Source organism: Herbiconiux sp. A18JL235 (genome assembly GCF_040939305.1).
In the GTDB taxonomy this organism is placed as follows: Bacteria; Actinomycetota; Actinomycetes; order Actinomycetales; family Microbacteriaceae; genus Herbiconiux.
The window spans coordinates 2,706,784-2,764,454 of record NZ_CP162511.1 but is presented as its reverse complement, the minus strand read 5'-3'; the positions used below and the strand labels follow the sequence as shown (position 1 = coordinate 2,764,454).

Sequence of the window (57,671 nt, the reverse complement as noted above, 5' to 3'; positions counted from 1 at the left end):
CTCGCCGGGCTCCGCGCCGACGTGGGCATGGTGTTCCAGTCGTTCAACCTGTTCGCGCACAAGACGGTGCTCGAGAACGTCACGCTCGCACCGATGAAGGTGCGCAAGGTCTCTCGCAAGGAGGCCGAGAAGCGCGCCATGGAGCTGCTCGAGCGGGTGGGCGTCGCGAACCAGGCGCAGAAGCTGCCCGCCCAGCTCTCGGGTGGCCAGCAGCAGCGCGTGGCGATCGCCCGCTCGCTGGCGATGAACCCGAAGCTCATCCTGCTCGACGAGCCCACCAGCGCCCTCGACCCCGAGATGATCAACGAGGTGCTCGACGTCATGGTCGGCCTCGCCCGAGACGGCATGACGATGATCGTCGTCACCCACGAGATGGGCTTCGCCCGCAAGGCCGCCGACCGGGTCATCTTCATGGCCGACGGTCGCGTCGAAGAAGAAGCGGCCCCCGAGGAGTTCTTCACGAACCCGCAGTCGCCGCGGGCGAAGGACTTCCTCTCCAAGATCCTCGCCCACTAGGCGGGTAACTCCCCGGCGCACACGAGCGGCGGGGGCACAGCACAGAGAGGTACGACTGATGAGGCACAAGAAGCTATCGTTTCTCGCGATCGCCGCGGTGACCGCCGTGGCACTGGCCGGATGCGCGGGGGGCTCGGGCGAGACCGCAGAGCCCGAGGTGGAGGCAGCACCCACCTTCGCCGCAGGTTCCACGATGCAGACGCTCGCCGACGCGGGCAAGATCACCATCGGCACGAAGTTCGACCAGCCCCTGTTCGGTCTCGTCGGCCCCGACGGCACCCCTGAGGGCTTCGACGTCGAGATCGGCAAGATCATCGCCGGCAAGCTCGGCATCGCCCCCGAGAACATCGAGTGGGTCGAGACCGTCTCGGCCAACCGCGAGCCGTTCATCCAGAACGGTGAGGTCGACCTGGTGGTGGCGACGTACACCATCAACGACAAGCGCAAGGAGGTCATCTCGTTCGCCGGGCCGTACTATATGGCCGGCCAGAGCATCCTCACCCTCGCCGACGACGACACCATCGAGAGCGAAGACGACCTCGTCGGCAAGCCCGTCTGCTCCGTCACGGGTTCGACCCCGGCGGCCAACCTCGAGGCGCTCGGCGCCCAGGTGGTGCTCACCGACACCTACACCAACTGCCTCGAGCCGCTGCGCACGGGCCAGGTGGTCGCCGTCTCGACCGACAACGTCATCCTCGCCGGCCTCGCCGCCCAGAACGAGGGCGAGTTCAAGGTCGTGGGTGAGCCCTTCACCGACGAGCCCTACGGCATCGGTCTCGCCAAAGACGACACCGACTTCCGGAACTTCGTCAACGACACCCTCGAGGAGTCGTACGAGGACGGCAGTTACGAAGCGGCCTGGGAGGGCACGGCGGGCACGGTGCTGCCCTTCGTCGAGCCCCCGGCGGTCGACCGCTACTGAGGCGATGACGGATGAGTGAAGCGAGGCCCGAGTGAACGTCGTCATCGACAATCTGCCGCTGTATCTCGAGGGATTCGGCCAGACCCTGTCGTTGCTGCTGCTCTCGGGCCTCGCGGCACTCGTCGTGGGCACGGTGGTGGCGGTGATGCGCATTTCGCCGGTGCCCACCCTCTCGGGTTTCGCCGCGGTCTACACCGAGCTGCTGCGCAACACGCCGCTCACACTGGTGCTGTTCTTCTGCGCGATCATCCTCCCCTACCTCGGGTCGGAGCTGCCCTACTTCTGGTGCGCCGTCATCGGCCTCACCGCCTATACCTCGCCGTTCGTCGCCGAGGCCCTGCGTTCGGGCGTCAACGGTGTGCCGATCGGTCAGGCCGAGGCGGCGCGGAGTCTCGGCCTCGGCTTCGGGCAGACGGTCACCATCGTCATCTTCCCCCAGGCCTTCCGCATGGTCATCCCGCCCCTCATCAACGTGATGATCGCGCTCACCAAGAACACCTCGGTGGCCGGAGCGTTCTTCGTGGCCGAGTTGTTCGGTGTCGGGCGCACGCTCGCCAACGCGAACGGCAACGCCGTGGTGGCGGTGCTCCTCGCGGTCGCGACCTTCTACCTCCTCATCACCATCCCGCTCGGCATCCTGGCCGGGCGGCTCGAGAAGAGATTCGCGGTGCAGCGATGAGCGTCTCCGTCCTGTTCGACGCCCCAGGGCCGAAGGCCCGCAGGCGTTCCCTCATCGCCTCGATCGTGGTGCTCGTGGTGCTCGTCGCCGTTCTCGGCTGGGGCCTGTTCACCCTGGCGCAGCCGCGGGAGTCGGGCGGCATCACGCTCCCCGGCTTCTTCGACGCCTCTCGCTGGGAGCCCCTCGTCACCGATCCCGAGTTCTGGGGGGCGGTGGGCCGCGGTCTCCTCAACACGCTGCAGGCCGCGGCGATCGCCGCCGTGATGGCGCTCGTCGTGGGCGTGCTCTTCGTGCTGCTGCGCACCTCGTCGCTCGCCGTGGTGCGCATCCCCGCCACCGTGGTGCTCGAGTTCTTCCGCGGCATGCCCGTGCTGCTGCTCATGCTCTTCATCCTGCTCGTGGGCTCGACCGGGGCGTTCTGGGCCGTGGTGCTCGGCCTCGGCCTCTACAACGGCGCGATCATCGGCGAAGCGCTCCGGGCCGGCATCGCGTCACTGCCCCGCGGTCAGCGAGAGGCAGGCCTCAGCGTCGGCCTCACCGCCTTGCAGACCCGGATGCTCATCGAGTTCCCGCAGGCGTTCCGGCAGATGCTTCCCATCGTGCTCGCCCAGCTCATCGTGCTGCTCAAAGACACCAGCCTCGGCTACATCGTCGGGTACAACGAACTCATCCGCACCACGATGAACAACCTCGGCAGCTACTACGGCAACCGCTTCCTGTTCACCCTGTTCGTCATCACGCTCATCATCTACCTCGCGGTGAACCTCACGCTCTCGGCGCTCACCCGGCGCTTCGCCCGCCGGCGACTGCGGCGCCCCGGGCGCATCGGCGGTGTCATCCCCAACGTCATACCGACCGAGGGTGGCGGCGCCGTCAACGCGACTCTGGTGACGAACGTCGACCCGGCTGACCGCACCACGGAGTAGCACCGCGTAAACTTGTGACTCGTGTCTGAACCCATCGCCATCACCGAGCAGGCGGTGAACGACGCGGTCGACGCGGCGCTCGCGGCCCTCGAGACCGCTTCCGATTCCGCGACACTGCGCCGCGTGCGCTCCGAGCACACCGGCGAGAGCTCTCCGCTCGCCGCGTTCAACGCCGCCATCAAGTCGCTGCCCGGCGACCAGAAGGCCGCCGCGGGCAAGCTCGTCGGCCAGGCCCGGGCCCGCGTCAATCAGGCGGTGGCCGCCCGCGAGCTCGACGTCGTCGCCCTCGAGGAGAGCGCCCGCCTCGCAGACGAGGCGGTCGACGTGACCGCCGTGCCGAGCCGGCGCCGCATCGGGGCCCGCCATCCGCTGTCCCTCCTCGGCGACCGCATCGCCGACATCTTCGTGGGCATGGGGTGGGAGGTCGCCGAGGGCCCCGAGGTCGAGAGCGAATGGTTCAACTTCGACGCGCTGAACTTCGACGCCGACCATCCCGCGCGCGCCATGCAGGACACCTTCTTCATCGACCCGCCCGAGTCGCACCTGGTGCTCCGCACCCACACCAGCCCGGTGCAGGTGCGGAGCCTGCTCGAGCGCGAGCTGCCGGTGTACGTCATCGCCCCGGGCCGGGTGTACCGCACCGACGAGCTCGACGCCACGCACACCCCCGTGTTCAGCCAGGTCGAGGGCATCGCCATCGACAAGGGTCTCACCATGGCGCACCTGCGCGGCACGCTCGAGCACTTCGCGCGGCAGATGTTCGGCGAGGGTGCGAAGATACGTCTGCGCCCGAACTACTTCCCGTTCACCGAGCCGAGCGCCGAGATGGACGTCTGGCAGCCGAACGCCAAGGGCGGGGCGCGCTGGGTCGAGTGGGGCGGATGCGGCATGGTGAACCCGAACGTGCTGCGGTCGGCAGGCATCGACCCCGACGAGTACTCCGGGTTCGCGTTCGGCATGGGCATCGAGCGCACCCTCCAGTTCCGCAACGACCTCAACGACATGCGCGACATGGTCGAGGGCGACGTGCGATTCTCCCAGCAGTTCGGAATGGTGGTCTAGTCATGCGTGTACCGATCAGCTGGCTCGCAGAGTACGTCGACGTCCCCGCCGACGCGTCGATCGCCGACATCCACGCGGCACTCGTGAAGGTGGGGCTCGAGGAGGAGGGGTCGCACGGCTTCGACGTCACCGGCCCGGTCGTCGTCGGGCAGGTGCTCTCCTTCGTCGAGGAGCCGCAGTCCAACGGCAAGACCATCAGGTGGTGCCAGGTGCGGGTGGCCCCTGAGGGGCAGCTCGCTGCCGACGGCGGTGCCGACGTGCGCGGCATCGTCTGCGGCGCGTCGAACTTCTTCGTGGGCGACAAGGTGGTGGTGACGCTTCCGGGCGCCGTGCTTCCCGGCGGTTTCGCCATCGCCGCGCGCAAGACCTACGGGCACGTCTCCGACGGCATGATCGCCTCGGCGCGCGAGCTCGGCCTCGGCGACGACCACGACGGCATCCTGCGACTCACCACGCTCGGTCTCGACCCCGAGGTGGGCACCGACGCGCTGGCGCTGCTCTCGCTCGACGACTCGGCCGTCGAGGTGAACGTCACCCCCGACCGCGGCTACGCCTTCTCCATCCGCGGCATCGCCCGCGAGTACGCCCACTCCACCGGTGCGGGCTTCCGCGACCCGGTCGATCGGGTCACGCCCGTCGCCGCCTCGGGTTTTCCGGTGGCGATCCATGACGAGGCGCCCATCCGCGGTCGCGTCGGCGCCACGGTGTTCGTGACGCGCACGGTGCGGGGCATCGACCCGACGGCGAAGTCACCCGCCTGGCTGGTCTCACGCCTGAAGCTCGCCGGCATCCGCTCGATCTCCCTCGTCGTCGACATCACGAACTACGTCATGCTCGAGTTCGGGCAGCCCATCCATGGGTACGACCTGGATGCGCTGCAGGGCGGCATCGTCGTGCGTCGCGCCACCGTGGGGGAGACCCTCGAGACCCTCGACGGAGTCACCCGCACGCTCGACCCCGAAGACCTGCTCATCACCGACGACCGCGGCCCCATCGGGCTCGCCGGTGTCATGGGCGGAGCCTCCACCGAGATCGGCGACGGCACGGTGAACGTGCTCATCGAGGCGGCGAACTTCGACCCGGTGTCGATCGCGCGCACCGCCAGGCGGCACAAGCTGCCGAGCGAGGCGTCCCGTCGCTTCGAGCGCGGTGTCGACCCGAAGGTCGCCCAGCCCGCTGCGGCCCGTGTGGTCGAGCTGCTCGAGACGCTCGCCGGGGGCACCGCCGACGGCCTCGGCTCGGTGCACCACGAGCACGCCGAGCCCGGCTCGATCATGCTGCCGTTCGGTTTCGTGCAGAAGCTCGTCGGGGTCGACTTCACGCCAGACGACATCGCCCGCTCGCTCGCCGAGATCGGCTCGACGGTCGAGGAGAACGCGGGGGGCTTCGAGGTGACGCCGCCGAGCTGGCGCCCCGACCTCATCGACAAGGCCTCGCTCGCCGAAGAGGTGGCGCGCATCGTCGGCTACGACCGCATCCCCTCGATCCTCCCGATCGCGCCGCCCGGGCGCGGGCTCACCCCCGCGCAGGTCACCCGCCGCCGCACCGCCGACGTGCTCGCCGCGGGCGGGCTGGTCGAGGTGCTCGCGTACCCGTTCCTCAGTGCGGAGCAGAATGTGCGGTTCGGCAGCCCCGACGAGGTCGAGGTGCCCGCCATCCGCGTGGCCAACCCGCTCGACAGTGAGGCGGCCCTCCTGCGCACCTCGCTCATCCCCGGGCTCATCGACATCGCGCGGCGCAACCTGTCGCGCGGCTTGACCGACCTGGCGCTGTTCGAGATCGGTCTCGTGTTCCTTCCCGAGGCCGACCGACGCTACGGGCAGGCCGAGCTGCCCGTCGGGGCCGCGCTGCCCGATGCCGCGCAGCTCGGCGAGCTGCACGAGGGCATCCCGCCGCAGCCTCGTCACGTGGCCGCGCTCGTGCTCGGCAACTCGGTCGACAAGCAGCCGGGCCAGCCCGCCGTTCCCGCCGGCATCGCCGATGTGCTCGACGTCGTGCGGCTGCTCGAGTCGGCACTCGCCGTCGCGCTGCGGGTCGCACCGGGTGCGCACAAGTCGATGCACCCTGGGCGCACGGCCGAGCTGTTCGTGGAGACCCCCGTAGGGGAGCGGAGCATCGGCTTCGCCGGCGAACTGCTGCCCGCGCTCACCAAGGAGCTCGACCTGCCCCGCGTGGTGGGCGTGCTCGAGCTCGACCTCGACGCTGTCATCGCCGCTGCCGGAACCGGCATCGACGTGGCGCCCATCAGCGGCTATCCAGCCGCGACGCAGGATCTCTCGCTGGTCGTGCCGGTCGACACGGTGGCAGGCGAGGTGCAGCGCGCCGTCGAAGAGGGTGCCGGCGAGTTGCTCGAGAGCATCCGTCTCGTCGACGACTACCGCGGCCAGGGTCTGCCCGACGCTGCGAAGTCGCTCACCTTCGCGCTGCGCTTCCGCGCGGCCGACCGAACGCTCACCGCCGCCGAGGCCTCGGAGGCGAAGCTGGCCGGCGCTGCGCGTGCGGCCGAGCTGTTCCAGGCGACGGTCAGGGAGTAGACCCGCAGCGGGGTGCCGCGGGAGCAGATCGCCCGCGGCACTCGCCGCCGGGCCTGAGCGATAGATTGGGAAGATGGTCTACACAGTCGCCATCGCCGGAGCCAGCGGATACGCGGGCGGCGAGATCCTGCGCCTCCTCGCCGCGCATCCGGAGTTCGAGGTGCGCACGGTCACGGCGAACAAGAACGCGGGCCAGCGTCTCATCGCTCTCCAGCCGCACCTGCGCAGCTACGCCGACCTGGTGCTCCAGGAGACGAGCGCTGAGACGCTGAGGGGCCACGACGTGGTCTTCCTCGCCCTCCCGCACGGCCATTCGGGGGCGCTCGCCGATGAGCTCGGCGATGCCAGCGTCGTCGTCGACTGCGGAGCCGACCATCGGCTCACGAGTGGTGAGGCCTGGGAGAGGTTCTACAAGTCCGAGTACCACGGTTCGTGGCCGTACGGACTCCCCGAGCTGGTGCTCGCCGACGGCGGCAAGCAGCGCGACCGGCTCGCGGGCGTCAACCGCATCGCCGTGCCCGGCTGCAACGTCACCGCGGTCAGCCTCGGCCTCGCGCCGGGCCTCCGGGCGGGAGTCATCCAGCCCGTCGACCTCGTCGCCGTGCTGGCGGTCGGCCCCTCGGGCGCGGGCAAGACGCTCCGCACCGATCTGCTCGCCAGCGAGCTGCTCGGCTCGGCCCACGCCTACGGAGTCGGCGGAGTGCACCGCCACGTCCCCGAGATCGTGCAGAACCTCACCGGCGCGGCGGGCGAGAAGGTGACCGTCTCGTTCACACCCGTGCTGGTGCCGATGTCGCGCGGCATCCTCGCCACCTCCACGGCCCGTCTCCAGCCCGGGGTGAGCGCCGCAGACGTGCGTTCGGCGTGGGAGCTCGCCTACGCCGACGAGCCCTTCGTGCACCTGATGCCCGAGGGTGCCTTCCCGCGGGTCGCCGACACGACGGGCGCGAACACGGCGGTCGTCGGGATCGCCGTCGACGAGGAGGCTGAGCGCGTCGTCACGGTCACCGCGCTCGACAACCTCGTGAAGGGCACCGCCGGCGCCGCCGTCCAGTCCACCAACCTCGCGCTCGGCCTGCCCGAGCAGCTCGGCCTCCCCGTGAACGGAGTCGCACCGTGAGCGTCACCCATCCCGCAGGCTTCCGCGCCTCAGGAGTCGTCGCCGGCCTGAAGTCCACCGGCGCCCGCGATCTCGCGCTCGTCGTCAACGACGGCCCGAGCAAGGCCGCCGCCGCGGTGTTCACTTCCAACCGGGCGAAGGCGAACCCCGTGCTCTGGTCGGAGAAGGTCATCGAAGACGGCCGAATCGACGCCGTCATCCTCAACTCCGGCGGAGCCAACTGCTTCACGGGCGCCTTCGGCTTCCAGACCACGCACGCCACCGCCGAGGCCGTCGCCGACGCGCTCGGCGTTGCCGCGGGCGACGTGCTGGTGTGCTCCACCGGGCTCATCGGGGTCGGCGACCAGAGCTTCCGCGACGCCATCCTCGACAACGTCCCCCCGGCGGTCGCCGCCCTCTCGGGCGAGCGCGACGGGGGTGCGGATGCGGCACTCGCCATCATGACCACCGACTCGAAGCCGAAGGAGTCGACGATCGAGTCGCGCGCCGGCTGGTCGATCGGCGGCATGGCCAAGGGAGCGGGGATGCTCGCACCGGGTCTCGCGACCATGCTCGTCGTCATCACCACCGACGCCGACCTCGACGCCGCCACCCTCGACCGGGCGCTCCGCGCCGCCACTCGCGTCACCTTCGACCGCGTCGATTCCGACGGCTGCATGTCGACCAACGACACCGTCACCCTGATGGCCTCCGGAGCATCCGGTGTCGCCGCCGACGAGGCGGAGTTCACCACGGCTCTCACCGCGCTCTGCCTCGACCTCGCCACCCAGCTGCAGCGCGATGCCGAGGGGGCGAGCCACGACATCGCGATCGAGGTGGTGAACGCCGCGAGCGAAGACGACGCGGTCGTCGTGGGCCGGGCCGTCTCGCGCAGCAACCTGCTGAAGGCCGCCATCTTCGGCAACGATCCCAACTGGGGCCGGGTGCTCGCGGCGCTCGGCACCACCGACGCCGAGTTCGATCCCTACCGCATCGACGTCTCGATGAACGGGGTGATGGTGTGCCGTGAGGGGGAGCCGGGAGACGACCGTGAGCTCGTCGATCTCACCCCGCGGGCCACGAGCATCCTCATCGACCTCAAGTCGGGCGACGCGACGGCCACCATCTACACCAACGACCTCACCCACGACTACGTGTACGAGAACAGCGCGTACGCCAGCTGATGCCCGAGTACACCGCACCCACCGCCGCCGACGCCGAGCTCGCGCACGTCAAGGCCAGCACGCTCATCGAGTCGCTGCCCTGGCTGAAGCGCTTCCACGGCCAGATCATCGTCGTGAAGTTCGGCGGCAACGCCATGGTCGACCCCGAGCTGCAGCGCACCTTCGCCGAAGACATCGTCTACCTGCGCTACGCCGGCATCCGCCCCGTCGTCGTGCACGGGGGCGGCCCGCAGATCTCCCGGATGCTCGATCGCCTCGGCATCGAGAGCGAGTTCCGGGGCGGCTACCGGGTCACGAGTCCCGAAGCCATGGACGTCGTGCGCATGGTGCTCACCGGTCAGATCAGCCGCGACATCGTGAGTCACATCAACGAGCACGGGCCCCTCGCGGCTGCGCTCTCGGGTGAGGACGCGGGGCTCTTCGAAGGGCGCAAGCGCGGGGTCGAGATCGACGGCGAGATGGTCGACCTCGGTCTCGTCGGCGACGTCGTGGGGGTGAACCCCGAGGGCGTGATGGCGCAGCTCGAGGCCGGGCGCATCCCCGTCGTCTCCTCCATCGCTCCCGACGTCGACCAGCCCGGGCAGGTGCTGAACGTCAACGCCGATGCGGCGGCAGCGGCGCTCGCCGTGGCACTCTCCGCCGCGAAGCTCGTCATCCTCACCGACGTGGCCGGTCTCTACAGCGACTGGCCGAACCGCGACTCGCTGGTCTCCGTCATCGACAGCGAGGAGCTGCGCGCCATGCTGCCCTCGCTCGAGTCGGGGATGATCCCCAAGATGTCGGCCTGTCTCGAGGCGGTCGACGGGGGAGTGGCGAAGGCCGCCATCATCGACGGCCGCGAGCCGCACTCCATCCTCCTCGAGGTCTTCACCCAGGGTGGTGTCGGCACCGAGGTCGTGCCGGCCGCCGCCCACTGAACCGAAAGGCGTCAACCCGTGACGGTCACCGCATCCGATTCGTGGCAGAGCCGCTTCGACACGCACATCATGCGCACGCTCGGCATGCCCTTGCGCCTGCTGGTGCGCGGCGAGGGCGCGTACGTCTGGGACGAAGAAGGCAAGGAGTACCTCGACTTCCTCGCCGGCATCGCCGTGAACTCGCTCGGCCACGCGCATCCGGTGTTCGTGAACGCCGTGTCGCAGCAGGCGGCGACCCTGGCGCACGTGTCGAACTACTTCTCGACGCCGCCCCAGCTCGAGCTCGCCGAGCGGCTCACCCGGCTGACCGGGGCCGGTGAGGGCGGTCGCGCCTACTTCTGCAACTCGGGGGCCGAAGCCAACGAGGCGGCGTTCAAGCTCGCGCGCCTGAACTCCACCGAGCGCCGTACCCGCATCATCGCGCTCGAGAACGGGTTCCACGGCCGCACCATGGGGGCGCTCGCCCTCACCGGCAAACCGGCGATGCGCGAGCCCTTCGAGCCGATGCCCGCGGGCGTCGAGCACATCGACACCACGATCGAGGCGCTCGACGCGGCGATCGACGACACCGTCGCCGCCCTCGTCATCGAGCCGATCAAGGGCGAGGCGGGTGTGCTCGGCCTGCCGGCCGGCTTCCTCAAGCGTGCCCGTGAGCTCACCGAGCGGCACGGGGTGCTGCTCGTGCTCGACGAGATCCAGACCGGCATCGGCCGCACGGGCGAGTGGTTCTCCTACATGCACGACGGGGTCACACCGGATGCGGTGACCCTCGCCAAGGGCATGGCCGGCGGGTTCCCCATCGGCTCGCTGGTGACCTTCGGCTGGGCCTCCGACCTGTTCTCGAAGGGCATGCACGGCTCCACCTTCGGCGGCAACCCGCTCGCCACGGCCACCGCGAACGCGGTGCTCACCGAGATCGAGACCGCGGGCTTGGTCGAGAACGCGGCCAGGCGCGGCCGCGAGGTGCGCGCAGTCATCAGCGAGATCGACTCCCCGCTCATCGGGGAGCTGCGCGGCCAGGGGCTGCTCATCGGCGTCGGGCTCACCGAGCCGGTCGCGGTCGAGCTCTCGAACGCCGCCCTCGACGCCGGGCTCATCATCAACGCCCCGAACGACTCGAGCCTGCGGCTGGCGCCGCCGCTCATCATCGGCGACGACGAGGTGCGCGAGTTCGGCAACCGTCTGCGCGCGGCGTTCGCCGCGGTCGACGGCGCCCGCTGACAGCCGCTGCCGCGGGCGGCATCGCTCGCTCGCGATCCGCTCCCGCTATCCTGATTGCTTCCCCCACGAACCAAGGTGACTCATGACCAGGCACTTCCTCCGCGACGACGACATCACCCCGGCCGAACAGGCCCACATCCTCGACCTCGCCGCCCGGCTGAAGCAGGACCGATTCGCCGCACGCCCGCTGGAGGGCCCGCAGACGGTGGCGGTCATCTTCGACAAGTCGTCGACCCGCACCCGGGTGTCGTTCGCCGTGGGCATCGCCGACCTGGGCGGCAGCCCGCTCATCATCTCCACCGCGGCCAGCCAGCTCGGCGGCAAGGAGACCGCCTCCGACACGGCCCGCGTGCTCGAGCGGCAGGTGGCCGCGATCGTCTGGCGCACCTACGCGCAGGCCGGTCTCGAAGAGATGGCGGCAGGAACGCGGGTGCCCGTCGTCAATGCGCTCTCCGACGACTTCCATCCCTGTCAGCTGCTCGCCGACTTCCTCACCATCCGCGAGCACCGCGGTGAACTGGCCGGCCTCACTGTCGCGTTCCTCGGCGACGGCGCGAGCAACATGGCGCAGTCGTACCTGCTCGCGGGCGCGACAGCGGGAATGCACGTGCGCATCGGGGCGCCCGCCCCCTACGCGCCGAGCGCATCCGTCGTCGCCGACGCCGAGAAGCGCGCCGCCGAGACGGGCGGATCGATCGCTGTGCTCACCTCGCCGACGGATGCGGTGGCCGGTGCCGACGTCGTGGTCACCGACACCTGGGTGTCGATGGGCAAGGAGGACGAGAAGGCCGCGCGGGTGAAGACCTTCGGGGGATACCAGGTCGACGAGGCCCTCATGGCAATGGCGAAGCCCGACGCGCTCTTCCTGCACTGCCTGCCGGCCGATCGCGGGTACGAGGTCGCGGCCGAGGTGATCGACGGGCCGCAGAGCGTCATCTGGGACGAGGCGGAGAACCGTCTGCACGCGCAGAAGGCGCTGCTGGTCTGGCTGTTCGAGCAGAACGACGCCGCCGCGGCAACGCCCGTTCGCAAGGCGGGCTTCTGATGAGCGGCGACGTCGCGAACCGGGCCGCCGAGGCCGGCGCGCTCTGGGGAGGTCGTTTTGCGGGGGGCCCGGCGCCTGAGCTCACCGAACTCAGCCGCTCGACGCACTTCGACTGGCAGCTCGCGCAGTACGACATCGAGGGGTCGCGCGCGCACGCGAACGCCTTGGCCCGAGCAGGCTACCTCGACTCGGCGGAGCTGGCCGGCATGCTCGAGGCCCTCGACTCGCTCTCGGCGGCCGTCGACGACGGGTCGTTCCGCCCCGAGGCGGGCGACGAAGACGTGCACTCGGCGCTCGAACGGGGGCTCATCGAGATCGCGGGAGCCGAGCTCGGCGGCAAGCTTCGCGCCGGCCGCAGCCGCAACGACCAGATCGCCACGCTCATCCGCATGCTCCTCCGCGACCACGCGGCGACCCTCACCGCTCTGCTGGTCGACCTCATCGACGCCGCCGCAGCGCAGGCCGACTCGACCTTCGGCGCCATCTTGCCCGGGCGCACGCACCTGCAACACGCGCAACCGGTGCTGCTCGCGCATCAGCTGCTCGCCCATTGCTGGCCGCTGGTGCGCGACATCGAGCGCCTGCGCGACTGGGATGCGCGGGCCGACGCCTCGCCCTACGGCTCGGGGGCGCTCGCCGGCAACACGCTGGGGCTCGACGCCGAGCTGGTGGCGCGCGACCTCGGCTTCGCGCGGGGTGTCGAGAACTCCATCGACGGAACCTCGTCGCGCGACATCGTCGCCGAGTTCGCCTTCGTCACGGCCCAGATCGGCATCGACCTCTCCCGCTTCGCCGAGGAGATCATCATCTGGAACACCAAGGAATTCGGCTTCGTCACGCTGTCCGACTCGTACTCCACGGGCTCGTCGATCATGCCGCAGAAGAAGAACCCCGACATCGCCGAGCTCGCGCGCGGCAAGGCCGGGCGCCTGATCGGCAACCTCACCGGCCTCCTCGCCACCCTCAAGGGCCTGCCCCTGGCGTACAACCGAGACCTGCAGGAGGACAAGGAGCCCGTCTTCGACTCGATCACGACGCTCGAGGTGCTGCTGCCGGCGTTCACCGGCATGGTGGCGACCCTCACCTTCCACACCGAGCGCATGGCCGAGCTCGCACCCCAGGGGTTCTCGCTGGCGACGGATGTGGCGGAGTGGCTCGTGAAGCAGCACGTCACCTTCCGCGACGCCCACGAGATCACCGGTGAACTCGTGCGCTTCGCCGAGGAGAACGGGCTCGAGCTCGACCAGCTGAGCGACGAGCAGTACCGTGCGATCTCCCCGCACCTCACGCCTGAGGTGCGCAGCGTGCTCACCATCGAGGGCTCGGTCGCGAGTCGCGACGGTTCGGGAGGCACCGCCGGGGTGCGGGTGCGCGAGCAGCTCGCCGCGCTCACCGAGCGGGTGCGTGCTCTCGTCTCCGACCAGGATGCGGTGGGCGGCGGTGTGCGATGACGAACGGTCACGATGGTTCGAAGAACGGCAAGCCCGAGCGCGATCCCGGTGACCCGGGGTTCTGGCGCCGCCCGCTCTCGGGTCGCGTGGTGTGGATCCTCATCGCGGCAGCCGCCTTGGTGATCGTCGCGGCGGTCGTCGTCAGCACCTCGCTGGGCGTGAAGCTGTTCTGAGCATCTGCCCGCCCGCATGATCGACTTCTCGGCCGACGCGCTCGAGGTGGCGCCGCTCCTCCTCGACGCGGTGCTCACCCACGAGTCCCCGGCCGGCCCGGTCTCGGTGCGCATCTCCGAAGTGGAGGCGTACCTCGGGGAGGGAGTCGACCCGGGCTCGCACGCCTTCCGCGGGAAGACCCGCCGAGTCGCCTCGATGTACGGAGCACCAGGACACCTCTACGCGTACTTCACCTACGGCATGCACGTCTGCGCGAACGTGGTGTGCTCGCCCGAGGGTGAGGCATCAGCGGTGCTGCTCCGCGGGGGAGAGGTGATCGACGGTCTCGACCTCGCACGTTCGCGGAGACCGACGGCCAAGTCCGACCGCGATCTCGCGCGCGGACCGGCGAACCTCGTGCGCGCCCTCGGCATCGCGATGACCGACGACGGCGCGTCGCTGGTCGCGTCGCCCTTCGCCCTTCGGGTGCCGGCGCAGGCGCCGGCCGGGGCCGTCGTTCGCACTCTTCGCACGGGGGTCGGCGGCGACGGCGGAGGAGTGCCGTTCGACTGGCGCTTCCACCTGGAGGGCGACCCGACGGTGTCGGCCTACAAGAAGCATCCGAAGGCCTGAAGCACGGAAATGAGGCGCGACACGCCCGGGATGCACGGTGATTTGCAGGGTCTCGAAATCTCCGCGTAATGTAATCCCTCGTCACCCCACAGGTGCGGAAAAAGCGGAAGAGCTTGCCGGCCTCAAGTGGAGACCACCACTCCTAGAAATAACCTGAATCGGCCTGTCGTTCAGACACCGTTCACCGTTATGCTAGGTTGGAGAAGTTGCCCGGAACGGCGGCCTGACGGCTTGGTTTCGGTGCGTCCGATCCTTGAGAACTCAACAGCGTGCACAATGTCAAATGCCAAATACCCGTTGGCTGGCCTTTTTGGTTGGCTACGGATTCCTTTGGAAAACATTTAGAACAACAAAGCAAGTCAGTAATGATTTGTTCTGTCAGTTTCGAACTTGCAGCATGGTTTCAACCTATTCCGGTTGGTCGTGTTGCGCGTAATCATTTACGGAGAGTTTGATCCTGGCTCAGGACGAACGCTGGCGGCGTGCTTAACACATGCAAGTCGAACGGTGAAGCAGGAGCTTGCTCTTGTGGATCAGTGGCGAACGGGTGAGTAACACGTGAGTAACCTGCCCTTGACTCTGGGATAAGCGTTGGAAACGACGTCTAATACTGGATACGAACCGCAACCGCATGGTTAGTGGTTGGAAAGATTTTTTGGTCAAGGATGGACTCGCGGCCTATCAGCTTGTTGGTGAGGTAATGGCTCACCAAGGCGACGACGGGTAGCCGGCCTGAGAGGGTGACCGGCCACACTGGGACTGAGACACGGCCCAGACTCCTACGGGAGGCAGCAGTGGGGAATATTGCACAATGGGCGCAAGCCTGATGCAGCAACGCCGCGTGAGGGATGACGGCCTTCGGGTTGTAAACCTCTTTTAGTAGGGAAGAAGCGAAAGTGACGGTACCTGCAGAAAAAGCACCGGCTAACTACGTGCCAGCAGCCGCGGTAATACGTAGGGTGCAAGCGTTGTCCGGAATTATTGGGCGTAAAGAGCTCGTAGGCGGTTTGTCGCGTCTGCTGTGAAAACTGGAGGCTCAACCTCCAGCCTGCAGTGGGTACGGGCAGACTAGAGTGCGGTAGGGGAGATTGGAATTCCTGGTGTAGCGGTGGAATGCGCAGATATCAGGAGGAACACCGATGGCGAAGGCAGATCTCTGGGCCGTAACTGACGCTGAGGAGCGAAAGCGTGGGGAGCGAACAGGATTAGATACCCTGGTAGTCCACGCCGTAAACGTTGGGAACTAGATGTGGGGGCCATTCCACGGTCTCCGTGTCGCAGCTAACGCATTAAGTTCCCCGCCTGGGGAGTACGGCCGCAAGGCTAAAACTCAAAGGAATTGACGGGGGCCCGCACAAGCGGCGGAGCATGCGGATTAATTCGATGCAACGCGAAGAACCTTACCAAGGCTTGACATACACGAGAACGGGCCAGAAATGGTCAACTCTTTGGACACTCGTGAACAGGTGGTGCATGGTTGTCGTCAGCTCGTGTCGTGAGATGTTGGGTTAAGTCCCGCAACGAGCGCAACCCTCGTTCTATGTTGCCAGCACGTGATGGTGGGAACTCATAGGAGACTGCCGGGGTCAACTCGGAGGAAGGTGGGGATGACGTCAAATCATCATGCCCCTTATGTCTTGGGCTTCACGCATGCTACAATGGCCGGTACAAAGGGCTGCGATACCGTAAGGTGGAGCGAATCCCAAAAAGCCGGTCTCAGTTCGGATTGAGGTCTGCAACTCGACCTCATGAAGTCGGAGTCGCTAGTAATCGTGAATCAGCAACGTCACGGTGAATACGTTCCCGGGCCTTGTACACACCGCCCGTCAAGTCATGAAAGTCGGTAACACCCGAAGCCGGTGGCCTAACCCTTGTGGAGGGAGCCGTCGAAGGTGGGATCGGTGATTAGGACTAAGTCGTAACAAGGTAGCCGTACCGGAAGGTGCGGCTGGATCACCTCCTTTCTAAGGAGCACTGGCAGCCCTTGTGGTTGTCCAGAGCCATGCAGAGGCGAATGTCCTCTGATGGAGCTCATGGGTGGAACATTGACATTGGTGCAGCAGGAACGGTGATTGTTTCAGTACGGCTCTTCGGAGTCTGGAACGGATGAGAGTCGGGATGGTTGTGCATGCACGCTGTTGGGTCCTGAGGGACCGGAACATTCGATCTTCGGGTCGGGTGGGCTGAACCTCTGGACCCTTTCCTTGTTTCCCCTTTTCGGGGTTGCGGGGGAGGGTACCGCCCGTACTTTGAGAACTACACAGTGGACGCGAGCATCTTAGATTCAGGCATTTATGTCTGGATCACAAAGATCGACAGCACTCTTTGAGTGCTGGTAGATCATTGGTCAATCTGCTCATCTTTATGGTGGGCCGATCGATTCAACTCATGTGATTTCAAGTTTCTAAGAGCAAACGGTGGATGCCTTGGCATCTGGAGCCGAAGAAGGACGTATAAATCTGCGATAAGCCTCGGGGAGCTGATAATAGAGCTGTGATCCGAGGATTTCCGAATGGGGAAACCCCGCCGGGCCCTTTGGGTGACCCGGTGACTCCCGCCTGAATATATAGGGCGGGTAGAGGGAACGTGGGGAAGTGAAACATCTCAGTACCCACAGGAAGAGAAAACAACAGTGATTCCGTGAGTAGTGGCGAGCGAAACCGGAAGAGGCTAAACCGATCATGTGTGAGAGCCGGCAGGCGTTGCATGGTCGGGGTTGTGGGACTTTTCTGCTGTTACTGCCGTACAGCGAACGTTACAGCGCATTATAGGCGAACGGCATTGAAAGGCCGGTCATAGAGGGTGCCAACCCCGTAGCCGAAATGGTGCAATGGCGTGAAGAGTATCCCAAGTAGCACGGGGCCCGAGAAATCCCGTGTGAATCTGTCAGGACCACCTGATAAGCCTAAATACTCCCAGATGACCGATAGCGGACAAGTACCGTGAGGGAAAGGTGAAAAGTACCCCGGGAGGGGAGTGAAATAGTACCTGAAACCGTTTGCTTACAAACCGTTGGAGCACCCTTGTTGGTGTGACAGCGTGCCTTTTGAAGAATGAGCCTGCGAGTTAGTGATCAGTGGCGAGGTTAACCCGTGTGGGGTAGCCGTAGCGAAAGCGAGTCTTAAGAGGGCGAATGAGTCGCTGGTTCTAGACCCGAAGCGAAGTGATCTATCCATGGCCAGGTTGAAGCGACGGTAAGACGTCGTGGAGGACCGAACCCACTTCAGTTGAAAATGGAGGGGATGAGCTGTGGATAGGGGTGAAAGGCCAATCAAACTTCGTGATAGCTGGTTCTCTCCGAAATGCATTTAGGTGCAGCGTTGCGTGTTTCTTGCCGGAGGTAGAGCTACTGGATAGCCGATGGGCCCCAAAAGGTTACTGACGTTAGCCAAACTCCGAATGCCGGTAAGTGAGAGCGCAGCAGTGAGACGGTGGGGGATAAGCTTCATCGTCGAGAGGGAAACAACCCAGACCACCGAATAAGGTCCCTAAGCGCGTGCTAAGTGGGAAAGGATGTGGAGTTGCACAGACAACCAGGAGGTTGGCTTAGAAGCAGCCACCCTTGAAAGAGTGCGTAATAGCTCACTGGTCAAGTGATTCCGCGCCGACAATGTAACGGGGCTCAAGCACGCCACCGAATTCGTGGCATTCGCACTAGTGACAGGCCTTCGTGGTCCAGTCGTGTGGATGGGTAGGAGAGCGTCGTGTGGGCAGTGAAGCGGCGGTGGAAACCAGCCGTGGAGGCCACACGAGTGAGAATGCAGGCATGAGTAGCGAAAGACGGGTGAGAAACCCGTCCTCCGAAAGACCAAGGGTTCCAGGGCCAGGTTAATCCGCCCTGGGTAAGTCGGGACCTAAGGCGAGGCCGACAGGCGTAGTCGATGGACAACGGGTTGATATTCCCGTACTGACGAAAAACCGCCCAAGCCAATCCAGTAGTGCTAAGAGTCCTAACCCGGACAGATGGATCCCTTCGGGGTGAAGCAGTCCGGTCTAACGCTCGAACCCGTCTGGTGCGGTTAGCGTATTAACAGGTGTGACGCAGGAAGGTAGCTGAGCCGGGCGATGGTTGTCCCGGTCTAAGAATGTAGGCCGAGAGATAGGCAAATCCGTCTCTCATACAGGCTGAGACTCGATGGGTAGTCCTCACGGACGAAATCAGTGATCCTATGCTGCCAAGAAAAGCATCGACGCGAGGTTTTAGTCACCCGTACCCCAAACCGACTCAGGTGGTCAGGTAGAGAATACCAAGGAGATCGAGAGAATCGTGGTTAAGGAACTCGGCAAAATGCCCCCGTAACTTCGGGAGAAGGGGGGCCGGACGCGTGAAGGGATTCACTCCTGGAGCGTTGAAGGCCGCAGAGACCAGTGGGAAGCGACTGTTTACTAAAAACACAGGTCCGTGCCAAGTCGCAAGACGATGTATACGGACTGACGCCTGCCCGGTGCTGGAAGGTTAAGAGGAACGGTTAGCCGCAAGGCGAAGCTGAGAATTTAAGCCCCAGTAAACGGCGGTGGTAACTATAACCATCCTAAGGTAGCGAAATTCCTTGTCGGGTAAGTTCCGACCTGCACGAATGGCGTAACGACTTCCCAGCTGTCTCAACCGCGAACTCGGCGAAATTGCACTACGAGTAAAGATGCTCGTTACGCGCAGCAGGACGGAAAGACCCCGTGACCTTTACTACAGCTTGGTATTGGTGTTCGGTGTGGCTTGTGTAGGATAGGTGGGAGACGGTGAAGCTCGGACGCTAGTTCGGGTGGAGTCATTGTTGAAATACCACTCTGGTCACTCTGGATATCTAACTACGGACCCTGATCGGGTCCTGGGACAGTGCCTGGTGGGTAGTTTAACTGGGGCGGTTGCCTCCTAAAGAGTAACGGAGGCGCCCAAAGGTTCCCTCAATCTGGTTGGCAATCAGATGGCGAGTGTAAGTGCACAAGGGAGCTTGACTGTGAGACTGACAAGTCGAGCAGGGACGAAAGTCGGGACTAGTGATCCGGCAGTGGCTTGTGGAAGCGCTGTCGCTCAACGGATAAAAGGTACCTCGGGGATAACAGGCTGATCTTGCCCAAGAGTCCATATCGACGGCATGGTTTGGCACCTCGATGTCGGCTCGTCGCATCCTGGGGCTGGAGTAGGTCCCAAGGGTTGGGCTGTTCGCCCATTAAAGCGGTACGCGAGCTGGGTTTAGAACGTCGTGAGACAGTTCGGTCCCTATCCGCTGCGCGCGTAGGAAATTTGAAAGGATCTGACCCTAGTACGAGAGGACCGGGTTGGACGAACCTCTGGTGTGTCAGTTGTTCCGCCAGGAGCACCGCTGATTAGCTACGTTCGGGATGGATAACCGCTGAAAGCATCTAAGCGGGAAGCCGGCCTTGAGATGAGATTTCCATACCTTCGGGTGAGAGGCTCCCAGCTAGACTACTGGGTTGATAGGCAGGATGTGGAAGCGAGGACGAAAGACTCGTGGAGCTGACCTGTACTAATAAGCCGATAACTTGATAAATCACTACTCACATGCATGTTGTAAGGCTGGCATGTGGGGCCTGATGCTCGCGTCTACTGAGTGGTTCTCGATGTACGGTCGAGAACCCAACACCAACACCACGTGTTGGACTGTTGAAACCTATACATCAATAGTGTTTCGGCGGCCATAGCGAGAGGGAAACGCCCGGTCCCATTCCGAACCCGGAAGCTAAGACTCTCAGCGCCGATGGTACTGCAAGGGGGACCTTGTGGGAGAGTAGGACACCGCCGGACTTCTTTGTAAGATGGCCACCCGATTTCTCGGGTGGCCATTTTGCGTTAAGTCCGAGAAACTAGCAGGCTGCCGAATGAAGATCCTGAGGAGTTCTGTCGTGACTGATGCCGATGACGAGAAGCGTCGTCCTGAACGAGGTGACCGTGGTGCCTCGCAGCCGTCGCGACCCCATGGCAATCGCCCGGTGCGATCGAACTCCGACAAGCGGCCGTTCACGCCGCGTCGCGACTCGAGCTCGCGCCCTGATCAGGGGTCGGGCGGACGCCGGGACGACGGCAAAGGCCGCCCGCAGCGCGACGGTTACGCTCCTCGCGACGGGCGTCCCTCACGCGACGGCCGCCCGCAGCGCGATGGCTACCAGGGTCGCGACGGCCGCCCCCAGCGCGAGGGCTACGCGCCGCGCGAAGGGCGCCAGTCGCGTGACGATCGCCCTCAGCGCGACGGCCATCCGCAGCGCGACGGCTACGCGCCACGCGACGGGCGTCGGTCGCGAGATGATCGCCCTCAGCGCGACGGTCGTCCGCAGCGCGACGGCTACGCGCCGCGCGATGGTCGCCAGTCGCGCGATGGTCGTCCGCAGCGCGACGGTGACGGGTCGCGCGAGGGTCGCCCGCAGCGCGATGGTCACCAGGGTCGCGACGGCCGCCCGCAGCGTGAGGGTTATCCCAGTAGGGACGGGCGATCCTCGCGGGAAGGCCGGCCCCAGCGTGACGGTCGACCGCAGCGTGACGGGCGGGGCGGCCCGGGGGAGCGACGGTTGTGGACCAAGGACGGCAAGCCCGCCCGTGGCGATAAGGACGCGTCGCGGTTCGAACGTCCGCAGCTGACCGAGGAAGAGCTGCGCGCGCGCGAGCTCCGCATGGTGCGCAATCGTCACGACGATCCGCTCCTTCCCGACGACGTGACGCCTCGCGACCTCGACAAGGTCGCACGGAACGAACTGAAGACACTCAACAAGGAGAACGCCGAAGACGTGGCCCGTCATCTCGTGATGGCGAGCCGGCTCATCGAGACCGACCCCGAAGAGGCGCACCAGCACGCGATCTCGGCGTCGCGCCGGGCGGGTCGTATCGGCGTCGTGCGCGAGACCCTTGCGATAACGGCCTACGCCACGGGCGACTACGCCCTGGCGCTCCGGGAGTTGCGCACCTACCGGCGCATCTCGGGCTCGAACGAACAGCTCGCGCTCATGATCGACAGCGAGCGTGGCATGGGGCGCCCCGAGCGTGGCCTCGAGGAGGGTCGCGCGGTCGACCGATCCACCCTCTCCGTGCCGGCACAGGTCGCCGTGGCGATCGCGATGTCGGGAGCGCGTCTCGATCTCGGTCAGGCCGAGGCGGCGCTGACCGAGCTCGAGATCCCTCAGCTGAACCCCGACGTGGCGTTCTCCTACAGCACCGAACTGTTCGACGCCTATGCCGAGGTGCTGGAGGAGCTCGGCCGCGAGGAGGAGTCGGCGGCCTGGCGCACCCGTGCCCGCATCGCCGACGAGGCGGTGAACGGTGGCGACGACGACGTCATCGAGGTGTTCGACGAGGAAGAGGACGATGGGGCTGTTCACGAAGAAGAATGACGCGCAGGGAGCAACGCCGCTCGACGGCGTCGACGCGGTGCTGGCCGACCTCGACGGAGTCGTCTACCAAGGGCCCGATCCCATTCCGCACGCTGTCGACTCGTTGCTCCGTGCGAGCTCGGAGGGCCTGCGGGTGGGCTACATCACGAACAACGCGTCGCGCACCGATGCGCAGGTCGCCGAGCATCTCTCCGGCTTCGGCCTGCAGGTGGCGCCGCGCGACGTCGTCACCTCGCCCCAGGCGGCGATGCGCCTCATGTCGACCCTGATCGACCCCGGTGCGACGGTGCTGGTCGTCGGCGGCGTCGGCCTGGTCTCGGAGGTGGAGAAGGCTGGTTTCGTCGTCACGCGCTCGGTCGACGACGGCCCCGCCGCCGTCGTGCAGGGCTTCGCGCCCGAGGTGGGGTGGACCCAGCTCGCCGAGGCGAGCTTCGCGCTCCACGACCCCGCCGTGCACTGGGTCGCCACGAACACCGACTGGACCATCCCCGTCGCCCGTGGCATCGCGCCGGGCAACGGCACCCTCGTGTCGGCCGTGCACACCGCCGTCGGCCGCCTGCCCGTCGTCGCCGGAAAGCCTGAGACCCCCATCTTCGAGGTCGCCAAGGAGCGCTTCGGGGCGTCGAACGCCGCCTTCATCGGCGATCGACTCGACACCGACACGATGGGGGCGAAGCGCGCGGGGCTCCGCGCCATCCACGTTCTCACCGGCATCGATCGGGCGAAGCAACTGCTCGCGGCAGCCAAGGGGCAGCGCCCCGACTTCATCGTCGACGACCTGAGGGGACTGTTCGAGCCCTACCCGGCCACAACGGTATCGAAAGACGGAAGCGAGACGAAGGTCGGGTCGTCGGTCGTGCGCATGCAGGGCCACGTCGTGCGAGTGGCCAAGGCGGGCGATTCGGCGACCGATCTGGTGCGTGCGGGCAGCGCAGCGATCTGGAACTCCGGGCTGTCGATCCACGCGCTCGACGTCGACCCGGCGATCTACAGCTGACGCGCCTCCGGGAGACGGAGACCGTGACCGTGCGCCGGCGGCCGGGCCGGCTGTCGGATGCGCGGGGTACGCTGGAATGGTGAACCACGACGACCACGACGACGCTCTCCTCCCGCGGTTGCGGGTGATCGAGGAGCAGCCCCTCGGGGCCAGGGCCGAGGCCTACGCGCAGGTTCACGACGAGCTCACCAGGCGGCTCGAGGGCGGTGACTCCGTGGCTGCGGCGACGGTGCCGGGCGATCAGGGAGCCCATGCCTGAAGCACGTCTCGATGCAGCGGTCGCCGCACTCGGACTCGCGCGGTCGCGCACCCACGCGGCACGACTGATCGCCAACGGCTACGTGCGTGTCGACGGCGAGCCGGTGGTGAAAGCGTCGTTCGCGGTGCGTGAGGGCCAGCTCGTCTCGGTCGATGCCGTCGACCGCTATGTCAGCCGAGGTGCCAACAAGCTCCTCGCCGCCCTGGAGGCGTTCGACGGTGTGCGCGTCGAGGGGCGACTCGCGCTCGATGCAGGTGCCTCGACCGGCGGGTTCACACAGGTGCTGCTCGAGCGGGGCGCGCGGCAGGTCATCGCCGCCGACGTCGGCCATGGCCAGCTCGACCCGATCATCGCTCGAGACGACCGCGTGGTGCAGGTCGAGGGTTTCAATCTCCGTTACGCCACCCCCGAGACGCTCGCGGGCGCATCCGGTGTGGAGGAGGCGCCCGAGCTGGTCGTCGCCGACCTCTCGTTCATCCCGCTCGCCCTCGTGCTGCCGGCGCTCCAGGCGGTGGCGACACCCGAGGCCGATTTCGTGCTGCTCGTGAAACCGCAGTTCGAGGTGGGGCGCACCGGTGTGAAAGAAGGGATCGTCAGAGATCCGGCCCTCCGCGCCGATGCCGTAGCCTCTGTGCTCTGGGCGGCCTTTGACCTCGGGTTGTCCACAGCCGGCCTGATCCGCTCGCCGATCGCGGGAAATGCAGGCAATCTTGAGTACCTCGTCTGGCTCGACCGGCGAGTGGGAACGCATCCGACAGAATGGCTGGAGCGAGTGACCGAGATGACAGGAGCCTGAGCGTGTCTGCTGAGCGATACATGCTCGTGGTGCTGCACACCGGCCGCCGAGACTCCGTGGAGGCTGCCGAGAGCGTGTGCCGGCAGCTTCGGGCGGCGGGAGTCCGTCCCGTGCTCGCCCCCTTCGACTCCGACGACGACGCCGAGGTGCTTGGCGAGCTGGGCGAGGTGGAGACCCTCGGCCGCGGCGTCTCGGTGCACGACCTCGAGCTCGTGATCGTGCTGGGCGGCGACGGCACCATCCTCCGCGCCGCCGAGGTGGTGCGCGGCTCGGCCGTGCCGTTGCTCGGCGTGAACCTCGGGCACGTCGGGTTCCTCGCCGAGAGCGATCGCGAAGATCTCACCGAGACGGTGAACCGCGCACTCGCGCGCGACTACGAGGTCGAGGAACGCATGACGCTCTCGGTGCGGGTGAAGGTGGGCGAGGAGGTCGTCTACGAGACCTGGGCGCTCAACGAGGCCACCGTCGAGAAGGCGAGCCGGGAGCGGATGCTCGAGGTCGTCGTCGAGGTCGACGGTCGCCCGCTGTCGAGCTTCGGCTGCGACGGAGTGGTGATGTCGACCCCCACGGGCTCCACCGCCTACTCCTTCTCAGCAGGCGGCCCCGTGGTCTGGCCGAGCCTCGACGCCCTGCTCCTCGTGCCGCTCAGCCCCCACGCGCTGTTCGCCCGCCCTCTCGTGGTCGGCCCCGATTCGGCACTCGCCGTCGAGGTGCTCGACCGCACACAGGGCGGAGCGGTGCTGTGGAGCGACGGCCGCCGGATGTGGGACCTGCCGAAGCGGGCCCGCGTGGTCGTGAGGCGGTCCCCGGTGCCGGTGAAGCTCGCCCGCCTGCACCAGGCACCGTTCACCGACCGGCTGGTGCGCAAGTTCAACCTGCCCGTCAACGGGTGGAGAGGCCCCATCGACAGTGATTGAAGAACTCTCCATCAGAGACCTCGGCGTCATCGGCGAGGCAGTTCTGCCGCTCGGCCCCGGCTTCACCGCGGTGACCGGTGAGACCGGCGCGGGCAAGACCATGGTGGTCTCGGCCCTCGGGCTGCTGTTCGGCGAACGCTCCGATTCCGGCGCCGTGCGCAGCGGGGCGGCTCAGGCCTGGATCGAAGGACGCATCCTCGTGCCCCGCGACGGCGTCGTGGCCGAGCGGGTGCGCGAAGCCGGAGGAGACGTCGACGACCAGGTCGCCGAGGGGCCGGCCGAGGTCATCCTGTCGCGGTCGGTGTCTGCCGAGGGGCGGGGGCGAGCCGTGGTCGGGGGACGTTCGGCCCCCATCAGCGTGCTCTCCGAGCTCGGCGACGCGCTCGTCGTGGTGCACGGTCAGAGCGATCAGCTGCGGCTGAAGAGCCAATCGGCCCAGCGCAGCGCGCTCGACAGCTACGGCGGCCGAGAGCTCGCCGACCTGCTCGCCGAGTACCGCACCCTGTTCTCGTCGTGGCAGGGTCACACCGCCGAGATCGAGGCGCTCGTCAGCGAACGCAGCGCCCGTCTGCGAGAGGCCGAGCAGCTGCGGGCCGCCATCGACGAGATCGCCGCGGTGGCACCGGTCGCGGGCGAAGACACCGAGCTGGCCGACCTCGCCGGTCGCCTCACGAATCTCGAAGACCTGAGGCTCGCCGCCGCCGAGGCGAAGGAGTCGATCTCGAGCGAGAGCGGCGAGGGGCCCGACACCATCGGGCTCATCGACTCCGCGCGCCGCAGCCTCGAGCGGGTCGCGCACCACGACCAAGCGCTCGCTCCGATCGTCTCGGCGCTCGCCGAGGCGAGCTTCCTCGTCTCCGACCTCTCGACCCAGCTGGCGAGCTACGCGGCCACCCTCGAGACCGACGAGGTGGGCGAGCTCGACCGGGTGCAGGAGCGCCGGGCCGACCTCGGAGCGCTCACTCGCAAGTACGGCCCCGAGCTCGGCGACGTGATCGCGTTCGCCGCCGAGGCCGAGCCGCGGCTGCTCGAACTCGACTCCGACTCCGACCGCATCGACGAGCTCACCGCGCTGGTCGACGACGAATTCACCGAGCTCGGGCGGCTCGCCGAACGCCTCACCGTGCTGCGACGCTCGGCAGGCGAGGCGCTCTCCGAGCAGGTCACCCGCGAGCTCGCCGCGCTCGCGATGCCGAACGCCCGCTTCGTCGTCGAGGTGCTGCCGCGCGAAGAGCTCGCGAGCTCTGGTGGAGACACGGTGCAGTTCCTGCTCCGCCCGCACGAGGGCAGCGAGCCCCGTCCGCTCAACAAGGGGGCCTCGGGCGGTGAACTCTCCCGCGTCATGCTCGCCATCGAGGTGGTGCTCGCGGCCGCCGACCCGGTTCCCACCTTCGTCTTCGACGAGGTCGACTCGGGTGTGGGTGGCGCGTCGGCCATCGAGATCGGGCGCCGGCTCGCCGCTCTGGCCGCGACCTCGCAGGTGATCGTCGTCACCCACCTCGCGCAGGTCGCCGCCTTCGCCACCAACCACCTGCGTATCGAGAAAGACCTCGACGCCCCGGTGACCGCGAGCAACATCGTTCCGCTCTCGGGCGAGGAGCGCCTCGCCGAGATGGCGAGGCTGCTCTCCGGGCTCCCCGACTCCGAGTCAGGGCTCGCCCACGCCGCAGAACTGCTCGAGACGGCGCGGGCGCTCGCTGTGCCACACTGATAGCCAGCTGAGAAGCGTCGGCTTCCGGCCCGGGGTGGAGGGTGGACGATGGCGCGACTCACGAACGGTCAGTTGCAGGAGCTGGTGGAGCGCCTGCAGGCCGAGAACACGCTATTGCGCGACGAGGCCCGTGCTGCCGCCGAGCGCGCGGATGCGGTGCTGGCCGACCGGGCCGCTCCGACTTCCGAGGAGGCGCCCCGTCACCGCCGGCACCGCGGGCGCACCGTCGCATCGGTGGTGCTCGTCGTCATCGGGCTGCTGCTCGCGCCCGTCGCGGTGGTGGGCTCCTGGGCGCAGGGGCAGCTCGTCGACACCGACCGCTTCGTCGCGACCTTCGGCCCGCTGGCCCACGACCCCGACGTGAAGGCGTTCCTGGTCGACCAGGTGATGAGGGTGGTCGACGAGCAGGTCGACTTCGAGCAGTCGACCCGGGAGGTGTTCGAGGCCGTCGACCAGTTGGGGCTGCCGCCCCGCGCATCCGCTGCCCTGCAGGCCCTGGAGACGCCCGCCGCGCTCGGGCTGCGAACCCTGGCGACCACTGTCGTGACGAACTTCGTCGACTCGGAGGCGTTCGAGACCATCTGGCAGCAGACCCTCCGCATCAGTCACCAGCAGCTGGTGGCGGCGCTCACGAACGACCCCGGCAGGGCGCTGTCGATCTCGTCGACGGGGGAGCTCAGCATTCAGCTGGGGCCGATCATCGACGCCGTGAAGGGGGCGATGGTGGCGCAGGGGCTCGGCTTCGCGCAAGCCATCCCGAGCGTCGACATCGGCATCGTGGTGGCACAGTCGGCGAGTCTCAGCCAGCTCACCCTCATCTACGGGCTCGCGGTGGGTGTCGGGCAGTGGCTGCCCGTCGTCGCGCTGCTCTTCCTCGCTGCGGGTGTTGCCGTCGCGAAGCGGCGGGTCGTGACCCTGTTCGCGACCGGGCTCGCGCTGGGGGTGCTGATGGTGCTCCTCGGCATCGCGCTGCGCGTCGGCAACGTCGTGGCGATCGCCTCGACAGCGCAGTACGTTCCGGGCCCCGCCGTGTCGGCCGTCTACGACGGGGTCACCTCGCTCATCGCCTCCACGATCGCCGCGGTCGCGACGCTCGGCTTCACCGTCATGGTCGTCAGCTGGGTGCTGGGGCCCTGGCGACCCGCACCCGCGCTGCGGTCGGCGTTCGGCGAAGGCGTCGGCCGGTTGCGCCGGGTCGGCGACCGGCGCGGCATCTCGACGGGAGCGTTCGGGCGGGCGCTCGGCAGGCAGCGGGTGCTCGTGCAGGTGCTCATCGGGGTGATCGCCGCCGCTGTCATCGTGTTCGTGAGGCCGCTCTCGACCGGGCAGATCGTGTGGACGGCCGTGGTGGCTGTGGTGCTGCTGCTGCTCGTCGAGGTTCTGCAGCGGCCGGCGGGATGGCCGGGCGGCGCCGCCGTGGAGGCGGAGGACGCAGCATCCGTTCCGCCCGGAGGCAAGCCCGCCGGTGGAACCGACGGCGACACGGATGCGGCAGCGGACGACCAGGTCGACGAGAGCACTGTTAGGATGGAACTCCGTGGATGAAGCTCATGACGCGGAACGTACGAACGAGACGAAACTGACGAAGCACATCTTCGTCACAGGGGGTGTCGTCTCCTCTCTCGGCAAAGGCCTCACGGCGGCGAGCCTCGGCAATCTGCTCACCGCACGCGGGCTCCGCGTCGTGATGCAGAAGCTCGACCCCTACCTCAACGTCGACCCGGGAACGATGAACCCGTTCCAGCACGGCGAGGTGTTCGTGACCGACGACGGGGCCGAGACCGACCTCGACATCGGCCACTACGAGCGCTTCCTCGGCATCGACCTCAACCAGGCGGCGAATGTCACCACAGGTCAGATCTACTCCAGCGTCATCGCCAAGGAGCGGCGCGGCGAGTACCTCGGCGACACCGTGCAGGTCATCCCGCACATCACCGACGAGATCAAGCGGCGCATGCGGCTGCAGGCGCACGACGCGTCGCGGCCTGACGTCATTATCACCGAGATCGGCGGCACCGTGGGCGACATCGAGTCGCAGCCGTTCATCGAGTCTGCCCGCCAGGTGCGCCACGAGCTCGGCCGCAAGAACGTGTTCTTCGTGCACGTCTCGCTCGTGCCTTTCATGAACGCCTCCGGCGAGCAGAAGACCAAGCCCACGCAGCACTCGGTGGCGGCCCTGCGCTCCATCGGCATCCAGCCGGATGCTCTGGTGCTGCGCAGCGACCGGCCCGTCTCCGAGAGCAACAAGCGCAAGATCGCGCTCATGTGCGACGTCGACGAGGCGGCTGTCGTGAACGCCGTCGACGTGCCCTCGATCTACGACATCCCGACGATGCTGCACTCGCAGGGTCTCGACGCCTACATCGTCGACCACCTCGACCTGGGCGACGCCACCGGCGACGTCGACTGGACGAGGTGGCAGCCGATCCTGGATGCGGTGCACGAGCCCAAGCACGACGTGACGATCGGACTCGTGGGCAAGTACATCGACCTGCCCGACGCCTACCTTTCGGTGACGGAGGCGCTCCGCGCCGGCGGGTTCGCGCACCGGGCCAAGGTGAAGATCAAGTGGATCCCGTCGGACAACTGCGAGACGCCCGAGGGCGCGGCCCGCGAGCTCTCCGACGTCGACGGCATCTGCGTGCCGGGCGGGTTCGGCGTGCGCGGCATCGAGGGCAAGCTCGGCGCGCTGCAGTTCGCGCGCGAGAACGGCATCCCCACCCTGGGGCTCTGCCTCGGCCTCCAGTGCATGGTGATCGAGTACGCGAGGCACGTCACCGGGCTGCCGGGCGCGTCGTCGAGCGAGTTCGATCCCGACACCGAGTTCCCGGTCATCGCGACGATGGCCGAGCAGGTCGACATCATCGCCGGGGGAGACCTCGGCGGCACGATGCGACTCGGTCTCTACGAGGCCTCACTCGCTTCCGGATCGATCGCGGAGGAGGTCTACGGGGCGTCGAGCGTGTCGGAGCGCCACCGTCACCGCTACGAGGTGAACAACAGCTACCGCGACCAGATCGCCGAGTCGGGGCTGTGGTTCTCCGGGCTGTCACCGAACGGGCACCTGGTGGAGTACGTCGAGCTGCCGCGCGACGTGCATCCGTACTACATCGCTACCCAGGCGCATCCGGAGCTCCGGTCGCGGCCGTCGCGCCCGCATCCGCTGTTCAAGGGGCTCGTGGGAGCGGCGCTCGAGCGCCAGGAGGCCAGCAGGCTGTTCGCCGTGCAGGACGCGGATGCCTGAGACGGGCGGGTCGGGGCCGGCCGAGGGGGCGCGAGGGACGCACGCACTCCTCGCCGATGAGGTGACGTCGGTCGAGGTCTCCTCGAGCGACGTCGTGTTCGACGGTTACATCTGGGACGTGCGGCGGGAGACCTTCGCCTACGGCGACGGCACGCTGCGGCGCGACTTCGTCGACCACCCGGGGGCCGTCGCGGTGTTCGCGCTCGACGACGACGACCGTGTGCTGCTCATCAAGCAGTACCGGCACCCGGTGCGGCGGCGTGAGTGGGAGCCGCCCGCGGGGCTGCTCGACGTGGGCGGGGAGCCGGCGCTCGCCGCGGTGCAGCGCGAGCTCGCCGAGGAGGTCGACCTCGAGGCCGACGAGTGGCACGTGCTGATCGACTACCTGACGACTCCCGGAGGGAACAACGAGGCAATCCGCATCTACCTGGCGCGGGGGCTGCGGCAAGCCGGATCGACCTTCGAGCGGGAGGGCGAGGAGGCCGACATGGAGCAGCGCTGGGTGGGACTCGACGAGCTCGTCGACGCCGTGCTGGCGAGCCGGGTGCAGAACCCGTCGCTCGTGATCGGGGCGCTCGCCGCCCAGGCGTCACGCGCCAGGGGCTGGAGCACGTTGCGGCCCGCCGACGCCGCGTGGCCGGAGCGCCAGGGTGGCTGAGCGCGTGGACGCGCGGAGTTCTCCCCACGAGCCGCCGGGTGGTGCGTCTACGGGAACTGTCGCGCTCTCGGGGCCGGGGAGGCCGGTCCCGCCCGGGGTGGAGCGCTCGATGCAGGCTTTCCTACGGCACGTGACCGTGGAGCGCGGACTGTCGGAGAATACGGTGGCCGCGTATCGGCGGGATCTCGCCCGGTACGCAGGGTGGCTGGCCGAGGCCGGGGTCGACGCGCTCGGCGAGGTGACCGAGGCCGACATCGCCGCCTTCACCCAGGCGCTCCGCACCGGCGACGGTGGGGTGATGAGCGCTGCGTCGGTCGCGCGCATCCTGTCGAGCGTGCGCGGGTTCCACCGGTACCTCGCCGAGGAGGGAGCCGTCGCCACCGACGTCGCCCGCGAGGTGAAGCCGCCGAAGCTCGGGCTGAGGCTGCCGAAGGCCATCAGCATCGAGCAGATGGAGCGGTTGCTCGGCGCGACGGCCGCCGACGACCTGGTGTCGCTGCGCGACCGGGCCCTGCTCGAACTGCTCTACGCCAGCGGGGCGCGCATCTCCGAGCTCGTCGGACTCAACGTCGACGACGTGCACGACGGCGACATGGTGCGGGTCACCGGCAAAGGCAGCAAGCAGCGCATCGTGCCCGTCGGCAGCTACGCCCGTGCCGCCCTGGACACCTATCTCGTGCGCGTGCGACCCGAGCTGTCGAGGCGGGGCACCTCGACGCCGGCGCTCTTCCTCGGCATCCGCGGCCAGCGGCTCAGCCGCCAGGGCGCGTGGCTCGTCATCCAGGCCGCCGCCGAGCGGGCGGGGCTCGAGGTGCACATCTCGCCGCACACCTTCCGGCACTCCTTCGCCACGCACCTGCTGCAGGGCGGGGCCGACGTGCGGGTCGTGCAAGACCTGCTCGGCCACTCCTCCGTCGCCACCACCCAGCTCTACACGCAGCTCACTGCCGACACGCTCATCGACATGTATCTCACCGCGCATCCGCGCGCCCGGTGAGGCAGGAGACCAGGATGCGCCCCGCCCGTTAGAATCGATCAGGCCCGCCGGGATGGCGGGCTGGAACAGGAGTGACGTCGGTGCCGAGCAGGAACACGAGAACGGCCAAGACCGCGGATTCCGAGCTCGACGGCATCGAGGTGGCGAAGCTCGGGCCCACGGGCCGGCCCGTCACGGAGTTCCCGGTGCCCGCGCCCCTGCCCTCGCACGGGCCGGCGCGCATCATCTCGCTCTGCAACCAGAAGGGCGGGGTGGGCAAGACCACCACCTCGGTCAACGTGGGGGCCGCGCTCGCCGAGTACGGCCGGCGTGTGCTCGCCATCGACTTCGACCCGCAGGGGGCGCTGTCGGCGGGGCTCGGGGTGCAGACGCACGACGCCGTCACCATCTACGACCTCCTGATCGGCAACGTCAAAGACCCGCTCGAGGCCATCCAGCCCACGAGCGTTCCCGGGCTCGACATCATCCCGGCGAACATCGATCTCTCGGCCGCCGAGGTGCACCTCGTCAGCGAGGTGGCCCGCGAGTCGATCCTCGCGCGGGTGCTGCGCAAGGTGAGCGACCGGTACGACGTCATCCTCATCGACTGCCAGCCCTCGCTCGGCCTCCTCACCGTGAACGCGCTCACCGCGAGCCACGGCGTGCTCATCCCGCTCGAGTGCGAGTACTTCGCGCTGCGCGGCGTGGCCCTGCTCGTCGAGACCATCGACAAGGTGCGCGACAGGCTGAACCCGGCGCTCGTGCTCGACGGCATCCTCGCCACCATGTACGACCCGCGCACCCTGCACTCGCGCGAGGTGCTCGAGCGCGTGGTGGAGACCTTCGGCGACAAGGTGTTCGAGACGGTGATCGGGCGCACGGTGAAGTTCCCGGATGCGACGGTGGCGGGCAAGCCCATCACCCAGTTCGCACCCGAGCACAACTCCGCCAAGGCGTACAAGCAGCTGGCCAGGGAGCTCGTCGCGCGTGGCGCGATCGCCTGAGCGCCGCGCGGCGGGCGGGCCGGCGGTGGTGCAGGATGCTGCTGCCGCGGTCGACGAGGCCCCCACGGTTCCCGAGGCGGCGCCCGGGTTCTCGCTCAGCCTCGACAACTTCGAGGGGCCGTTCGACCTGCTGCTCTCGCTCATCACCAAGCACGAGCTCGACATCACCGAGGTCTCGCTCAGCCGGGTGACCGACGAGTTCATCGCCTACCTCAAAGGGCTGGACTCCGCGGAGGAGCTCGACCGCGCCTCCGAGTTCCTGGTGGTGGCGGCGACACTGCTCGACCTCAAGATCGTCGGGCTGCTGCCGCAGGGAGAGCTCGTCGACGCCGAAGACGTGGCGCTGCTCGAGGCGCGCGACCTGCTGTTCGCGCGTCTTCTGCAATACCGCGCCTTCAAGGTGGTGTCGGCGTGGCTCGCCGACCGGTTCGAGCAGGAGGCGACACGCTGGCCGCGCGCGGTGCGGCTCGAGGAGAAGTTCAGGCAGCAGACACCGGAACTTGTCTGGACGCTCTCGCCCGACGACTTCGCCGCGCTCGCCGTCGTGGCCATGACACCGCGTGAGCTGCCGGTGGTGGGGCTCGAGCACCTGCACGCGCCGCTCGTGAGCATCCGAGAGCAGGCCGCACACGTGGTGGCGGTGTTGCGGCGGGGCGGGGCGGTGTCGTTCCGGGAGCTGATCGCGGGGATCGTCGAGAAGGGTGTGGTGATCGCGCGGTTCCTCGCGGTGCTCGAGCTGTACCGGCACGCGTCGATCTCGTTCGAGCAGCTGGAGCCGCTCGGCGACCTCACCCTCACCTGGACGGCGGAGGACTGGAGCGAGGAGAACCTCGCGAACCTGGGGGCGGACTATGACAGCTGACGGAGAGACGGTGGCCGAGACCGCCGAGACGGTGCAGGCCGCCGAGACGGTGCAGACCGCCGAGCCTGCGACCGTCGATGTCGACCGGGCGCTGGAGGCGATCTTCATGGTCGCCGACGAGCCGCAGGGGCTCGTGGCGCTCGCCACCGCCGTCGGGCGACCCGTCGCGGTGGTGCGCCAGGCGATCGAGCGACTCGTCGACGACTACGACGGCGTCGCTCCCGGCAGCGTGCGGCGCGGCTTCGAGCTGCGTGAGGTGGCAGGCGGCTGGCGGTTCTACGTGCGCGGCGACTGGGACGGCCTGGTGCGCGACTTCGTCACCACGCAGAACCCGTCGCGGCTGTCGCAGGCGGCGCTCGAGACGCTCTCGGTGATCGCGTACAAGCAGCCCATCTCCCGGGGGGCCGTGGCGAGCATCCGCGCCGTCAACGTCGACTCGGTGGTGCGCACGCTGCTCAGCCGCGGGCTGATCACGGAGGTGTCGACGCAGGCCGAGACGGGCGCCATCCTCTACGGCACGACCGATCTGCTGCTCACGCAGCTCGGCATCAACTCCCTCGACGAGCTGCCCCGCATCTCGCCGCTGCTCGACGACGGCAGCGAAGGTTTCGATGAGACAGGACAGGTGCGATGACTCCGTTCGAGATCCCGCCGTGGAACGACGATCGAGCGCCTGAGGGCGTGCGGCTGCAGAAGGTGATGGCGGCAGCCGGTGTGGCGTCGCGCCGCGTGTCGGAGCAGCTGATCGAGGCCGGGCGGGTCGAGGTGAACGGCGAGATCGTCACCGAGCTCGGGCGGCGCATCGACCCCGCCACCGATCTCGTCGCCGTCGACGGTGTCGCCGTGCAGCTCGACCCCGCCAAGCGCTACGTGATGCTCAACAAGCCCGTCGGTGTCGTGAGTTCCCTCTCCGACGAGCGCGGCCGGCCCGACCTGCGCCGGTTCACCGACTCGTTCGAGGAGCGGCTGTTCAACGTGGGCCGGCTCGACGCCGAGACCAGCGGGCTGCTCATCCTGACCAACGACGGCGATCTCGCGCACGTGCTCGCGCATCCGTCGTTCGGGGTGATGAAGACGTACATCGCGAAGGTGGAGGGGCGGGTGACTCCGCAGACGGTGGCGCGGCTGACCGCGGGCGTGACGCTCGACGACGGGCCGATCGCCGCCGACAAGGCGCGGCTGCTCGACGTGGAGCGGTCGACCTCGCTCGTCGAGCTGACCCTGCACTCGGGGCGCAACCGCATCGTGAGGCGGATGCTCGCCGAGGTCGGGCACCCCGTCGTGGAGCTCGTGCGGCGGTCGTTCGGGCCGCTCAACCTCGGCACGCTGAAGGCCGGCGGGATGCGGGAGCTGAGCAGGGCCGAGGTGGGGGCGCTGCTGACGCTGTCGCGGGACGCCGCGGCGAAGGGAGCGGCGGATGCCGCTGCGGATGCGGCGGCGGATGCGGCGGACGAGCCCGCGGCGCCTGAGAAGCGCGCCTCATCTCACACGAAGAGCACGGCGCCCGCGGGGCAGGGCGCGCCTCGGAAGAAGGGGAAGTAGTCGTGGTGGAGAGCCGGTTGACGGGGCCCGTGCGGGTGGTCGGGGTGGGGTTGCTCGGCACCAGCATCGCGCTCGGACTGCGTGCGCGCGGGGTCGATGTGATCCTGTCGGATGCGTCGCCGACGAATGTGAGCATCGCCATCGACTACGGGGCGGGGCGCCGGACGACCGACGGCGACGAACCGCAGCTCGTCGTGGTGTGCGTGCCGCCCGACGTGACGGCCACGGTCATCGTGCGCGAGCTCTCGGCCTACCCGCGGGCTGTCGTCACCGACGTGGCGAGTGTGAAGCAGCCGATCCTTGATGCGGTGGCCGCCGCGGGCGGTGACCTCACCCGCTACGTGGGGTCGCATCCGCTCGCCGGGCGGGAGAAGGGCGGGCCGATGTCGGGCCGTGCCGACCTGTTCGTGGGGCGCCCGTGGGTGGTGGCCGGGCATCCTGCCATCTCGTACCAGACGGCGGCGGCGGTCGACGACCTCATCCTCGACCTCGGAGCGACCCTCGTCGAGATGACGGCTGCCGACCACGACGCGGGTGTGGCGCTGGTGTCGCACGTGCCGCAGGTGGTGTCGTCGGTGCTGGCGCAGCGGCTCATCGCCGCACCCGACTCGGCGGTGAACCTCGCCGGGCAGGGGCTGCGCGACGTGACGCGCATCGCGGCCAGCGACCCCGAGCTGTGGGTGCAGATCCTCGGCGCCAACGCGCCGCTCGTGGTGGAGCAGCTGCAGCTGTTCCGCGACGACCTCGACCGGTTCATCGGCGCGCTGGCCGACCCGGCCGCGCCGGGAGCGCGGCGGGGCATCGCCGAGGGGCTCGCGGCGGGCAACGCCGGGGTGGCACGGATTCCGGGCAAGCACGGGCAGGACAAGAAGTACGCCTCGCTCGTGGTCATGGTCGACGACAGGCCAGGGGAGCTCGCGCGGCTGTTCGCCGAGGTCGGGGAAGAGGGAGTGAACCTCGAAGATCTGCGGCTCGAGCACTCACCCGGGGCGCAGGTGGGTCTCGCCGAGATCTCGGTGCTGCCCGAGGTGCTCGAGCGGCTGACGGAGGCGCTCGCCGCGCGCGGGTGGAGGATTGCAGGATGAACGAGAGCGAGAGGGAGAGCGGCGTGAGCGTGCGGGAACCCGTCACGGTGGCGGTCGACGGGCCCGCGGGCAGCGGCAAGTCGAGCGTGAGCAGGGCGGCGGCGCGGGAGCTCGGCTTCGGGTACCTCGACACGGGCGCCTCCTACCGGGCGCTCGCCTGGAGCCTGCTGGAGCGGCAGGTCGACGCGGAGGACGCATCCGTCGTCATCGCAGAGCTCGACGACTTCGACTTCCGCATCGGCACCGACCCCGAGCACTACTTCGTGCGAGTGGGCGAGACCGAGGTCACCGACGCCATCCGTGAGCCGCGCGTCACCGCCGTGGTGAGTCTCGTCGCCCGCGTGCCCGAGGTGCGGGTGTGGCTGAACGAGCGGTTCAGGGCGATCGTCGCCGCCTCATCGTTCCCCGGGGTCGTCGTGGAGGGGCGTGACATCACGACGGTGGTGGCTCCGGATGCTCCGGTGCGCATCCTGCTCACGGCCAGTGAAGAGGCTAGAATGGCGAGGCGTTCGAAGGAGTTGACGGGCGAGTCGGCCGAGAAGGTCGGAGCCGCGCTGCGGTCTCGCGATCAGGCGGATTCGCGGGTCGTCGACTTCATGAACGCCGCCGACGGTGTGACCACCGTCGACTCGACCCACCTCGACTTCGACCAGACCGTCGCCCGGGTGGTGGAGGTCGTGCACGACCGCATCGATCTCACGACAACAGGCCGCTCCCACTAGGGCGGGCCCGACAGACAGCGAGGACCTCGCATGGTGGACAAGCAGAATTCGAACGACGAGCTCTCGGGTTACGGCCCGGGCGGCGCCGACGACGTCGACGCCGACGGCGAGGAGTTCGAGGCCGAGGCCGACGACCTCGCCTCGCGGCTCGACGGGGTCGACGACGACCTCGCCGAACAGCGCGCAGCGGCGCTCCGCGCCGGCCTCGACGACTACGAGCTCGACGAGGGCGACCTCGATCTGCTCGAGCTGAGCGACGACTACCCCGACGGGCAGTTCTTCCTGCCCGCACTCCCCGTGCTCGCCATCGTGGGCCGGCCGAACGTGGGCAAGTCGGCGCTCGTGAACCGCATCCTGGGCCGTCGTGAGGCGGTCGTCGAAGACACCCCAGGCGTCACCCGCGACCGCGTGGCCTACAAGGCCGAGTGGGCCGGGCGGCGGTTCACACTGGTCGACACCGGCGGGTGGGAGCCGGATGCCGCGGGCATCAACGCCGCGGTCGCCGCCCAGGCGGAGGTCGCCATCGACCTCGCCGACGTGGTGCTGTTCGTCGTCGACTCCAACGTGGGGGCCACCGCGACCGACGAGCACGTCGTGAAACTGCTCCGTCGTGCCAAGCGGCCGGTCTTCCTCGCCGCGAACAAGGTCGACGACGTGCGGCAGGAGCCCGCTGCCTCCGCGCTCTGGTCGCTCGGGCTCGGCGAGCCGCACCCCGTGTCGGCGCTGCACGGGCGGGGTGTCGCCGACCTGCTCGACCTCGTGATGGAGAAGATGCCCGAGGTGTCGGCCGTTGCGAAGCAGGAGGTGGGCGGGCCGAGGCGCGTCGCCATCCTGGGGCGACCGAACGTGGGCAAGAGCTCGTTGCTCAACAAAGCCGCCGGCGAGGAGCGGGTCGTGGTGAACGAGATGGCCGGCACCACGCGCGACCCCGTCGATGAGCAGATCGAGCTCGGCGGCAAGGTGTGGACCTTCGTCGACACGGCCGGCATCCGCAAGCGGGTGCACCTGCAGCAGGGGGCTGACTTCTATGCGTCGCTGCGCACATCCGCCGCTCTGGAGAAGGCGGAGGTGGCCGTCGTCGTGCTCGACGTCACCGAGCCGATCTCGACCCAAGACCTGCGCATCATCGACCTCGTGCTGGAGTCGGGCCGCGCACTGGTGCTCGCCTTCAACAAGTGGGACCTGCTCGACGACGACCGTCGCCGCTACCTCGAACGCGAGATCGAACAAGACCTGCACCACGTGACGTGGGCGCCCCGGGTGAACATCTCGGCGCGCACCGGGCGGCACCTCGAGAAGCTCGTTCCCGCCCTCGAGCTCGCCCTCGACTCGTGGGACACCCGCATTCCGACCGGCAAGTTCAACGCGTTCCTCGCGGAGCTCACGGCCGCGCATCCGCACCCGGTTCGCGGTGGCAAGCAGCCGCGCATCCTGTTCGGCACCCAGGCGGCATCGCGACCGCCGACCTTCGTGCTGTTCACCACCGGGTTCCTCGACCCGGGGTACCGGCGCTACGTTCAGCGCCGGCTGCGCGAGATCTACGGGTTCGAGGGCTCGCCGATCGTGGTGAACATGCGGGTGCGGGAGAAGCGCAAGCGGTAGCGCGCGCCTCGAGGTGGCCTAGGGCAGGTAGTGCGGGTGGTGGATGAGGCCCGAGGCGCCGATGAGCGGCCCGTCGCCCGAGAGGGCTGACGGGAGAACCCGCACGCCGGGGATGGTGCTGAGCGGGGCGACCTCGTCGACCGCGGCCTGCACGAGGTCGATGTAATCGGGCGACACCTTCGAGAAGCCGCCGCCGATGGCCACGGCCTCGAGGTCGACGAGGGCGCAGACGCTCGCGATGCCCTCGCCCACGGCACGGGCCGAACGCTCGATCGCCGCGCGGGCGAGCGGGTCGCCGGTGGAGGCTGCGGCGGCGAGGTCTTCGCCCGAGGCCCCGGTGAACCCGTGTTCGCGCGCCCAGGCGACGATGTTCGGGCCGGCGGCGATGCCCTCCAGGGTGACGGAGAGGTCGAGCCCGTGGCTGTCGTCAGCGCGGGTGTGCAGCTGGATCTGGCCGACGTGCCCGGCGTTGCCGGTGCGCCCGCTCACGAGCTTGCCCTCGAGCAGCAGTCCGCCGCCGATGCCGGTCGACACGACCATGCCCATGGCATTGCGGCAGCCCTGCAGGGCGCCCGCCCAGAGTTCGGCGAGCAGGATGCACAGGCCGTCGAGGCGCAGCACCACCTGGTCGAGACCCGACCGCTCCCGCACCAGCTCGGCGAGCGGGAACTCGCGCCAGGCATGGAGGTTGAGCGGGGAGACGGTGCCGCGTTCGACGGAGATGGGGCCCGCGCAGCCGACCCCCGCCCCCGCGATGACCGCGCCGGGTGGGGCGGCGGCGAGGGTGGCGTCGATGACGCGGCCCACCGCATCCGCTATCCCGTCGGAGCTGGTGCCGGCCCCGGTGGGGGCGCGGTGGCGGGTGCCGGGCAGCACGGTGGCGTCGGCGGCGACCAGGGCCGATTCGACCTTGGTGCCGCCGACGTCGATCGCCAGTGCGAGGGGAACGGATGCAGGGTGCGGGGCGGCCGCGGAGGGCTCGCCGGACGCATCGGATGGGGTGAGGGGCACCCCTCTATTTCACGGCATGGGAGAGGTCGGGCATGGCACACCACGCGGTGGACAGGACGACGACCGACGAGGTTCGGGCCTCGATGTCGGTGTCGTCGCTGTTCGCCCAGTCTTCGAGCACGCCCACCATGCCTCCCGCTATGAACGCGGCGGCGGTGGGGGTGTCGATGGCGGGGGAGGTGTCGCCTTTCCGCCAGGCGGCGATGCTGAGGGAGGCGAGGTGGAACATGCGGACGAACAGCTCGCGGCGGAAGCCTACGTCGACACGGGTGTTGAACATCATGCGATAGGCGGCGCGGTTCTCAGCCACGTGCTCGAAGGCCTGGCGCACCGCATCCGTGCCGCGGGTGGCGAGCTGGGCGTGGTCGAGTCCGGTGAGGTCGGTGGCCGCGAGGCCCTTTGCACCCTCCGGGTTCTCGGCACTCTCGCCGGCCACACCGGTCGTGCTCCCAGGCGCGGTCTCGGCGGCGACGGATGCGGTGGTGACGGATTCGGGTTCGTCGCCTCCGTTCGTCATATCGTCGAGGACGCTCGCGAAGGAGTCGGCGGCGAAGGCGAAGATGTCGCCGTAATGGCCGTAGAAGGTGGTGCGGTGAACGCCGGCGGTGCGGCACAGTTCGGAGATGCTGATCTCGGTGAGATCGTGCTCACGGAGGAGCTCGAACAGGGCGGTCGTCAAGGCTTCATGGGTTCTCGCCGCTCGGGGTTCGGCGAGGTTGACGGACGCGCCCTGACGTCGGGAAACTACTGCGGGTAAGGCGGTTGACTCGGGCATGGTCAATTATGCAACGGCGAAGTCGGGGAAAACCCCGGTTTTGGACTGTCAGTCCCAAACTCGCTACCTAAATTGGGTGAGAGCGCTGCGGGGGCCGTCCGGGTCATCCCCGCAGCGCATCTCTGGGGTCGATTCTATGCATCCACATGAACGCGCCAGGGCCGTTTCCGGGGCACTCGGGGCTTCTGTTACGGGAGCGTGACTTGTGGACGGTGTTCCTGTCGGGTGCGCTGCCGGGTCGGCGGCGCGAGTGTTCTTCGGGGGCTCGAGAAGGCGCTACTATAGACAAGTTGTTCGGAGCCGCCCGCGGATCCGCATGACATGCCACGGGCTGTGGCGCAGCTTGGTAGCGCACTTGACTGGGGGTCAAGGGGTCGCAGGTTCAAATCCTGTCAGCCCGACAGAAAAGAGGAGAGGGCCGCCCATTCGGGCGGCCCTCTCCTCTTTTCATGACCGCGTCTGCTCCGGCTCTCGGCGCGTCGGTCTGCGCGGTCACGCTGCCGCGATCGTGGCGCCCGTCGCGATCAAGTCAGTCTCGATGTAGAGGCGTGGGGTGAACACGACCGGCCGGGCGTCTTGCACCGCTCTGGTGAACTCGATCTGAAACGAGTAGAGGCCTGGTGCGGGATCATCGAATCTCCACGCTTGATACCGGTACGCGAGTGTGATGTCAGGAACCCATACGGATTCCACGGGCCTGATCAACCATTCTCCGATGACATCGGGGCTCACCTGCAAGGTCGCCCTCCCCGCCGGCAGCCCGGCCGGGATTCGCACGAGGGCCTGAGCCTGCTCCCCATCCGACACCGACGCACGGTCCCAGTACAGCAACGGGACGCCGCCCCCACTTGCCGCGGCAGCGGGGGCGGCAGCCGTCACCGCAACCACGGGCACCGTCCAGGCTGCACCCACCAGCATCGTCCTGCGCGTCACCTCACCCACACCGACCCCCCCTCGCAACTCATCCTTCTTGATTCACTAGAATACCACTTTATTGAAAATGCCTGGTGGGCGAGCGGCCTCAGGAGGTCGCGTCGACGGCGAGTGCAGCCTCACGCGCCCCGCCCCTGCTCCCATCCCTGCTCTCGCGCGCAGGCGCGGCGACGTTCGCGGCGCTGACGACCGCTGCCAGGGTGGCGGAGAGGGAAAAGGGGGCACGACCCGCCGCCCAGGCGGACCCCTCGGGAGTGCGGTACTCGAGCACGGCGAGGAAGCCGGTGACCGCCCCCGATCGGATCTCGCTCTGCTGGATCGAGAGGATCTCGACTGCGATGCCGAGGGTGTCGAGGGCGACGACGAGGGCCTCCACCGCATCCGTACCTCCGTGCACGGAGTGGTGTTCGACCCCATCGACCAGCACGGTGACCGCCGTGTTCGAGGCCGCCTCGTCGGCCCGCGCGGAGATCAGGCGCACCTTCGGATCGGAATCCTCCGGCAGGTACACGGAGGTGAAGATCGCCCAGATGTCGGCGGCGGTGACCTCGTCGCCGGTCGTGTCGGTGTGCTGCTGCACGTGGCGGGAGAGATCGATCTGCAGGCGCCGGGGCAGATCGACCCCGTACTCGGTCTGAAGCAGGTAGGCGATGCCGCCCTTGCCCGATTGCGAGTTCACGCGGATGACGGCGTCGTAGCTCCGCCCGAGGTCTGCCGGGTCGATCGGCAGGTAGGGAACCCGCCATGCGATCTCACCCTCGTCGAGGCCTTCGCCTGCGGCCCGGGCACGGTGCTCGGCGAAACCCTTCTTGATGGCGTCTTGGTGCGTTCCGCTGAATGCGGTGTGCACCAGGTCGCCGACATACGGATGGCGGGGGTGCACCTCGATGCGGTTGCAGTACTCCACGGTGCGGCGGATCTCGTCGATGTCGGAGAAGTCGATCATCGGATCGATGCCCTGCGCGTGCAGGTTGAGCGCGAGGGTCGCGATGTCGACGTTCCCCGTGCGTTCTCCGTTGCCGAAAATGCACCCCTCGACGCGCTGCGCGCCGGCCAGCACGGCGAGCTCGGCGCAGGCGATGCCGGTGCCGCGGTCGTTGTGGGGGTGCACCGAGAGGATGACGCCGTCGCGTCGGGCGAGATGGGTGTGCATGTACTCGATCTGGTCGGCGTACACGTTCGGGGTGGCGATCTCGACCGTGGCAGGGAGGTTCAGGATGACCGGCCTCTCGGGACCGGCATTCCAGAGCTCGGTGATCGCATCGCAGATCTCGATGACGTAGTCGGGCTCGGTGAGGTTGAACACCTCGGGGCTGAACTCGAACCGCACGTTCGGCAGATGGCCTGCGAACTCCAGCACGTCGCGGCCGCCGGCGAGGATCAGCTCGCGCAGCTCGTCGCGGTTCTTGCCCAGCACGGTGTCGCGCCAGATCGGGGCGGTCGCCGTGTACATGTGGATGACGACCTCGTTGCGGATGCCGCGGATCGACTCCACGGTGCGTTCGATCAGGTCTCGACGGGCGGGGGTGAAGACGACGATCGTGACGTCGTCGGGTGCGATGCCGGTGTCGGCGATCAGACGCACGAAGTCGTAGTCGGTCTGCGACGCCGAGGGGTAGCCGACCTCGATCTCGGCGTACCCCATCCGCACCATCAGCTCGAAGAACCGGCGTTTCCGCTCCGGGTCCATCGGTTCGGCCAGGGCCTGGTTGCCGTCGCGCAGGTCGACGGGCACCCAGAGGGGCGCCTGGGTGAGCCGGCGGCTCGGCCAGCGTCGGTCTGCGCCGAGCGGCACGTCGACCCTGGAATAGGCGTCGGCGTACCGATGGGAGGGCATGCCGGATGGGCGCTGACGGTTCCAGGCGCCTGTCGCGGTCGTGGTCGCGGTCGTGGTCGTGGTCGGGGCGGGCATGGGTACTTCCTTCACGGTCTTCAGGCGGGGCAGACCGGCGCGCTGTTCGGCTCCACGACGGGGAGCCGGTCTGGCTACGCCCCGCCGTGGCGGCGAAGAAGAAGGAAGGTGACGGTGAGCACGGCTAGACTGTAGCACAAAGTCCTCAGACAAGTAGAGGAGTAAGAATGGCTCGACTCACCCGCGTTCCGCTTGCCGATCAGGCGGCGGAGCACCTGCTCACGCGCATCAGGGCGGGGGAGTGGGTGCTCGGCGCCCGGCTGCCCGGAGAGACCACCCTGGCCCCGCAGCTCGGGGTGGGGCGGTCGACGGTGCGGGAGGCGATCCGGCAACTCGCCGGCCGCGGCGTGCTGGATGCGCGGCACGGCTCGGGCGTGTACGTGACAGCGCTCGACGCCCCCGACGAGTGGGGGCAGGTGCTGCGCCGCGCCGACATCGTGACCGTGATCGAGGCCCGCACTGCGATCGAGGTGGAGGCGGCGGCGCTCGCCGCGACCCGCCGCAGCCCGGCCGATCTGCGCGCGATGCGAGGCGCACTGGCCACGCGCACCGTGCCAGGGCGGAGCGTCGAGGAGCACGTGGACGCCGACATGGTGCTGCATCGCGCGATCGTGGCTGCGGCGCACAACGAGGTGCTGCTCGAGCTGTTCGACGGGTTCGTACCGCGTGTGCGCCGGGCCATGGTCGACATGCTCCGGCTCCGCCCGGAACCGGATGAGAGCGCGGATCAGGATGCGCACGCGGCCGTGGTGGACGAGATCGCCGATCGCCATCCGGATGGAGCTGTGCGCGCCAGCCGAGCCCACCTCGATGCCCTCAGAGCGGGCTTCGTCTGAGCCTGCCTCCGCACCTCGCTCCGGATGTCAATCGCGGGCGATGCGGAGCAGGGTGCCTGAGGTGAGGGTGACGAGGTCGGTGAAGGTGAGGGGGAAGACGGCGTGAGGGGTGCCGCCCGCCGCCCAGATCACGTCGTAGTCGGCGAGGGCCGCGTCGACGATCGTGCGGAGCGGCGCGGGGTGGCCGACGGGGGAGACGCCGCCGATCGGCTGGCCGGTGGTGTCGCGCACGAGCCTGGCGGGGGCCATGGTGACGGATGCGGCACCCAGCTGCTCCGCCACGAGGTCGGTGTCGACACGGTGACGGCCGCTGGTCATGACGAGCACGGGCTCGTCGTCGACGACGAAGAGGAGGCTGCTCGCGATGGCGCCGATCGCGCATCCCAGTGCAGCGGCGGCGTCGGCCGCGGTGCGGGTCGAGCTGGGGAGCTCGCGCACCCTCCCGGAGATGCCGGCGGCATCGAGGTGCTCCTGAACGATGCGGCTGCGCTCGGGGAGCGTCTGGTCTTCGGTCACTGCGCGTGCCTTTCTCGACGAGCGGATGCGGGGTAGTGCATGAGCAGGATCACTTCGGCTTCACCGCCGAGGGCGGTGAACACGTGGGGCACGTCGCCCGGATAGCGGAGGCTGTCGCCCGGGCCGAGCTCGCGCTCGAGGGGCTCTGGCCCGAGAGCGACGCGTCCACGGATCACGGTGACCGTCTCATCGACGCCGGCTCCGTGTGCCTCGGAGTGCTGTGTCGTCGTCGTGACCGACGCGCGGTACGCCTCGATGGTCTCGCCACCGCTGCGCCAGGTCGCCAGCGGTGTCGCGATGACCGAGTCGCCCGCGACCACCGGGGGCTCGTCGCCGCCGGCACTCGGAATGAGTTCGCCGAGCGGGACCTCCAGTGCCGTCGACAACGCGAAGAGGGTGTCGAGGCGCGCGCCGCGCCGCCCGTTCTCGAGTTCGGAGATGGTTCCCTTGCCGATCCTGCTGCGGCGCGCCAGCTCGGACAGCGACAGACCGCGCTCATCGCGGGCGTGTCTGAGACGCAGGGCGAAGGTGTCGTCCATCGAGCATCCGATCGTTCTGGTAACGGAACGTTAGCAGAACGCCACCCGACTGCCGGGGGGACGCCGTGAAGGGAACGGAGTCGAGGGGTGAGCGCGGCGACGGTAGTCCGGCTCGGTCGAGGTCGAGACCGAGGTCTCAGTCGAGGTCGAGACCGAGGTCGAGGTCGAGGCCGAAGGTGAAGAGGGTGAGCGGTGCACCGTCCTCGGTGATGACGATGTCGCGATCGGGGAGACGGCAGAAGCCCAGCCGCGCGTACAGGCGATGCGCGGCGAGCATGACAGGGCCGCTGTTCATCACGACGCGTTCGGCGCCGCGGCTGCGGGCCAGCGCGATGACGTGGCGGGTGAGCAGCTCGCCGACGCCCCGCCCGCGAGCGTCGGGGGCGACGGCGAGCAGCCTGAAGTCGAGCTCGCCCTCACGCCCGAGCTCGGAGATGAGCCCGCCGGCGCGCGGGGTGGCCACCGTGCCCAGGAGGACGCCTGTGGCGAGGTCTTCGGCGACCCACACCTCGTGCTCGCGGGCGCGGGGAGCGACGTCGCGGATCTCGTCGAGGTAGCCCTGCGGCAGCCGGTAGTCGTGGGTGTTCGCGGTGACGGCGAGCTCGCCGATCGCCTCGTACTCGGATTCACGGGCCAGCCGGATGCGCACGCCCTCGCGGTCGTCGAGGTCGTAGACGTACACGTGCGGCAGGTCGTGGGTGTTCGGGTAGGCGCTCACGGCGCGATCGGTCGCACGGCGGAAGCCGGCCCGCAGGTACAGGCGCTGCGCCTTCACGTTGAGGGCGCCGGTGTCGAGCACGACGAAGCGCGATCCCCAGCGGCGAGCCTCGGCGAGCGACGCTTCGACGAGCTGTTCGCCGATGCCGGAGCGCTGCAGGGTCGGGTCGACGGCGAGGAGCCTGATCTCGGCCTCGCCCTCCGCCGCCAGCCGCGCCTCGGGAGTACCAGGGCGGAGGAGGGTCGCCGACCCCACGACGCGCTCATCGGCGTCGACCGCGACCAGTACGGTGCCCGAGCGGAGGCGGGACCCGGTGTCGCGTTCGAGCATCCGTCGTTCCGGGGAGACGGGCAGGTGGCCGTAGGGGCCGGCGGCGAACGCGCGTCGCGTGAGGTCTCCCACCGCCTCGAACTCGTGCGGGCGGACGGGCCGGACGGTGTGGGCGGGGGTCGGGACGGTGGTGCTCACGGGTACCTCTGTTTCTTGCCTGAAACAGACTACGCGCGCATCGCGCGTGCTCGGGCTTGGCGGCGCGCGCGGGTTGGTCGCGCGAAGTGCTCGCACGGGGCGGGTCGAGGGCAGTTCGCGCGACCGGGGTGGCGCGGGTGTGGGGATCAGCGGTGGGTGGACTCGCCGGGGAGGAGGGTGACGGGGATGATGGCGCGGCCGCCGGGCTCGCCGCGCATCATGGCGGCGAGGTAGTCGAGCGCGCGGGTCGCGACGGCCGGCCAGTCCTGGCGGATTGTGGTGATGGTGGGGGAGATCTTGCGCGTCCAGCCGATGCCGTCGTAACCGCAGAGCAGCAGGTCGCCCGGCACCGAACGGCCCGATTGCTGCGCCTCGAACAGTGCGCCGACGGCGTGCATGTCGCTCACCGCGAACACCGCGTCGACGGCGGGGTCGAGTTCGAGGAGCTCGTTCATGGCTGCCTGGCCGCCGTCCATGCCGTAGACGTCGCCCACGATGTGCACGGCGGATGCACTGACGCCCCGGTCGGCGAGACCGGCCAAGAACCCCTCCCTTCGCTCCTCGGTGGAGGGCAGGTAGCCGGCGCCGCCGAGCATGCCGAAGCGCGTGCCGCCCGCATCGACCAGGTGATGGGCCGCAGCACGGCCGCCACCGAAGTTGTCGGTGCGCACGGAGGCGCCGATCAGCGGCGAGTCGGCGGGCTCGTCACAGGCGACGATCGGCACCGGGCTCGCCTGCAGCAGGTGGATGCCGGAGCGCGGAGGGCGACTCGGCGACAGCACCACGCCGTCGGTCGACTGCACCAGGCGGGCGAGGGCCTCGAGCTCCTTCTCGGGCTCGTAGTCGCTGCTCGCCAGCACCAGCGACCACTCGCGCTGCTGGCCCTCGCGCTCGAAGGCGTGGGCGAGCTCGGCGTAGGCGGGGTTGCGCACGTCGGGCAGCACGATGCCGACCGTCATGCGCTCGGTCTTGCGCCCGCGGGTCGTGCCGCCGCGCGGGTAGCCCAGGCGCTTCGCCGCCTCGAAGACCCGGTCGCGCATGGCCGCGCTCACGCCGCGGTTGCCCGAGAGCGCGTTACTCGCCGTGGCGAGGCTCACACCGGCCTCGACGGCCACCTCCTGGAGGGTGTGGGTGCGCGCGGGGGCCTCGAGGGTGGGGGTGTGAGCGGGTGCGTCGCCGGAGGGGACCGGTGTGGAAGCGGCGGCGGGGGCGTCGGGTGTGGTCATGCCGGGGCTCCGCGGAGCGGCGGGTACTCGAAGCGGGCGAGCTCCTCGACGGCTCGGGCGAGGGCTGTCGAGTGGGCGGCGAGAGCCGCCTCGCCCCAGGACGCGTCGGCGCCCGTGGGATCGCCGATGGTGCCCGAGACCGAGAGATCGTCGGTGAACCATGGCAGGGAGACGCCGCCGAAGAGGCTGACCTGCTCGAGTCCGCGGAGGGCGGAGCGCACGGCGAGACCGTCGGGCTGGGCCGCCGCGAGGTCGACGGTCTCGGGGTGGAGGGCCAGCATGACGCTGGTCTCGTAGAAGCCGGCGTGGATGTCGAAGGCGGGTTCGCGCATCCGTTCGACCAGCTCGTCGGGAAGGGGGAGCGCGGGGGCGTGCACGACATGGGCGCGCACACCGCTGTCGGCACGGATGTCGCGGCAGGCGACCCTGAGCAAGTCGGGGTTCCCTCCGTGCGCGTTCACGAAGATCAGCGTACCGAGGCCGCTGGCCGCGACGGCGCGGCCGAGGTCGAGGCAGAGCGCGAGGAGGGTGGTGGTGGAGAGCGAGACGGTTCCCGGGCGCCCGGCGTGCTCGGGCGAGAGGCCGTAGGCCAGAGTGGGGAGCAGCCACGCGGGGAGGTCGTCGGGCAGCAGGGCCGCGGCGCGCGTGGCGAGGGCCTCGGCGATGAGGGAGTCGGTGGTGACGGGGAGGTGCGGGCCGTGCTGCTCGGTGGCTCCGACGGGCTGGAGGGCCACGCCGCCCCGCGCCGCGACGCCCGACACCTCGGGGGAGCGGAGGGGGCGAGAGGCTCGGGCGGGGTGCGGCGACACGATCAGAGACCGATCAGGATGCGCGCCTCGGCACGCGCGGCGAGGTCGGTGTCGTAGACGCCCCGGGCGGCGAGGGAGCGTGCCGTGGCGCCGACGGTGCGCTCGCCGCGGGCCCACATGCAGGCGTGCTCGGCGGTGAGGAGCACGAGCACGCCCTTCGCGTCGAGCGTGGTCGCCACGGTGTCGGCGATCTCGTCGGCGAGGCGCTCCTGCATCTGCGGGCGGGCGGCGAGCACGCGGATCATCGCGTCGAAGTCGCCGATGCCCGCGAGCATGCGGTCGGGCAGGTAGACCACCGAGATGACGCCCTTGAAGGGCAGCAGGTGGTGCTCGCAGATCGAGGAGTACGGCACCTCGAGCACCGAGACCGGCCCGGGGTAGACGCCCTCGATGGGCTCGCCGCCGCCGAGCGCCTTCGCGGGGTCGCCGCCGAGGCCCGAGTAGAGGTCGAGGCCGGCGTGCGCGACGCGGCGCGGCGTGTCGAGCAGGGTGGGGTGGTCGACGTCGAGGCCGACCGCCGCCATGTAGTCGCGCACGGCGCGTTCGGCGGCGAGCACGTCGGTGGGGCGGGAGGTCGTCGTGGCTTCGATGGTCATCGTGATCCCTGCTTTCGTGGGGGTTTTCGTGGAACTGGTGGGGCAGTGGGGTCGGGCCGGCCGGAGCGCGCATCCGTCGGCCGTGCGGGGTTCAGTGGAACAGGAGCTGGGTGGCGCGGTCGACGTAGTGGTGGAACTCGGGCGTCGACATGAGGTCGATGGTGCGCGGGCGGGGCAGGTCGATCTCGATGACCTCCTTGATGGTGCCGGGCCGCGGGCTCATCACCGCGACGTAGTCGGAGAGCAGGATCGCCTCCTGGATGCCGTGCGTCACCATCACCGTCGTCGCCCGCTGCTCGAGCCAGAGCCGCTGCAGCTCGAGGTTCAGCCGCTGGCGGGTCATGTCGTCGAGGGCGCCGAACGGCTCGTCGAGGAACAGCACGCTCGGCCGCAGCGCGAGCGCCCGCGCGATCGACACGCGCTGCCGCATGCCGCCCGAGAGCTGCCAGGGCTTCGCGTCGGCGAAGCTCTCGAGCCCCACCAGCCCGAGGAGCTCGGCGACCCACTCTCTGTCGAGCGGAACGCCGGCGACCTCGAACGGGAAGCGCACGTTCTTCTCCACGCTCCGCCACGGCAGCAGCGCATGGTCTTGGAACGCGATGCCGAGGCTCTTCTCCTTGCGGAGCTCGGCGGGGGTGAGTCCGTGCACTGTGGCGGAGCCGCTCGTCGGGGTGTCGAGCCCGGCCAGGATGCGGAGGATCGTCGACTTGCCGCATCCGCTCGGCCCGAGAAGCGACAGGAAGGAGCCCCTCGGTGTGGCGAGATCGACGCCGGCGACCGCCTGCACCGTGCCCTTCCGCGACACGAAGTCGCGGGTGAGGCCGGTGAGCTGCACGCCGGCGGCGGGCTCGGCGGATGCGGTGGTGCGGGCGGATGATTCGGTCGCGGTCATCGGGGGTCTCCTCGGCGGGCGAGAACGGATTCGGGCGGGAAGCGGCCGGCCAGCACGAGCCGCTCGAGCAGCACGACCAGGCCGTAGGCGGCGAGGGCGAGGGCGATCGTGATGACCACGAGCGTCCAGAGCAGGCCGTAGTCGGAGTACGAGCGGCTCGTGAGCAGGTTCGCCCCGAGGCCCTCGAACGAGAACAGGAACTCGTACAGCGTGGCGGCCGAGACGGTGGCAGGGGCGGCGATCTTGAGCCCGGCGAAGAGGTAGGGCAGTGCGGCCGGGAGCTGCACGGAGAACAGCAGGCGCATCCGGCCGCCGCCGTAGGCGTGAACGAGGTCGACGGTGTCGGGGCCGGCCGCGGTGAGGCCCGTGCCCACGTTCATGAGCAGCGGGAAGAAGGTCACGACGCCGGCGATCACCGCCGCGGTGACGACACCGGAGCCGAAGACGGCGTACACGACGGGGGCCATCGCGATGAGGGGAACGGTCTGCAGCACCAGGGCGATCGGCAGGAAGGTGGCCCGCACGGTGCGCGACACCGACATGACGACGGCGCCGACGAGGCCGAGGGTGACGCCGAAGGCGAGACCGACACCGGCGTGGAAGAGCGTCACCCCGACCATCGGCACGATCGCGGCGCGCCGCTCGGCCGCCGACTCCGGGGTGAAGGCGCCGTCGACGAAGAGATAGTTCACGACGTCGAGCGGCGTCTTGGTGAGGTAGGGGCTCACGTTCGTGAGCGTGAGGGCGAGCTGCCAGCCGGCGAGCAGCAGCACCAGGGTGGCGAGGGTGGTGACCAGCGCGGTGGCCCAGCGGGGGAAGGTCATCGGGTGCCTCCGGTGCTGTGGGTCGTCCACGGTGCGAGCCACCGCGCGGCGAGCGCGATGACGCCGTAGCCGAGGGCCGAGACGGCGGTGGCGAGGATGGCGACCGCCCACATGCCCACGAAGTCGCCCGCGTACTGTTGGGAGATGAGCAGCCGGCCGGCGCCGGAGTCGACGCCCACGGCGAAGAACTCGCCGGTCATCGCACCGAGGAACGCGGCGGGCGCACCGATCTTGAGCGCCGACAGCAGCGCCGGTATGGCCGCGACCAGCCGCACCTTGCGGATGGCGGTGAGGGTGCCGCCGCCGTAGGCGTGAACGAGGTCGAGCTGGCCGGGAGTGGTGGCGCGGAGGCCGAGCAGCACCCCGATGATCATGGGGAACTCGACAGCCAGCAGGGCGAGCACGACACTCACCGAACGACTGCCGGGCGGGGAGAGGATGACGACGATCGGGCTGATCGCCGCCACGGGGATGCACGCGGCGACCACCCCGAGCTGCGTGGCGAAGGCCTCGAGGCGGGGGAGGAGGAGCACGAGGACGCCGAGGAGGAGGGCGACGACGATCGCGATGGCGTAGCCCGTGAGGGCGGCGCCCGCGGTGGCGGCGATTCCCGACCAGTAGGCGGGGTCGACCAGGTCGGCGCCGACCCGCGCGAAGGCGGCGAGCGGCGGCGGAACGGCGCCGTAGCTGCCGTTCGGGCGGGTGAACGCGAGCACGGCCACGAGGTGCCAGGCGATCACGATGACGAGCAGTCCGCCGAGGCCCAGCAGGGCCGGGGCGACGGATGCGCGGCGCGGGTTCACGGGGGCTCCTCTCGGGGCGGTGCGGGTGGTGCGGGCACGTGGTGCCGGGGGCTGGCTGCGGGCGGTGCGGGTGCTGGGTGCGGGGGCCGGCCTCGATGACCGGCCCCCGCATCCGGTCAGCCCTGCGGAACCTCGAAGCCCGGGATGAGCTCGGGGTTCTCGGCGTAGACCTCGTCGAGGAGCGACAGGTCGAACAGCGAGTCGGCGCTGGTGTCGATCCCCGCTGCGGCGAGGGAGGTCACGGCCTGCTCGGCGAGCTCGGGCGAGATGGTGAAGATGCCGTTCGCGACCGTGTCGTCGGTGAGCATGAACGAGGGCAGCACCGTGGCGGAGCTCAGCTGCAGCGCCGGGTCGAGGTCGTTCTCGCTGCCGCCGTACTCCATGGCGATGTCGGCGATGCCCTGCGGGCCGTCGGTGAGCGCGGTGTTCCACCCCTCGATGACCGACTTCATGACCGCCTTGACCTTCTCGCGGTCGTTCTTCAGCGCATCCGTCGACACGACGACCGCATCGCCCATCTGGGCGTAGCCCGCGTCGGAGAACGACAGCGTCACGGCGTCGCCGCCCGCCGCCTCGACGGCCAGCGGATAGTTCGTGAGGAAGCCGATGAGGCCGTCGACGTCGCCGTTCATGAGCGGGTCGATGCCGTTCGGAACCGACACGAAGGTGACGGTGTCGGCCGGGAGGTCGTTGGCGCGGAGCACCGCCTCGACGGCGAGCTTGCCTCCCGCGTCGACACCGAGGGTCTTGCCCTTCAGGTCGTCGACCGAGGCGATGGGGTTCGCGGCGAGCGAGACGAAGCCCACGGGGCTCTTCACGAACTGGGCGCCGATGATGGTGAGCGGGGCGCCGTCTTCGACGGAGCCGGTGACGCCGGTGAGGTCGGAGGCGAGGCCGATGGTGGCCTGGCCGGCGAGCACGCTGTCCCACGGGTTGGTGGTGCCGCCGCCCGCGATGATGTCGACGGAGTCGAGGCCGTTGGCGGTGTAGTCGCCGTCGCGGTCGGCGTAGAAGTAGCCGGCGAACTCGTAATTCTTGATCCAGCTGAGGGCGATGCCCGCGGTGCCGAGGTCGGCCTCACCCGAGGCGGTGCTGCCTCCCTCGCTCGCGGGGGCGCTCGAGGAACAGGCGGCGAGGGTGACGGCGAGGGCGGCAGAAGCGGCGACGACCGCGGCGCGGCGCAGGGTGCGGCGACGGGTGCTCGTGGGGCCGGTGGTGCCGGGGTGTGCGGTGCTGAGGCGGGCGGTGTTCAGGGGGCTGGTGGTGCGAGTGGTTCGGGTGGGGCTGGCGTTCATAGGAACCTCCATCTCGATCGCGGGACGAGGCCCAACGTAAACCCTTTACGTTTCGTGAAATCGCACGCGTGTTTCACGGGCGTAACGAATGAGATGAGGCGGGTGGGGTGCGTTCGTCGGGCAGAGTGCTCCCTCAGGCGGGCAGGGGAGCAGGTTGCGCGACCAGGAGGGTGGATGGGGCCCGCCGGGAGGGTCCACGGGCGGGGGTCAGGAGGGGAGGGCGACCTTGGGTTTGGCCCAGGAGCGGCCGGTGGTGTCTTTGAGGATGTCGTACTCGACGTCGACGTGCGGCTCGATGGCGCTGTACTTGTCGTTGGGGGCGCCGATGACGAGCTGGAAGCCGAGCCCCCGCCAGGCGCCGATGGCGCGCGCGGTGAAGTGGGCGTCGGCCTTGATGAGGGCCTCGTCGAGGAAGACGGGCGCGTAGCGGGGCCGTTCGGCACCGGCGTCGCCCAGCTGGTAGCGCAGCGCGGCGCCGACGATGAAGGCGATCAGCTCCTGCGATTCGCCGCCCGACTTCTCGCCGATGTGGTCGTAGAGCGCGACGTGCTGCCCCGTGTCGGCGCGGATGCGCTCCGCGCTCACCCTCACGTGGTTGCGCACGTCGACGAGGTCGGCGAAGTCGGGTGCCGTGCGCCGCATCCGGCTGATGAGCTTCGCCATGCGCGTGTAGACCTGCTCGCGCTCGTCGTCGCTGGATGCCGCGTCGAGCAGCGCCCGCACCTCGCGGAGCTCGCGCCGGAAGCGTCGGCGCGACTCGGACTGGTTCTCGCGCGGGCTGATCTGCAGGCGGTGCTCGTCGTCGAAGAACGGGAGGTCGTGCATGATGCGGTTGATCGGCTCGATGCGCTCGCGGATCTCGCGCAGCGACCGCGACAGCACTGCGTCGAGATTCGCCAGGTCGTTCCCCGAGAGCTCGAGCAGGCTGTCGCGCCACTCGCGCTCGAGCTCGTGCAGCCCGCTCGCCTCGAGGTCGGCGAGGATGCGCTCGAAGTCGCCGAGCGAGCTGTCGGGATCGGGGAGCAGGTTGAGGTTCGGCCAGCGGTCGAGGAAGCTCACCAGCGTGCGCCGCAGCGCCTCGCGCTGCTCGACCAGCGTCTGCTGGGCCAGCAGCTGCTCGTCGGTCAGGCGCTTCGACGCCGAGTCGAGCGCGGCGTCGAAGCGCGCCAGCGTCACCGCCCGGGCCGAGGGACCCGTGCTCTCGGGTGCCGCGAACTGCGCGTCGAGGTAGGCGGCCTGCGCCTCGGTGAGCGTGCGACCGGCGTCGTCGGCGCGGTCGAGCACCGACTGGGCGGCATCCACCTCGTCGGTGACGTCGGCCCAGCGCTCGGAGAGCTGCTGCTGCTCGGCCTTCGCGCCGCCGATCTCTTCGCGCAGCCGCGCCGCCTTCTCGCGCGCCTCGGTGATGCGCGACTGCAGCTTCGCGATCTCGGGGTTGCCCGAGGTGACCTCGTCGATGATCGACTGCCACCGCTGCTGCTCGCGCTCGACGCCGGCGACGTCGACCTCGTCCCAGCTGAGGTCGGTGACCTTCTCGAACACGGTGTGCGTGGCGTCGAGGGTGTCGAGGGCCGCAGCGGCGCGGGCTGCCGCCGTCGTGGCCTCGGCGAGCCGGCCCTCGGCCGCTTCGAGTTCGGCTGCGAGCTGAGCCAGGCCGGCCCGGTTCGAGAACCCGAGGAGGTTCGTGCGGCCGTGGCCGCCGTGCGCGCCGCGGGAGCCGTTCGTCGACTGGCCGGCCGCGGTGAGCGCCTGGCGGTGCTCGGCGAGCTCGGATGCGCGTTCGACGCACACGAAGGCGAACTGGTTCTCGAGGCGGTCGTGGAGCCAGCCCGTGAACGGCGTGCTGCGGTAGTCGAGTCGGCCGGGGAGGGTACGCGGGTCGAGCGAGGTGGTCTCAGGGAGGCCGGTGTGCACGCCCTCGTAGCTGAGACGCTCGGGGGTGCGCACGGAGTCGATGGCGGTGCGGAACGCGGGCAGATCGTCGACGTCGATGAGCAGGGTGCGGGCGAAGCCGCCTAGGGCGAGGTTGAAGGCCTCGCGCCAGGGCTCGAACTCGGTGCGCACCTCGACCAGCTCGCCGACGAAGGGCAGGTTCTCAGGGCGGAGCCCGGCGGCCTCGGCGAGCAGCCGCCGCGACTCGTGGAGGCGCGGCGGGATGCTGTCGGTGCGGGAGCCGGCGTCGGCCAGCTCGGCCTTCAGCCGGTCGCGCGCGGTCGCCGCCGTGTTCCTGGCGCTCATCGCCGCGACGTAGGCCTCGCGCGCCGACTCCTTGGCGCGCGGATCGCTGAGGGTACGCCGCGCACGGTCGGCGAGCGCGGCGAACGACTCGGCGGTGAGGGCGAGCAAAGCTGCACCGTGGTCGTCGGCGGTGCCGCCGTCGGCGGGCTCGGTGGAGGCGCCGGCCACGGGGGATTCACCAGCCGCGCCGGCACCGGTGGCGGGTGAGCCGGGCCGGGCCGTGAGGCCGAGCTCCTCGGCGAGGGGCGCGAGGGCGGTGTCGAGGCGCGCGCGGTCGCGCTGCACGGCGGTGAGGCGGCGGTCGAGGGCGCGCAGCTCGCGGTGGGCCGTCTCGAGGCGGTCGCCGCCGGCCGAGCGCAGCACCTCCTCGAGGCCCTCGCGCTCGGCCTCGACGGCGTCGGCGACGGCCTGCTTCTCGCGGATGACCGCGACCACCTCCCGCTCCCGCGTGCCGAGCTCGGCCTCCACGTCGCGCAGCAGTTCGAGGCGTCGACCGGCGCGCCAGAGGGTGACCAGAGCATCCGGATCGGTGAAGCGGCCGAGGGCGTCGAGCATCCTGAGCCGGTCGGCGGCCTCCTCGATGCGCACGCGCAGGCCGCGGATGGGCTCGAGGGCGCGCACCTGCTGGCGCGCCACGAGCATCCTGGTTCTGGTGCTCTCGAGGCCGTCGAAGTGGGCGACGACGGCATCGGCGGTGGCGAGCGTCTCGGGCTCTTCGAGCACCATGCGTTTGTAGAGGTCGTCGACCGTGGTGATCTGCTGGCCGGCCTGGATGCGCGCCAAGAGGCTCAGCGCCTTCGAACCTGCGCCCGCCGCCCCGATGCCGAGCACGGCGTGTAACCGTGCCGAGAATTCGCGGTCGGTGGGGAGGGTGTCGAGTCCGGTGGCCCGCACGGCGGTGTCGGTGAAGTGCTGCAGGGCGGCGCTCTCGAGCCGGCTGAGGTCGAACGCGCCCTGGATCGTGCCGCGCACCTTCACGGTCTCGTCGACGATCCGGGCCCCCGCGGGGATGTACCAGGCGCGCACCGCGGTGAAGCGCGAGTCGTCGTGGTCGCGCCAGGTCATGGCGACCGCGGTCCAGGTGTCGGTGCCGTCGCCGCGCAGCACGGTGAGCTTCGTGCCCTCGTCGGTGCGGGTCTCGTCGATCTTGCCGCGGCCGTACGACAGGATGTTGCGCTGCTCGTGCCCGCGCGGCCGCCCCACGACCGCGCCGTTCGACGCGCCGTTGAAGGGGGTCGTGTGGGGCATCATGAGGGCGACGTTGGCGTCCATGAGCGTCGACTTGCCGGAGCCCGAGCCGCCGCACAGCAGTGTGGCGCCGGGGGAGAAGCGGATGCGGTGGGCGCCGTCGTAGCCGCCCCAGTTCACGAGCTGCAGGTCTTCGGCGAGCCACTGCTGGCCGCGCGAGGCGGCGGGGATGAGGCCGAAGAGGGTGTCGAGCATGGTCATGCGGTGGGCTCCTCGGGGGCGCGGTCGCCGTCGGGGTCTGTGTCGGCGTCGTCGTCGAGGTCTGTGTCGTCGTCCAGGTCTGTGTCGCCGTCGGGATCGGCGTCGCCGTCGGGGTCGTCGCCGGGCGCATCCGTCTCGTCGAGGTCGACCGGGGTGGGACTGCCGCCCGAGCGGGCGAGGGCCGTCTGCTCGGCGAGCCAGTCGCTCAACTCGGCGAGGCGGGAGGAGCTCAGCAAGATCTCGACGAGCGGGCTGATGCGGTAGCGGCCCTCCGACTCCTCCTCCACCACGCCGTCCTGCCGCAGCCGGTTGAGGGCGTTGCGGATGGCCTTCTGGCGCCGGGCGGTGTCGCCGTCGGACTCGGCGAAGTAGCTCAGCACGGTCTGCTCGACCTCTTCGACGTCGACCCGGGCCGAGGCCTCGCCGGCCGTGGTCTCGCGCTGGAAGACCGTGCGCAGGTGCACGAGCACGAGTGTCTCGGCGCGGGAGTACGCCTCGTCTTTCAAGAGGATCGGGATCTCGAGCTCGTCGGAGCGCACCTGCTCCTTGTAGGCGACCCCGCGGTCGTGGTCGACGACGAGCCGCACGAACAGGTCGCCGAGGCGCGACTCGATGACCTGCTGGTTCTCGATCAGCACGCTCCAGTCGCTGCCGGGCCCGCCGGCGAGCAGGAACCGGCGCAGTAACAGGCGCACGAGCACCCGGCGCACGGAGGAGTCGAGCACGCCGCGGTCGCCGGCGAAGAGCTCGTCGGGGTCGTCCTCCATCGCCACGGGGGTGATGAAGGGGGTGTCGGGGGTCGCTTCCGCGTCGGTGCCGGGTGCCGTGTTGTCGGGGGTCGCGGTGGTGGGAGCCGTGGTGTCGGGTGCCTCGGTGTCAGGGGCCGCGGTGTCGGTGGCCGCGGTGTCGGGGGCTGCGGTGTCGGTGTGATCAGTCATGTGCATCCTGTGTGCGTGCATCCGGAGTGTCTGCGTCGTGGGTGTCGGATCGCCTGGTGGCGTGGGCGGTGACCGCGCCGAAGGCGAAACGGCGGGTGGTGCCGTCGGGGCGGATGGCCTCGACGATCGAGACGTCGTCGCCCTCGGCCATGCCGCCCCGGTGCGCGATCTCGAGCAGCCCGACGAGGTCGACGGGGCGGCGGGTGTCGTCGGAGCCCGACTCGAAGGCCTGGGCGAGGTCGAAGGAGGGGCCGAGTGTCGAGACGTAGCGCTCGAGCTCGGCGTAGTGCGGTCCGCCCCAGGCGCGGGTGTCGGCGTCGACGAACTCGACGTCGGCGTCGTCGGATGCGCTGAGCGGCTCGGGCACGCGCGGCGGGTGGAGCTCGCTCAGCGAGCGACGCAGGTGCCCGAGGTCGGCGACAGGGAAGCCGTGCACCGGCTCGACACGGGTGGCTCCTGAGCTGGCGCGCATCCAGTCGTGGAGCCCCGCCATCACCCCGCGGAGCAGGTCGTCGACCTGGCGGTCGCGGATGGGATCGTGCGTGCGCACCTGCGCGGTGATGACGTGGGAGGCGCGGCGCTGGGCGGTGAGCACCTCCTGCACACCCAGCTCGACGCGGCGGGCGATGGCGTCGAGCTCGTCGCGCTGCTCGGGGGTGAGCAGGCGGGTGAAGGGCTGCGCGAGGAGGTCGTGCAGCTGGGCCGAGAGCTGGTCGATGCGGTCGGGGTCGCCGATGAGGCGGAGGGCTCCGTCGAAGGCGCGGCCCTCGGGGGTGCTGCGCATGACGTGCTGCCCGCGCTGGAGGTACTCGCGCAGGATCTCGCCCGTCGGCCGCAC

General features: G+C 69.2%; 50 protein-coding genes, 1 tRNA gene and 3 rRNA genes (2 of these 54 only partly in view). 36 read left to right on the top strand and 18 right to left on the bottom strand.

What is annotated here, in order from left to right; genetic code table 11:
- The 17 genes from ABFY20_RS12920 to rrf all read left to right on the top strand — a co-directional run.
- Positions 1-516: the 3' portion of an amino acid ABC transporter ATP-binding protein gene (locus ABFY20_RS12920; protein WP_368499783.1), read on the top strand. Its footprint begins 213 nt before the window's first position; only the last 516 of its 729 coding nucleotides appear in the window; the start codon falls outside the window, past its left edge; it ends in the stop codon at positions 514-516.
- A 58-nt stretch (positions 517-574) separates the two neighbouring features.
- Complete coding sequence (locus ABFY20_RS12915) at positions 575-1,438, top strand: transporter substrate-binding domain-containing protein (RefSeq protein WP_368496650.1); 864 nt, start codon at positions 575-577, stop codon at positions 1,436-1,438.
- A gap of 31 nt (positions 1,439-1,469) precedes the next feature.
- On the top strand, positions 1,470-2,117 hold the full coding sequence (locus ABFY20_RS12910; protein WP_368496649.1) for an amino acid ABC transporter permease: 648 nt from the start codon (positions 1,470-1,472) through the stop codon (positions 2,115-2,117).
- On the top strand, positions 2,114-3,043 hold the full coding sequence (locus ABFY20_RS12905; protein ID WP_368496648.1) for an ABC transporter permease subunit: 930 nt from the start codon (positions 2,114-2,116) through the stop codon (positions 3,041-3,043). The genes ABFY20_RS12910 and ABFY20_RS12905 overlap by 4 nt, the downstream gene beginning before the upstream one ends.
- Positions 3,044-3,064: 21 nt before the next feature.
- On the top strand, positions 3,065-4,105 hold the full coding sequence (gene pheS / locus ABFY20_RS12900; RefSeq protein ID WP_368496647.1) for a phenylalanine--tRNA ligase subunit alpha: 1,041 nt from the start codon (positions 3,065-3,067) through the stop codon (positions 4,103-4,105).
- Positions 4,106-4,107: 2 nt separating this feature from the next.
- Positions 4,108-6,639, top strand: a complete 2,532-nt coding sequence (gene pheT, locus ABFY20_RS12895; protein ID WP_368496646.1) for a phenylalanine--tRNA ligase subunit beta — start codon at positions 4,108-4,110, stop codon at positions 6,637-6,639.
- Positions 6,640-6,712: 73 nt separating this feature from the next.
- On the top strand, positions 6,713-7,759 hold the full coding sequence (gene argC, locus ABFY20_RS12890) for an N-acetyl-gamma-glutamyl-phosphate reductase (RefSeq protein WP_368496645.1): 1,047 nt from the start codon (positions 6,713-6,715) through the stop codon (positions 7,757-7,759).
- Positions 7,756-8,922, top strand: a complete 1,167-nt coding sequence (gene argJ, locus ABFY20_RS12885; protein WP_368496644.1) for a bifunctional glutamate N-acetyltransferase/amino-acid acetyltransferase ArgJ — start codon at positions 7,756-7,758, stop codon at positions 8,920-8,922. The genes argC and argJ overlap by 4 nt, the downstream gene beginning before the upstream one ends.
- Positions 8,922-9,839 carry an acetylglutamate kinase gene (gene argB, locus ABFY20_RS12880; RefSeq protein ID WP_368496643.1) on the top strand — a complete coding sequence of 306 codons (918 nt, stop codon included), beginning with the start codon at positions 8,922-8,924 and terminating at the stop codon, positions 9,837-9,839. Before argJ ends, argB begins: the two co-directional genes overlap by 1 nt.
- Before the next feature lie 18 nt (positions 9,840-9,857).
- Positions 9,858-11,060: an acetylornithine transaminase gene (locus ABFY20_RS12875; RefSeq protein ID WP_368496642.1), complete on the top strand. Its 1,203-nt coding sequence runs from the start codon at positions 9,858-9,860 to the stop codon at positions 11,058-11,060.
- Positions 11,061-11,142: 82 nt separating this feature from the next.
- Positions 11,143-12,105, top strand: coding sequence for an ornithine carbamoyltransferase (argF, locus tag ABFY20_RS12870; RefSeq protein ID WP_368496641.1), 963 nt, complete (start codon positions 11,143-11,145; stop codon positions 12,103-12,105).
- The gene (argH, locus tag ABFY20_RS12865) at positions 12,105-13,556 is read left to right on the top strand and encodes an argininosuccinate lyase (RefSeq protein WP_368496640.1); all 1,452 of its coding nucleotides are present in this window, start codon (positions 12,105-12,107) and stop codon (positions 13,554-13,556) included. Before argF ends, argH begins: the two co-directional genes overlap by 1 nt.
- Positions 13,553-13,729 (top strand): hypothetical protein, encoded by a 177-nt coding sequence (locus tag ABFY20_RS12860; protein ID WP_368496639.1) that lies wholly within the window; start codon positions 13,553-13,555, stop codon positions 13,727-13,729. Before argH ends, ABFY20_RS12860 begins: the two co-directional genes overlap by 4 nt.
- Before the next feature lie 16 nt (positions 13,730-13,745).
- On the top strand, positions 13,746-14,342 hold the full coding sequence (locus tag ABFY20_RS12855) for a DNA-3-methyladenine glycosylase (protein ID WP_368496638.1): 597 nt from the start codon (positions 13,746-13,748) through the stop codon (positions 14,340-14,342).
- 439 nt (positions 14,343-14,781) lie between these two features.
- Positions 14,782-16,306, top strand: a 16S ribosomal RNA gene (locus tag ABFY20_RS12850).
- Positions 16,307-16,736: 430 nt separating this feature from the next.
- Positions 16,737-19,852: ribosomal RNA gene (locus ABFY20_RS12845) — 23S ribosomal RNA — on the top strand.
- A gap of 137 nt (positions 19,853-19,989) precedes the next feature.
- Positions 19,990-20,106 (top strand): 5S ribosomal RNA (gene rrf / locus ABFY20_RS12840).
- Together the 16S, 23S and 5S rRNA genes form the textbook arrangement of a ribosomal RNA operon.
- A 326-nt stretch (positions 20,107-20,432) precedes the next feature.
- On the opposite strand, the gene ABFY20_RS12835 is transcribed toward rrf, so the two are convergent.
- Complete coding sequence (locus ABFY20_RS12835; protein ID WP_368496637.1) at positions 20,433-20,984, bottom strand: hypothetical protein; 552 nt, start codon at positions 20,982-20,984, stop codon at positions 20,433-20,435.
- Here ABFY20_RS12835 and ABFY20_RS12830 point away from each other — a divergent pair.
- The 17 genes from ABFY20_RS12830 (at position 20,967) to der (ending at position 38,055) form a co-directional block, all read left to right on the top strand.
- Positions 20,967-21,680, top strand: a complete 714-nt coding sequence (locus ABFY20_RS12830; protein WP_368496636.1) for a hypothetical protein — start codon at positions 20,967-20,969, stop codon at positions 21,678-21,680. The genes ABFY20_RS12835 and ABFY20_RS12830 overlap by 18 nt on opposite strands.
- Positions 21,655-22,677 carry an HAD-IIA family hydrolase gene (locus ABFY20_RS12825; protein WP_368496635.1) on the top strand — a complete coding sequence of 341 codons (1,023 nt, stop codon included), beginning with the start codon at positions 21,655-21,657 and terminating at the stop codon, positions 22,675-22,677. Before ABFY20_RS12830 ends, ABFY20_RS12825 begins: the two co-directional genes overlap by 26 nt.
- A 79-nt stretch (positions 22,678-22,756) precedes the next feature.
- A complete protein-coding gene (locus tag ABFY20_RS12820; protein ID WP_368496634.1) occupies positions 22,757-22,936 on the top strand; it encodes a hypothetical protein in 180 nt (59 codons plus the stop codon).
- Positions 22,929-23,732: a TlyA family RNA methyltransferase gene (locus tag ABFY20_RS12815; protein WP_368496633.1), complete on the top strand. Its 804-nt coding sequence runs from the start codon at positions 22,929-22,931 to the stop codon at positions 23,730-23,732. The genes ABFY20_RS12820 and ABFY20_RS12815 overlap by 8 nt, the downstream gene beginning before the upstream one ends.
- The gene (locus tag ABFY20_RS12810; protein WP_368496632.1) at positions 23,696-24,649 is read left to right on the top strand and encodes an NAD kinase; all 954 of its coding nucleotides are present in this window, start codon (positions 23,696-23,698) and stop codon (positions 24,647-24,649) included. Before ABFY20_RS12815 ends, ABFY20_RS12810 begins: the two co-directional genes overlap by 37 nt.
- The gene (gene recN, locus ABFY20_RS12805) at positions 24,642-26,360 is read left to right on the top strand and encodes a DNA repair protein RecN (protein ID WP_368496631.1); all 1,719 of its coding nucleotides are present in this window, start codon (positions 24,642-24,644) and stop codon (positions 26,358-26,360) included. The genes ABFY20_RS12810 and recN overlap by 8 nt, the downstream gene beginning before the upstream one ends.
- Before the next feature lie 48 nt (positions 26,361-26,408).
- A complete protein-coding gene (locus tag ABFY20_RS12800) occupies positions 26,409-27,905 on the top strand; it encodes a hypothetical protein (protein ID WP_368496630.1) in 1,497 nt (498 codons plus the stop codon).
- Positions 27,880-29,604, top strand: coding sequence for a CTP synthase (locus tag ABFY20_RS12795; protein ID WP_368499782.1), 1,725 nt, complete (start codon positions 27,880-27,882; stop codon positions 29,602-29,604). The genes ABFY20_RS12800 and ABFY20_RS12795 overlap by 26 nt, the downstream gene beginning before the upstream one ends.
- Positions 29,597-30,262, top strand: coding sequence for an NUDIX domain-containing protein (locus tag ABFY20_RS12790; protein WP_368496629.1), 666 nt, complete (start codon positions 29,597-29,599; stop codon positions 30,260-30,262). The genes ABFY20_RS12795 and ABFY20_RS12790 overlap by 8 nt, the downstream gene beginning before the upstream one ends.
- A gap of 109 nt (positions 30,263-30,371) precedes the next feature.
- Positions 30,372-31,259 (top strand): site-specific tyrosine recombinase XerD, encoded by an 888-nt coding sequence (gene xerD, locus ABFY20_RS12785; RefSeq protein WP_368496628.1) that lies wholly within the window; start codon positions 30,372-30,374, stop codon positions 31,257-31,259.
- Positions 31,260-31,393: 134 nt separating this feature from the next.
- Positions 31,394-32,242, top strand: coding sequence for a ParA family protein (locus tag ABFY20_RS12780; protein WP_368499781.1), 849 nt, complete (start codon positions 31,394-31,396; stop codon positions 32,240-32,242).
- Between the two features lie 28 nt (positions 32,243-32,270).
- Positions 32,271-33,104, top strand: a complete 834-nt coding sequence (locus ABFY20_RS12775) for a ScpA family protein (protein ID WP_368499780.1) — start codon at positions 32,271-32,273, stop codon at positions 33,102-33,104.
- Entirely contained in the window at positions 33,094-33,738 is a 645-nt protein-coding gene (locus tag ABFY20_RS12770; RefSeq protein ID WP_368496627.1) for an SMC-Scp complex subunit ScpB, read from the top strand. Before ABFY20_RS12775 ends, ABFY20_RS12770 begins: the two co-directional genes overlap by 11 nt.
- Positions 33,735-34,646, top strand: coding sequence for a pseudouridine synthase (locus tag ABFY20_RS12765; RefSeq protein ID WP_368496626.1), 912 nt, complete (start codon positions 33,735-33,737; stop codon positions 34,644-34,646). Before ABFY20_RS12770 ends, ABFY20_RS12765 begins: the two co-directional genes overlap by 4 nt.
- 2 nt (positions 34,647-34,648) lie before the next feature.
- A complete protein-coding gene (locus ABFY20_RS12760) occupies positions 34,649-35,731 on the top strand; it encodes a prephenate dehydrogenase (RefSeq protein WP_368496625.1) in 1,083 nt (360 codons plus the stop codon).
- Positions 35,728-36,453 (top strand): (d)CMP kinase, encoded by a 726-nt coding sequence (cmk, locus tag ABFY20_RS12755; protein WP_368496624.1) that lies wholly within the window; start codon positions 35,728-35,730, stop codon positions 36,451-36,453. Before ABFY20_RS12760 ends, cmk begins: the two co-directional genes overlap by 4 nt.
- A gap of 30 nt (positions 36,454-36,483) precedes the next feature.
- The gene (der, locus tag ABFY20_RS12750; protein ID WP_368496623.1) at positions 36,484-38,055 is read left to right on the top strand and encodes a ribosome biogenesis GTPase Der; all 1,572 of its coding nucleotides are present in this window, start codon (positions 36,484-36,486) and stop codon (positions 38,053-38,055) included.
- A gap of 18 nt (positions 38,056-38,073) precedes the next feature.
- Here der and ABFY20_RS12745 read toward each other — a convergent pair whose 3' ends face one another.
- A complete protein-coding gene (locus ABFY20_RS12745) occupies positions 38,074-39,066 on the bottom strand; it encodes an ROK family protein (RefSeq protein ID WP_368496622.1) in 993 nt (330 codons plus the stop codon).
- Positions 39,067-39,070: 4 nt separating this feature from the next.
- On the bottom strand, positions 39,071-39,745 hold the full coding sequence (locus tag ABFY20_RS12740; protein ID WP_368496621.1) for a TetR-like C-terminal domain-containing protein: 675 nt from the start codon (positions 39,743-39,745) through the stop codon (positions 39,071-39,073).
- 423 nt (positions 39,746-40,168) lie between these two features.
- On the opposite strand from ABFY20_RS12740, the gene ABFY20_RS12735 reads away from it, so the two are divergent.
- Positions 40,169-40,242 (top strand) — tRNA-Pro (locus ABFY20_RS12735).
- Positions 40,243-40,333: 91 nt separating this feature from the next.
- Here the strand turns inward: ABFY20_RS12735 and ABFY20_RS12730 are convergent.
- Together ABFY20_RS12730 and ABFY20_RS12725 are read right to left on the bottom strand one after the other, a co-directional pair.
- Positions 40,334-40,783 (bottom strand): hypothetical protein, encoded by a 450-nt coding sequence (locus ABFY20_RS12730; RefSeq protein ID WP_368496620.1) that lies wholly within the window; start codon positions 40,781-40,783, stop codon positions 40,334-40,336.
- Positions 40,784-40,862: 79 nt separating this feature from the next.
- Entirely contained in the window at positions 40,863-42,686 is a 1,824-nt protein-coding gene (locus ABFY20_RS12725; RefSeq protein ID WP_368496619.1) for a 2-isopropylmalate synthase, read from the bottom strand.
- Between the two features lie 167 nt (positions 42,687-42,853).
- On the opposite strand from ABFY20_RS12725, the gene ABFY20_RS12720 reads away from it, so the two are divergent.
- Positions 42,854-43,522, top strand: coding sequence for a FadR/GntR family transcriptional regulator (locus ABFY20_RS12720; protein WP_368496618.1), 669 nt, complete (start codon positions 42,854-42,856; stop codon positions 43,520-43,522).
- A gap of 27 nt (positions 43,523-43,549) precedes the next feature.
- Here ABFY20_RS12720 and ABFY20_RS12715 read toward each other — a convergent pair whose 3' ends face one another.
- The 13 genes from ABFY20_RS12715 to ABFY20_RS12655 all read right to left on the bottom strand — a co-directional run.
- Entirely contained in the window at positions 43,550-44,038 is a 489-nt protein-coding gene (locus ABFY20_RS12715; RefSeq protein ID WP_368496617.1) for a YbaK/EbsC family protein, read from the bottom strand.
- Entirely contained in the window at positions 44,035-44,577 is a 543-nt protein-coding gene (locus tag ABFY20_RS12710; RefSeq protein ID WP_368496616.1) for a helix-turn-helix domain-containing protein, read from the bottom strand. Before ABFY20_RS12710 ends, ABFY20_RS12715 begins: the two co-directional genes overlap by 4 nt.
- Before the next feature lie 136 nt (positions 44,578-44,713).
- Positions 44,714-45,763, bottom strand: coding sequence for a GNAT family N-acetyltransferase (locus tag ABFY20_RS12705; protein WP_368496615.1), 1,050 nt, complete (start codon positions 45,761-45,763; stop codon positions 44,714-44,716).
- Between the two features lie 146 nt (positions 45,764-45,909).
- Complete coding sequence (locus ABFY20_RS12700) at positions 45,910-46,989, bottom strand: LacI family DNA-binding transcriptional regulator (RefSeq protein ID WP_368496614.1); 1,080 nt, start codon at positions 46,987-46,989, stop codon at positions 45,910-45,912.
- Positions 46,986-47,798, bottom strand: coding sequence for a creatininase family protein (locus ABFY20_RS12695; RefSeq protein WP_368496613.1), 813 nt, complete (start codon positions 47,796-47,798; stop codon positions 46,986-46,988). The genes ABFY20_RS12700 and ABFY20_RS12695 overlap by 4 nt, the downstream gene beginning before the upstream one ends.
- 2 nt (positions 47,799-47,800) lie before the next feature.
- Positions 47,801-48,394, bottom strand: coding sequence for a GTP cyclohydrolase I (folE, locus tag ABFY20_RS12690; RefSeq protein WP_368496612.1), 594 nt, complete (start codon positions 48,392-48,394; stop codon positions 47,801-47,803).
- A gap of 91 nt (positions 48,395-48,485) precedes the next feature.
- Positions 48,486-49,286, bottom strand: a complete 801-nt coding sequence (locus ABFY20_RS12685; RefSeq protein ID WP_368496611.1) for an ABC transporter ATP-binding protein — start codon at positions 49,284-49,286, stop codon at positions 48,486-48,488.
- Positions 49,283-50,110, bottom strand: coding sequence for an ABC transporter permease (locus ABFY20_RS12680; protein ID WP_368496610.1), 828 nt, complete (start codon positions 50,108-50,110; stop codon positions 49,283-49,285). The genes ABFY20_RS12685 and ABFY20_RS12680 overlap by 4 nt, the downstream gene beginning before the upstream one ends.
- Positions 50,107-50,913, bottom strand: a complete 807-nt coding sequence (locus ABFY20_RS12675) for an ABC transporter permease (protein ID WP_368496609.1) — start codon at positions 50,911-50,913, stop codon at positions 50,107-50,109. Before ABFY20_RS12675 ends, ABFY20_RS12680 begins: the two co-directional genes overlap by 4 nt.
- A gap of 116 nt (positions 50,914-51,029) precedes the next feature.
- Positions 51,030-52,208: an ABC transporter substrate-binding protein gene (locus ABFY20_RS12670; RefSeq protein ID WP_368496608.1), complete on the bottom strand. Its 1,179-nt coding sequence runs from the start codon at positions 52,206-52,208 to the stop codon at positions 51,030-51,032.
- Between the two features lie 207 nt (positions 52,209-52,415).
- A complete protein-coding gene (locus ABFY20_RS12665) occupies positions 52,416-55,895 on the bottom strand; it encodes an ATP-binding protein (protein WP_368496607.1) in 3,480 nt (1,159 codons plus the stop codon).
- Positions 55,892-56,833: a DUF4194 domain-containing protein gene (locus tag ABFY20_RS12660; protein ID WP_368496606.1), complete on the bottom strand. Its 942-nt coding sequence runs from the start codon at positions 56,831-56,833 to the stop codon at positions 55,892-55,894. Before ABFY20_RS12660 ends, ABFY20_RS12665 begins: the two co-directional genes overlap by 4 nt.
- Positions 56,826-57,671 carry the 3' portion of a DUF3375 domain-containing protein gene (locus ABFY20_RS12655; protein ID WP_368496605.1) on the bottom strand. It continues 819 nt past the right edge of the window, so only the last 846 of its 1,665 coding nucleotides appear in the window; its start codon lies beyond the right edge, outside the window — the gene reads right to left on this strand; its stop codon occupies positions 56,826-56,828. Before ABFY20_RS12655 ends, ABFY20_RS12660 begins: the two co-directional genes overlap by 8 nt.

Bases quoted from the DNA above. Each gene is read 5' to 3' on its own strand.
- ABFY20_RS12915 (WP_368496650.1), top strand. From the start codon at position 575: ATGAGGCACAAGAAGCTATCGTTTCTCGCGATCGCCGCGGTGACCGCC.
- ABFY20_RS12905 (WP_368496648.1), top strand. From the start codon at position 2,114: ATGAGCGTCTCCGTCCTGTTCGACGCCCCAGGGCCGAAGGCCCGCAGG.
- pheT (WP_368496646.1), top strand. From the start codon at position 4,108: ATGCGTGTACCGATCAGCTGGCTCGCAGAGTACGTCGACGTCCCCGCC.
- argC (WP_368496645.1), top strand. From the start codon at position 6,713: ATGGTCTACACAGTCGCCATCGCCGGAGCCAGCGGATACGCGGGCGGC.
- argB (WP_368496643.1), top strand. From the start codon at position 8,922: ATGCCCGAGTACACCGCACCCACCGCCGCCGACGCCGAGCTCGCGCAC.
- argF (WP_368496641.1), top strand. From the start codon at position 11,143: ATGACCAGGCACTTCCTCCGCGACGACGACATCACCCCGGCCGAACAG.
- argH (WP_368496640.1), top strand. From the start codon at position 12,105: ATGAGCGGCGACGTCGCGAACCGGGCCGCCGAGGCCGGCGCGCTCTGG.
- ABFY20_RS12860 (WP_368496639.1), top strand. From the start codon at position 13,553: ATGACGAACGGTCACGATGGTTCGAAGAACGGCAAGCCCGAGCGCGAT.
- ABFY20_RS12855 (WP_368496638.1), top strand. From the start codon at position 13,746: ATGATCGACTTCTCGGCCGACGCGCTCGAGGTGGCGCCGCTCCTCCTC.
- ABFY20_RS12830 (WP_368496636.1), top strand. From the start codon at position 20,967: ATGGTGCGCAATCGTCACGACGATCCGCTCCTTCCCGACGACGTGACG.
- ABFY20_RS12825 (WP_368496635.1), top strand. From the start codon at position 21,655: ATGGGGCTGTTCACGAAGAAGAATGACGCGCAGGGAGCAACGCCGCTC.
- ABFY20_RS12815 (WP_368496633.1), top strand. From the start codon at position 22,929: ATGCCTGAAGCACGTCTCGATGCAGCGGTCGCCGCACTCGGACTCGCG.
- ABFY20_RS12810 (WP_368496632.1), top strand. From the start codon at position 23,696: ATGGCTGGAGCGAGTGACCGAGATGACAGGAGCCTGAGCGTGTCTGCT.
- ABFY20_RS12800 (WP_368496630.1), top strand. From the start codon at position 26,409: ATGGCGCGACTCACGAACGGTCAGTTGCAGGAGCTGGTGGAGCGCCTG.
- ABFY20_RS12790 (WP_368496629.1), top strand. From the start codon at position 29,597: ATGCCTGAGACGGGCGGGTCGGGGCCGGCCGAGGGGGCGCGAGGGACG.
- xerD (WP_368496628.1), top strand. From the start codon at position 30,372: ATGCAGGCTTTCCTACGGCACGTGACCGTGGAGCGCGGACTGTCGGAG.
- ABFY20_RS12770 (WP_368496627.1), top strand. From the start codon at position 33,094: ATGACAGCTGACGGAGAGACGGTGGCCGAGACCGCCGAGACGGTGCAG.
- ABFY20_RS12765 (WP_368496626.1), top strand. From the start codon at position 33,735: ATGACTCCGTTCGAGATCCCGCCGTGGAACGACGATCGAGCGCCTGAG.
- cmk (WP_368496624.1), top strand. From the start codon at position 35,728: ATGAACGAGAGCGAGAGGGAGAGCGGCGTGAGCGTGCGGGAACCCGTC.
- der (WP_368496623.1), top strand. From the start codon at position 36,484: ATGGTGGACAAGCAGAATTCGAACGACGAGCTCTCGGGTTACGGCCCG.
- ABFY20_RS12725 (WP_368496619.1), bottom strand. From the start codon at position 42,686: ATGCCCGCCCCGACCACGACCACGACCGCGACCACGACCGCGACAGGC.
- ABFY20_RS12720 (WP_368496618.1), top strand. From the start codon at position 42,854: ATGGCTCGACTCACCCGCGTTCCGCTTGCCGATCAGGCGGCGGAGCAC.
- ABFY20_RS12710 (WP_368496616.1), bottom strand. From the start codon at position 44,577: ATGGACGACACCTTCGCCCTGCGTCTCAGACACGCCCGCGATGAGCGC.
- ABFY20_RS12700 (WP_368496614.1), bottom strand. From the start codon at position 46,989: ATGACCACACCCGACGCCCCCGCCGCCGCTTCCACACCGGTCCCCTCC.
- folE (WP_368496612.1), bottom strand. From the start codon at position 48,394: ATGACCATCGAAGCCACGACGACCTCCCGCCCCACCGACGTGCTCGCC.
- ABFY20_RS12685 (WP_368496611.1), bottom strand. From the start codon at position 49,286: ATGACCGCGACCGAATCATCCGCCCGCACCACCGCATCCGCCGAGCCC.
- ABFY20_RS12680 (WP_368496610.1), bottom strand. From the start codon at position 50,110: ATGACCTTCCCCCGCTGGGCCACCGCGCTGGTCACCACCCTCGCCACC.
- ABFY20_RS12670 (WP_368496608.1), bottom strand. From the start codon at position 52,208: ATGAACGCCAGCCCCACCCGAACCACTCGCACCACCAGCCCCCTGAAC.
- ABFY20_RS12665 (WP_368496607.1), bottom strand. From the start codon at position 55,895: ATGACCATGCTCGACACCCTCTTCGGCCTCATCCCCGCCGCCTCGCGC.
- ABFY20_RS12660 (WP_368496606.1), bottom strand. From the start codon at position 56,833: ATGACTGATCACACCGACACCGCAGCCCCCGACACCGCGGCCACCGAC.